57 protein-coding genes (2 of these 57 running past the window's edge) are annotated in these 56,463 nt (G+C 60.4%); 37 read left to right on the plus strand and 20 right to left on the minus strand.

What is annotated here, in order from left to right; all coding sequences use genetic code 11:
- Positions 1–365: the 5' portion of a GFA family protein gene (locus AC13RE_RS18480; RefSeq protein WP_488564008.1), read on the minus strand. It extends 70 nt beyond the left edge of the window; 365 of the gene's 435 nt are visible here — the first part of the coding sequence; the start codon lies at positions 363–365; its stop codon lies beyond the left edge, outside the window.
- Between the two features lie 214 nt (positions 366–579).
- Between AC13RE_RS18480 and grpE the strand changes: the two genes are divergently transcribed.
- The gene (gene grpE / locus AC13RE_RS18485) at positions 580–1,221 is read left to right on the plus strand and encodes a nucleotide exchange factor GrpE (protein ID WP_015338600.1); all 642 of its coding nucleotides are present in this window, start codon (positions 580–582) and stop codon (positions 1,219–1,221) included.
- An 86-nt stretch (positions 1,222–1,307) separates the two neighbouring features.
- On the opposite strand, the gene ptsN is transcribed toward grpE, so the two are convergent.
- From ptsN to lptC, 6 genes are all read right to left on the minus strand, one after another.
- The gene (ptsN, locus tag AC13RE_RS18490) at positions 1,308–1,772 is read right to left on the minus strand and encodes a PTS IIA-like nitrogen regulatory protein PtsN (RefSeq protein WP_015338601.1); all 465 of its coding nucleotides are present in this window, start codon (positions 1,770–1,772) and stop codon (positions 1,308–1,310) included.
- A gap of 88 nt (positions 1,773–1,860) precedes the next feature.
- Positions 1,861–2,436, minus strand: a complete 576-nt coding sequence (gene hpf, locus AC13RE_RS18495) for a ribosome hibernation-promoting factor, HPF/YfiA family (RefSeq protein WP_132715665.1) — start codon at positions 2,434–2,436, stop codon at positions 1,861–1,863.
- A 250-nt stretch (positions 2,437–2,686) separates the two neighbouring features.
- The gene (rpoN, locus tag AC13RE_RS18500; RefSeq protein WP_488564009.1) at positions 2,687–4,246 is read right to left on the minus strand and encodes an RNA polymerase factor sigma-54; all 1,560 of its coding nucleotides are present in this window, start codon (positions 4,244–4,246) and stop codon (positions 2,687–2,689) included.
- Between the two features lie 195 nt (positions 4,247–4,441).
- Positions 4,442–5,230, minus strand: a complete 789-nt coding sequence (gene lptB, locus AC13RE_RS18505; protein WP_041677789.1) for an LPS export ABC transporter ATP-binding protein — start codon at positions 5,228–5,230, stop codon at positions 4,442–4,444.
- A 37-nt stretch (positions 5,231–5,267) separates the two neighbouring features.
- Positions 5,268–5,918, minus strand: a complete 651-nt coding sequence (locus AC13RE_RS18510; RefSeq protein WP_132715667.1) for an LptA/OstA family protein — start codon at positions 5,916–5,918, stop codon at positions 5,268–5,270.
- Entirely contained in the window at positions 5,915–6,601 is a 687-nt protein-coding gene (lptC, locus tag AC13RE_RS18515) for an LPS export ABC transporter periplasmic protein LptC (RefSeq protein ID WP_132715668.1), read from the minus strand. Before lptC ends, AC13RE_RS18510 begins: the two co-directional genes overlap by 4 nt.
- A gap of 324 nt (positions 6,602–6,925) precedes the next feature.
- Between lptC and sppA the strand changes: the two genes are divergently transcribed.
- The 3 genes from sppA to AC13RE_RS18530 all read left to right on the plus strand — a co-directional run bounded on the left by sppA (position 6,926) and on the right by AC13RE_RS18530 (position 8,717).
- Positions 6,926–7,882: a signal peptide peptidase SppA gene (sppA, locus tag AC13RE_RS18520; RefSeq protein ID WP_488564010.1), complete on the plus strand. Its 957-nt coding sequence runs from the start codon at positions 6,926–6,928 to the stop codon at positions 7,880–7,882.
- 26 nt (positions 7,883–7,908) lie between these two features.
- Positions 7,909–8,217 carry an integration host factor subunit beta gene (locus AC13RE_RS18525; protein WP_015338608.1) on the plus strand — a complete coding sequence of 103 codons (309 nt, stop codon included), beginning with the start codon at positions 7,909–7,911 and terminating at the stop codon, positions 8,215–8,217.
- Positions 8,218–8,384: 167 nt separating this feature from the next.
- Positions 8,385–8,717 carry a LapA family protein gene (locus tag AC13RE_RS18530; protein ID WP_112336691.1) on the plus strand — a complete coding sequence of 111 codons (333 nt, stop codon included), beginning with the start codon at positions 8,385–8,387 and terminating at the stop codon, positions 8,715–8,717.
- Here AC13RE_RS18530 and AC13RE_RS18535 read toward each other — a convergent pair.
- Both AC13RE_RS18535 and AC13RE_RS18540 read right to left on the minus strand, forming a co-directional pair.
- Positions 8,709–9,167 (minus strand): GNAT family N-acetyltransferase, encoded by a 459-nt coding sequence (locus AC13RE_RS18535; RefSeq protein ID WP_488564011.1) that lies wholly within the window; start codon positions 9,165–9,167, stop codon positions 8,709–8,711. The two genes, AC13RE_RS18530 and AC13RE_RS18535, sit on opposite strands and share 9 nt — an antisense overlap.
- Before the next feature lie 36 nt (positions 9,168–9,203).
- Positions 9,204–9,656 (minus strand): SRPBCC family protein, encoded by a 453-nt coding sequence (locus AC13RE_RS18540; RefSeq protein ID WP_488484243.1) that lies wholly within the window; start codon positions 9,654–9,656, stop codon positions 9,204–9,206.
- Positions 9,657–9,771: 115 nt separating this feature from the next.
- Here AC13RE_RS18540 and AC13RE_RS18545 point away from each other — a divergent pair, with 115 nt between their 5' ends.
- The 5 genes from AC13RE_RS18545 to olsB all read left to right on the plus strand — a co-directional run bounded on the left by AC13RE_RS18545 (position 9,772) and on the right by olsB (position 15,726).
- On the plus strand, positions 9,772–10,899 hold the full coding sequence (locus AC13RE_RS18545) for a class I SAM-dependent methyltransferase (RefSeq protein ID WP_488564048.1): 1,128 nt from the start codon (positions 9,772–9,774) through the stop codon (positions 10,897–10,899).
- On the plus strand, positions 10,896–11,756 hold the full coding sequence (locus tag AC13RE_RS18550; protein ID WP_488484241.1) for a TrmH family RNA methyltransferase: 861 nt from the start codon (positions 10,896–10,898) through the stop codon (positions 11,754–11,756). The genes AC13RE_RS18545 and AC13RE_RS18550 overlap by 4 nt, the downstream gene beginning before the upstream one ends.
- Positions 11,753–12,271 carry a signal peptidase II gene (gene lspA / locus AC13RE_RS18555; RefSeq protein ID WP_488564012.1) on the plus strand — a complete coding sequence of 173 codons (519 nt, stop codon included), beginning with the start codon at positions 11,753–11,755 and terminating at the stop codon, positions 12,269–12,271. The genes AC13RE_RS18550 and lspA overlap by 4 nt, the downstream gene beginning before the upstream one ends.
- 55 nt (positions 12,272–12,326) lie before the next feature.
- Positions 12,327–14,615, plus strand: coding sequence for a PAS domain-containing hybrid sensor histidine kinase/response regulator (locus AC13RE_RS18560; protein ID WP_488564013.1), 2,289 nt, complete (start codon positions 12,327–12,329; stop codon positions 14,613–14,615).
- A gap of 232 nt (positions 14,616–14,847) precedes the next feature.
- Positions 14,848–15,726, plus strand: a complete 879-nt coding sequence (olsB, locus tag AC13RE_RS18565; RefSeq protein ID WP_132715674.1) for a l-ornithine N(alpha)-acyltransferase — start codon at positions 14,848–14,850, stop codon at positions 15,724–15,726.
- 6 nt (positions 15,727–15,732) lie between these two features.
- On the opposite strand, the gene AC13RE_RS18570 is transcribed toward olsB, so the two are convergent.
- Both AC13RE_RS18570 and AC13RE_RS18575 read right to left on the minus strand, forming a co-directional pair.
- Complete coding sequence (locus tag AC13RE_RS18570) at positions 15,733–17,142, minus strand: DUF5939 domain-containing protein (protein ID WP_488564014.1); 1,410 nt, start codon at positions 17,140–17,142, stop codon at positions 15,733–15,735.
- Positions 17,143–17,219: 77 nt separating this feature from the next.
- The gene (locus tag AC13RE_RS18575) at positions 17,220–19,508 is read right to left on the minus strand and encodes an NADP-dependent malic enzyme (protein ID WP_488564015.1); all 2,289 of its coding nucleotides are present in this window, start codon (positions 19,506–19,508) and stop codon (positions 17,220–17,222) included.
- Between the two features lie 197 nt (positions 19,509–19,705).
- On the opposite strand from AC13RE_RS18575, the gene mutS reads away from it, so the two are divergent.
- The 20 genes from mutS to trmB all read left to right on the plus strand — a co-directional run bounded on the left by mutS (position 19,706) and on the right by trmB (position 41,630).
- Positions 19,706–22,363, plus strand: a complete 2,658-nt coding sequence (mutS, locus tag AC13RE_RS18580; RefSeq protein ID WP_488564049.1) for a DNA mismatch repair protein MutS — start codon at positions 19,706–19,708, stop codon at positions 22,361–22,363.
- A gap of 25 nt (positions 22,364–22,388) precedes the next feature.
- Positions 22,389–22,685: a hypothetical protein gene (locus tag AC13RE_RS18585; protein ID WP_488564016.1), complete on the plus strand. Its 297-nt coding sequence runs from the start codon at positions 22,389–22,391 to the stop codon at positions 22,683–22,685.
- Positions 22,686–22,803: 118 nt separating this feature from the next.
- Positions 22,804–25,719 carry a [protein-PII] uridylyltransferase gene (locus tag AC13RE_RS18590; RefSeq protein WP_488564017.1) on the plus strand — a complete coding sequence of 972 codons (2,916 nt, stop codon included), beginning with the start codon at positions 22,804–22,806 and terminating at the stop codon, positions 25,717–25,719.
- Positions 25,716–27,317, plus strand: coding sequence for a murein biosynthesis integral membrane protein MurJ (gene murJ / locus AC13RE_RS18595; protein ID WP_488564018.1), 1,602 nt, complete (start codon positions 25,716–25,718; stop codon positions 27,315–27,317). The genes AC13RE_RS18590 and murJ overlap by 4 nt, the downstream gene beginning before the upstream one ends.
- A 268-nt stretch (positions 27,318–27,585) precedes the next feature.
- The gene (locus AC13RE_RS18600; RefSeq protein WP_488564019.1) at positions 27,586–27,978 is read left to right on the plus strand and encodes a VOC family protein; all 393 of its coding nucleotides are present in this window, start codon (positions 27,586–27,588) and stop codon (positions 27,976–27,978) included.
- A 111-nt stretch (positions 27,979–28,089) separates the two neighbouring features.
- Complete coding sequence (gene trpS / locus AC13RE_RS18605; protein WP_132715681.1) at positions 28,090–29,154, plus strand: tryptophan--tRNA ligase; 1,065 nt, start codon at positions 28,090–28,092, stop codon at positions 29,152–29,154.
- Between the two features lie 70 nt (positions 29,155–29,224).
- On the plus strand, positions 29,225–29,716 hold the full coding sequence (locus AC13RE_RS18610; RefSeq protein WP_015338625.1) for a universal stress protein: 492 nt from the start codon (positions 29,225–29,227) through the stop codon (positions 29,714–29,716).
- Between the two features lie 117 nt (positions 29,717–29,833).
- Complete coding sequence (locus AC13RE_RS18615) at positions 29,834–30,400, plus strand: NifU family protein (protein WP_132715682.1); 567 nt, start codon at positions 29,834–29,836, stop codon at positions 30,398–30,400.
- 26 nt (positions 30,401–30,426) lie between these two features.
- On the plus strand, positions 30,427–31,083 hold the full coding sequence (gene tsaB, locus AC13RE_RS18620; protein WP_488564020.1) for a tRNA (adenosine(37)-N6)-threonylcarbamoyltransferase complex dimerization subunit type 1 TsaB: 657 nt from the start codon (positions 30,427–30,429) through the stop codon (positions 31,081–31,083).
- A 2-nt stretch (positions 31,084–31,085) separates the two neighbouring features.
- Positions 31,086–31,580 (plus strand): GNAT family N-acetyltransferase, encoded by a 495-nt coding sequence (locus AC13RE_RS18625; protein WP_488484233.1) that lies wholly within the window; start codon positions 31,086–31,088, stop codon positions 31,578–31,580.
- Between the two features lie 121 nt (positions 31,581–31,701).
- On the plus strand, positions 31,702–32,130 hold the full coding sequence (locus AC13RE_RS18630) for a Fur family transcriptional regulator (protein WP_095433808.1): 429 nt from the start codon (positions 31,702–31,704) through the stop codon (positions 32,128–32,130).
- A gap of 30 nt (positions 32,131–32,160) precedes the next feature.
- Positions 32,161–32,958, plus strand: coding sequence for a lyso-ornithine lipid O-acyltransferase (olsA, locus tag AC13RE_RS18635; protein WP_132715685.1), 798 nt, complete (start codon positions 32,161–32,163; stop codon positions 32,956–32,958).
- A gap of 61 nt (positions 32,959–33,019) precedes the next feature.
- Positions 33,020–34,432 (plus strand): tRNA (N6-isopentenyl adenosine(37)-C2)-methylthiotransferase MiaB, encoded by a 1,413-nt coding sequence (miaB, locus tag AC13RE_RS18640; RefSeq protein ID WP_488564021.1) that lies wholly within the window; start codon positions 33,020–33,022, stop codon positions 34,430–34,432.
- 30 nt (positions 34,433–34,462) lie between these two features.
- Entirely contained in the window at positions 34,463–35,515 is a 1,053-nt protein-coding gene (locus AC13RE_RS18645) for a PhoH family protein (RefSeq protein WP_488484229.1), read from the plus strand.
- Between the two features lie 18 nt (positions 35,516–35,533).
- Positions 35,534–36,040, plus strand: coding sequence for an rRNA maturation RNase YbeY (ybeY, locus tag AC13RE_RS18650; protein ID WP_488484228.1), 507 nt, complete (start codon positions 35,534–35,536; stop codon positions 36,038–36,040).
- A gap of 25 nt (positions 36,041–36,065) precedes the next feature.
- Entirely contained in the window at positions 36,066–37,235 is a 1,170-nt protein-coding gene (locus AC13RE_RS18655; protein ID WP_488484227.1) for a hemolysin family protein, read from the plus strand.
- A gap of 78 nt (positions 37,236–37,313) precedes the next feature.
- Positions 37,314–38,915: an apolipoprotein N-acyltransferase gene (lnt, locus tag AC13RE_RS18660; RefSeq protein ID WP_488564022.1), complete on the plus strand. Its 1,602-nt coding sequence runs from the start codon at positions 37,314–37,316 to the stop codon at positions 38,913–38,915.
- A gap of 151 nt (positions 38,916–39,066) precedes the next feature.
- Positions 39,067–39,486, plus strand: a complete 420-nt coding sequence (locus AC13RE_RS18665) for a helix-turn-helix domain-containing protein (protein ID WP_132716659.1) — start codon at positions 39,067–39,069, stop codon at positions 39,484–39,486.
- Positions 39,487–39,678: 192 nt separating this feature from the next.
- Entirely contained in the window at positions 39,679–40,932 is a 1,254-nt protein-coding gene (gene metK / locus AC13RE_RS18670) for a methionine adenosyltransferase (RefSeq protein WP_015338637.1), read from the plus strand.
- Positions 40,929–41,630, plus strand: coding sequence for a tRNA (guanine(46)-N(7))-methyltransferase TrmB (gene trmB, locus AC13RE_RS18675; RefSeq protein WP_488564023.1), 702 nt, complete (start codon positions 40,929–40,931; stop codon positions 41,628–41,630). The genes metK and trmB overlap by 4 nt, the downstream gene beginning before the upstream one ends.
- 159 nt (positions 41,631–41,789) lie before the next feature.
- On the opposite strand, the gene AC13RE_RS18680 is transcribed toward trmB, so the two are convergent.
- Positions 41,790–42,047, minus strand: coding sequence for a BQ00720 family protein (locus AC13RE_RS18680; RefSeq protein WP_015338639.1), 258 nt, complete (start codon positions 42,045–42,047; stop codon positions 41,790–41,792).
- Positions 42,048–42,205: 158 nt separating this feature from the next.
- Entirely contained in the window at positions 42,206–42,637 is a 432-nt protein-coding gene (locus AC13RE_RS18685; protein ID WP_041677190.1) for an Hsp20 family protein, read from the minus strand.
- A 231-nt stretch (positions 42,638–42,868) separates the two neighbouring features.
- On the opposite strand from AC13RE_RS18685, the gene AC13RE_RS18690 reads away from it, so the two are divergent.
- Positions 42,869–43,813 carry a nucleoside hydrolase gene (locus tag AC13RE_RS18690; protein ID WP_488564024.1) on the plus strand — a complete coding sequence of 315 codons (945 nt, stop codon included), beginning with the start codon at positions 42,869–42,871 and terminating at the stop codon, positions 43,811–43,813.
- 69 nt (positions 43,814–43,882) lie between these two features.
- On the opposite strand, the gene AC13RE_RS18695 is transcribed toward AC13RE_RS18690, so the two are convergent.
- The 3 genes from AC13RE_RS18695 to AC13RE_RS18705 form a co-directional block, all read right to left on the minus strand.
- Positions 43,883–46,228: a methyl-accepting chemotaxis protein gene (locus AC13RE_RS18695; protein ID WP_488564050.1), complete on the minus strand. Its 2,346-nt coding sequence runs from the start codon at positions 46,226–46,228 to the stop codon at positions 43,883–43,885.
- Positions 46,229–46,422: 194 nt separating this feature from the next.
- A complete protein-coding gene (locus AC13RE_RS18700; RefSeq protein WP_488564025.1) occupies positions 46,423–47,322 on the minus strand; it encodes a ribokinase in 900 nt (299 codons plus the stop codon).
- 102 nt (positions 47,323–47,424) lie between these two features.
- Positions 47,425–48,603, minus strand: coding sequence for a DNA recombination protein RmuC (locus tag AC13RE_RS18705; RefSeq protein ID WP_488564026.1), 1,179 nt, complete (start codon positions 48,601–48,603; stop codon positions 47,425–47,427).
- Between the two features lie 186 nt (positions 48,604–48,789).
- Between AC13RE_RS18705 and def the strand changes: the two genes are divergently transcribed.
- The 6 genes from def (at position 48,790) to arsC (ending at position 52,268) form a co-directional block, all read left to right on the plus strand.
- The gene (def, locus tag AC13RE_RS18710) at positions 48,790–49,305 is read left to right on the plus strand and encodes a peptide deformylase (protein ID WP_488484221.1); all 516 of its coding nucleotides are present in this window, start codon (positions 48,790–48,792) and stop codon (positions 49,303–49,305) included.
- 63 nt (positions 49,306–49,368) lie between these two features.
- On the plus strand, positions 49,369–49,629 hold the full coding sequence (locus AC13RE_RS18715; RefSeq protein WP_015338646.1) for a FitA-like ribbon-helix-helix domain-containing protein: 261 nt from the start codon (positions 49,369–49,371) through the stop codon (positions 49,627–49,629).
- Between the two features lie 15 nt (positions 49,630–49,644).
- Positions 49,645–50,064: a PIN domain-containing protein gene (locus AC13RE_RS18720; protein ID WP_488564027.1), complete on the plus strand. Its 420-nt coding sequence runs from the start codon at positions 49,645–49,647 to the stop codon at positions 50,062–50,064.
- 71 nt (positions 50,065–50,135) lie between these two features.
- Entirely contained in the window at positions 50,136–51,083 is a 948-nt protein-coding gene (gene fmt, locus AC13RE_RS18725) for a methionyl-tRNA formyltransferase (RefSeq protein ID WP_488564028.1), read from the plus strand.
- A complete protein-coding gene (gene truA, locus AC13RE_RS18730) occupies positions 51,083–51,889 on the plus strand; it encodes a tRNA pseudouridine(38-40) synthase TruA (RefSeq protein WP_488564029.1) in 807 nt (268 codons plus the stop codon). The genes fmt and truA overlap by 1 nt, the downstream gene beginning before the upstream one ends.
- Complete coding sequence (gene arsC, locus AC13RE_RS18735; RefSeq protein ID WP_488564030.1) at positions 51,867–52,268, plus strand: arsenate reductase (glutaredoxin); 402 nt, start codon at positions 51,867–51,869, stop codon at positions 52,266–52,268. Before truA ends, arsC begins: the two co-directional genes overlap by 23 nt.
- Positions 52,269–52,277: 9 nt before the next feature.
- Here the strand turns inward: arsC and AC13RE_RS18740 are convergent, their stop codons facing one another.
- From AC13RE_RS18740 to dapD, 3 genes are all read right to left on the minus strand, one after another.
- Positions 52,278–52,877, minus strand: coding sequence for a hypothetical protein (locus tag AC13RE_RS18740; RefSeq protein ID WP_488564031.1), 600 nt, complete (start codon positions 52,875–52,877; stop codon positions 52,278–52,280).
- The gene (dapE, locus tag AC13RE_RS18745; protein ID WP_132715702.1) at positions 52,864–54,057 is read right to left on the minus strand and encodes a succinyl-diaminopimelate desuccinylase; all 1,194 of its coding nucleotides are present in this window, start codon (positions 54,055–54,057) and stop codon (positions 52,864–52,866) included. The genes AC13RE_RS18740 and dapE overlap by 14 nt, the downstream gene beginning before the upstream one ends.
- Before the next feature lie 158 nt (positions 54,058–54,215).
- Complete coding sequence (gene dapD, locus AC13RE_RS18750; protein ID WP_488564032.1) at positions 54,216–55,073, minus strand: 2,3,4,5-tetrahydropyridine-2,6-dicarboxylate N-succinyltransferase; 858 nt, start codon at positions 55,071–55,073, stop codon at positions 54,216–54,218.
- A gap of 214 nt (positions 55,074–55,287) precedes the next feature.
- On the opposite strand from dapD, the gene AC13RE_RS18755 reads away from it, so the two are divergent.
- Positions 55,288–56,175: an LOG family protein gene (locus tag AC13RE_RS18755; protein WP_488564033.1), complete on the plus strand. Its 888-nt coding sequence runs from the start codon at positions 55,288–55,290 to the stop codon at positions 56,173–56,175.
- A gap of 71 nt (positions 56,176–56,246) precedes the next feature.
- On the opposite strand, the gene AC13RE_RS18760 is transcribed toward AC13RE_RS18755, so the two are convergent.
- Positions 56,247–56,463, minus strand: the final stretch of a protein-coding gene (locus AC13RE_RS18760) for an EF-hand domain-containing protein (protein ID WP_488564034.1). The gene runs 467 nt beyond the window's last position; the window shows 217 of its 684 coding nt (coding positions 468–684); the start codon falls outside the window, past its right edge; the stop codon is at positions 56,247–56,249.

The raw sequence follows: 56,463 nt of genomic DNA on the forward strand, positions 1-56,463 counted from the left end.
TTCAGATGCAGTACCGTCGTCTCGTAGTTGACATGCACGCCAGGCTGAAAATCGAGGTCGGGCAGGACGGCCGCGTAGACATCGGTCACGCCCCACGGCGGATGTTCCGTCAGAAGATGACCGCCGCAGACCGTGCACCACTTGCGCACGCTCTTCTCGGTCTTCTGGTAGCTGCCGATCTTGTCCGCGCCTTTGGTGACGTGCACGGCTTCCGGCGGCCAGAGCGAGAAGGCGTTGACCGGCCCTGCCGACCATTCCCGGCAGGAGTCGCAATGACAGTAGCCCATCGCCATTGGCTCGCCATCGACTGCGATTTCCACCGCGCCACAGAAACACTTGCCTGAAAGGGATTTGCCATTAGACATTGATGTCACCCCACGCTGTGCTGAGATGTATTTCAGAATACCACTGGTAGGGAGGGCTGAACAGCTGATGTCACAAGCGGCAGCAATGAGCAGGCAGAGTATTGCCGTCATCGCAAAGCCGCGAATTGGCTGTTCTTCTCGACAAAGCCTTGATTTTTTCCGAGCAAACCTCGATATCGGGCACATCCAAAGACCAAGCAATTCGGAGACCGTCATGACCGACGAAACAACAAAAACCGGACCTGACGCCACGGCGGCCGACACGTCAGCGGATTTCGCGCAGGATGCAGCGGAAACCGTAGATGCGGCCGAGCCGTCCCAGCCAGATCCGGTTGAGCTGCTGAAGGCCGAAAACGGCGAACTGCGCGATCGCTATCTTCGCCTGGCTGCTGAGATGGACAACCTCCGTCGCCGCACCGAGCGCGATGTGAAGGATGCAAAGTCCTATTCCGTGGCAAGCTTTGCCCGCGACATGCTCTCGGTGGCAGACAATCTGCGCCGCACGCTGGATGCCATTCCGGCTGAAGCACGCGCTGGTGCCGATGCGGGCCTTAAGACGCTGATCGAAGGCGTCGAGATGACCGAGCGTTCGATGTTGTCGGCTCTCGAGCGTCACGGCGTGCGCCAGCTCGAACCGATCGGACAGAAGTTCGATCCCAATTTCCATCAGGCCATGTTCGAAGTGCCCAATCCCGAGGTGCCGAACAACACGGTCGTTCAGGTCGTGCAGGCAGGTTTCGCCATTGGCGATCGCGTTCTGCGCCCGGCCATGGTCGGCGTTGCCAAGGGTGGCCCGAAGATCGTCGAAAATGCCGAGCAGGGCGCCAACAGCCCGCTCGACGAAAAAGATGCCTGATTTTCAAAGTCATCGCTAAAAAATAAGAGCCGGAACGATCTCTGATCGTCCGGCTCTTATTTTTGCCTTGGATGCAATCCAAGCCGTCAGGCAGCGTTGGATGCCTGCTCCTCGTTGAGGAAGGCGTAAATGGCGGAGGCGGAATCGGTGGCGCGGAGCTTGGCGACGAGATCCTGGTCCCGCAGAACGCGGGCGATGCGCGAGAGCGCCTTCAGGTGGTCTGCGCCGGCCCCTTCGGGTGCAAGCAGCAGGAAGACGAGATCGACGGGCTGATCGTCCAGCGCCTCGAAATCGACAGGCGCCTCAAGGCGCGCGAAAATGCCGGCGATGGACTTGATGCTGGCGAGCTTGCCGTGAGGAATGGCTATACCGTTGCCGACGCCGGTGGAGCCGAGGCGCTCGCGCTGCAGCACGACATCGAAGATTTCGCGCTCGGGCAGTCCGGTCAGCTTGGAAGCTTTGGCGGCCAGCTCCTGAAGCAGTTGTTTTTTGGAATTTGCCTTCAAGGCGGGGATGATCGCATCTTGCTGTAGCAAATCTGCCAATGCCATTCTCTTTATCCTTCGTGTCGCCGAGAACCGATGACGGGCAAGCGGCGGCCAGCTGCGATAATGCGCGGCCGCCGCTTATCTTCTATTCTCAGCCTTTGATATTGGCTGCGTCGATCCAGCCAATGTTGCCGTCCTGACGGCGGTAGACGATGTTCAAGTGCTCGTTGCCGGGGCTGCGGAAGAGCAGCAGCGGTTCGTCGGTCATGTCGAGTGCCATCACGGCAGTCGCCACCGACATGGTTTTCAATTGCTTCGTACTTTCTGCGACGATCGCTGGCGCGAAATCGGCAGGAATTTCCTCATCGTCATCCGGAATGCTGTCCATGACCGTATAGGCGACTTCCGCCTGCCCGTTCACATGGCTGCCAGCCTGATGGTCCTTGAGTTTGCGTTTGTAACGGCGCAGGCGCTTTTCGATGCGCTCGGATGCTGCATCGAAAGCAAGCTGCGGGTCCATGGCTTCGCCTGCAGCATGCAATACCACGCCGCTATCGAGATGAAGCTTGCAATCGGCCGCGAAGCGCGAACTGGACTTGTGTACAGTTACCTGACCTGAATACCCCCCGTCGAAGTATTTGGTCACGGCCATACCGATCTGGTCTTCTATCCGCTGCCGGAAGGAGTCACCAATTTCCATATGTTTACCGGAGACACGCACACTCATGGAGTTTCCCTTCTTGTAGTGGTTATTGCGCGTATCAGTTTACGCCAAGCCTCAAGCTCATCCAAGCACTTCACGCAGTCAAAGGCAAATTGCGTATATCGACCGCCTTTTGGATGGTGGGGATAAGTTTCATGGTCGTGCTGTCCTGCAGCGATTGCGGCGGGCTTCTAGCCCTGCCGCATGGGAAAGTCAACTGCGTCTTAACGGACTGTTAGGAGTTCGGCAGCCTGTGGTTGAGGGTTGCCGCCCGTCAGAAACCGGAAACTTTGGCCAAAGCCCGCTTCTCCCGGCGCCGTTGCACGGAGGAGGGGATGTTCATGGCTTCCCGGTACTTTGCAACCGTGCGGCGAGCAAGCTCTATCCCGCCCTTCTTCAGCGTATCGACGATATCGTCGTCGGATAGAACCGCATCCGGGCTCTCGTTCGTGATCAGCAGGCGGATCTTGTGACGTACGGCTTCGGCGGAATGGCTGTCGCCGCCTTCGACGGCGCCGATCGAAACCGTGAAGAAATATTTGAGTTCGAATAGACCGCGCGGCGTCAGCATGTATTTGTTCGAGGTCACGCGGCTGACCGTCGATTCATGCATCTTGATGGCGTCCGCCACGGTTTTCAGGTTGAGCGGCCGCAGATGGTCGACGCCATGCAGCAGGAACGCGTCCTGTTGCCGCACGATCTCGCTAGCCACCTTCATGATCGTCTTGGCGCGCTGGTCCAGGCTGCGGGTCAGCCAATTGGCGTTCTGCAGGCATTCCGATAGGAAGGCGTGGTCCTGGCTGGTCTTGGTGACGGAAGCGAAATAGGACTGGCTCACCAATACCCGCGGCAGCGCATCGGGATTGAGCTCCACCAGCCAGCTATCGTCCGCAGAGGGACGCACGACGATATCGGGCATGATCGCCTCCGATATCTCGGTCTCGAAACCGCTGCCCGGCTTGGGGTTGAGCTGACGGATTTCCGTCATCATGTCGAGCAGATCTTCCTCATCGACACCGCAGACCCGCTTCAACGTAGCAAAATCGCGCCGCGCGAGCAGTTCAAGGTTTTCGATCAGTCGCTCCATGGCGGGATCGAAGCGATCCTTCTGCCGAAGCTGGATCGCCAGGCATTCGCTGAGGCAGCGGGCAAAGACACCGGGAGGATCGAGCTGCTGCAGGGTGTCCAGAACCCGTTCCACATCGGCAAGCGTGGTGCCGAGCCGTTCGGCCGTTTCGTTGAGCTCGGCGCGCAGATAGCCGGTGTCGTCGAGCTGGTCGACAAGATGCTGCGCAATCAGCCGATCGGCCATGGCGGGAAGCGAAAATGGGATCTGTTCGTTCAGATGATCGCGCAGCGACACCTGGCCGGCGACGAAATCGTCAAGATCATAGCTCTCACCGGCTTCCCCCCCTGGCATGGACTTCCATTGGCTGAGCAGCTCCGGCGCATCGGCGCGCTGCGGACTGCCGTCGTCAGGAAAGATATCGCCGAAATTGGTGTCGAGCTCGTCGCTCAGCCGGTTGGCATTGCCGGTATTGTCACTCTCATACCAGTCGCTCGCAAGGTCGCCGGCATTGCGTTCGGAGCCATCCTCGCCATGGGTTTCCTCCATGGCCTCGAACCGTTCGTCCTTCGGCTCACGGTCGCTGGTACTGCCTAGATCCTCGTCATTTGACGCAAATTCCAGCAGCGGATTCTTCTCGACTTCCTGCGCGATGAATTGGGTGAGCTCGAAATGCGTCATCTGCAGCAACTGGATGGATTGCATCAGTTGCGGTGTCATCACCAGGCTCTGGCTTTGGCGCAGGAAAAGATTGGCCGATAGTGCCATGGCGGACGCGGGACTCCCCTTGAACTCCTCGGGAATCCGCGTCTTTTATCACTAAAATTCTCGCGAAATTCCAACTGGCCCAAAAATTGCTTTTTTATTGGATTTGGTCAAGCGGAACTGTGAAACCGAAGTAAATTTCCGGCGCGCGGTAGCATCCGCTAATATTGGCGGATTGGAAGATGGCATTTCAGCCTATCAGAGGCTGAAATTGTCACCCAGATACAGCTTGCGTACTTCCGGGTTGCTGACGATATCGTTCGCCCTGCCATGGGTCAGCACCTCACCCGCATGGATGATATAGGCGCGGTCGATCAGGCCGAGCGTTTCGCGAACATTGTGGTCCGTGATCAGTACGCCGATTCCGCGTGCGGTCAGATGATGCACAAGGTTCTGGATATCCGCGACCGAAATCGGGTCGACGCCGGCGAAAGGCTCGTCGAGCAGCATGAAGGTCGGGTCGGTCGCCAGCGCACGGGCGATTTCGAGGCGGCGCCGTTCGCCACCCGAAAGTGCGATCGCCGGCACGGTGCGCAGATTGCGAATATGGAACTCTTCCAGCAATTCGTCGATCTTGCGCTCCCGCTTCGTCTTGTCCTTTTCATGGACCTCGAGCACGGCGCGGATGTTTTCTTCCACGGTCAGGCCGCGGAAGATCGAGGCTTCCTGCGGCAGATAGCCGACGCCGAGCCGCGCACGGCGGTACATCGGCATCGACGTGACGTTGTTGCCGTCAATTTCGATCGTGCCCTCATCGACCGGCACCAGCCCGGTGATCATGTAAAAACAGGTCGTCTTGCCGGCGCCGTTCGGCCCCAGCAGGCCAACAGCCTCGCCACGCCGTACCACCAGCGAAACGCCATTCACGACGCGACGCCTGCCGTAGGTCTTGGTGAGGCCGCGGGCGATCAGCGTGCCTTTATAGCGTGCCTTGTCGGCGGCCGGTGCGCCGGATGCCGCAGAAGACGGCCCGGGCACGCCGGGCAAGGTGGAGGTTGTCGATGTCGTCACGAGGGGACCGGTATCAGTTTTTCTTTTGTTGTTGCTGCACTTGCTGCGACTTCGGGTCGAGCTGGATCTGGACGCGGCCGCCACAGGAATCCAACTGGGCTTCGCCTGTTGCCATGTGCACGGTAAGCTGGCAGCCGGTGAAAACGTTCGGCCCGTCAGTCAGAACCACTTTCTTGCCCTTGAGGATGGCAAGCTGGTTGGTCATGTCGAAGGAGCCGTCCTCCGCCGTCGCCGTCTGTGTTCCGGAAACGAGGTAGACCTTGTCGTTGACCAGAATGTGGTCGATGTTGGCATCGCCAGACACCAGCGACTGGTTCTGTTCCTTGGCGGCCTTCGCGACCGGATTGTCGGGCTGCTTGGCGTCACCCGCCTGCTTCTTCTTGTAGAAGACCGTCATCTTGCCGGCCTGCATGGTCGTCGTGCCCTGCACGACTTTGACGTTGCCGGTGAAGACGGCCTGGCTTTCCTGGTCGTGAATCTCAAGCTTGTCGCTTTCGATCTGGATCGGCTGATCCTTGGAAAGGGCAAGGCCCGGCATCGAGCTGGTCGTCGACTGTGCGCCGGCCTCGGCAGCGGCGAAGAATGCTACGGCGCCAAAGGCACAGAGAAGGCCTGCCTTGGGCAAGCCGGAATTGAAAATTGAATTAGGCCAATACTTTGTCATGAACCGCCCGGCTTCTGTTGGCTATCTGAATTATGGAGAGTGGCGGGTTGGATGTTCATCCGAACCTGCCCGTCGAATTCGATTACGCTCCCCTTATCCGTCATCTTGAGCGAACGCGCAACAACCGACATACCGCCTCGGCTGATTGCGACCTGATCCTGGCTGGAAAGGTCTCCCTTCTTCACGTCCAGGAAGGCAGTCTTGAATTCCGCGTGCAGGCCGTTGTCCATAATGATGGTGAAGGGTTCGGTCAGCTTCAGCGTATCGGCCTGGCGATCGAAATCCGCGCTTTGGGCCGTGACGTGGGCGATCACATCCGTATTGACCGGCATGGATGCCTTGATGGTCTTGAGCGTGATCATATTCGGGTTCTTGATATCCTGCAGTGCCTTTTCAGCAAGCAGCGAATAGCTGATGCCATCCTTGTTGCGGCCGGATATGGCAGGGCGCTCCATGACCACCTTGCCATCCTCGATCTTGGCACCCTCGATCCGGATGTCGGCAGGCAGATAGGCGCGGATGACCGAGACGACGATAAACAGGAGCGAGACCACGACGGCGGCAAGCGGCAACAACACTCTCAGCCGCTTTACGCGGTTAGAGTGGAAAATCGCGTCTTTATACGCGTTCCGTTCCGGCACCGAGCGCATTGCCTCGCCGGGGGGCTCGATCGTATTGAGCATGCAACTGGTCCGTCTTCTATGATCCGGAAAACCGCATTCACGCTATGCGAGGCTGTGCCAAAAAGCCTATCGGATCGTTTCGCATTATTGCACTGGCTTGCCAATATGGATTTTTTCCTGCCATGGGCGAATTTTAGCAGAAAAATATGCCATCGGCCGGTTTCATCAGGTCGGGCGATGTCCTATCTGATGAACGACAGAGCGACGCCCCGCCGACGACATCGAAAACGGGAAACGCTTTTCTCTGAGGATTGTGCCCGTTTCAAGGTGTCATACATCCGGCTTGTAGCGCTTTCAATTTGTTGCGGGGAGAAATAAGGCGTGATGGACAGTTCTGCAATCGCGGATCGGCGACAATTGCGACGCAAGCTCGGTTTCTGGCGCATTGTTGCCGTTTTGCTCCTGGTGGCATTGGGCTTTGCGTTTTATCGCTTCGTCTCTGCCGATCTGCCCGATGCGCGCGGTCAGCAGATCGCCCGCGTCAAGATTTCCGGGCTCATCCAGGACGATCCGGAGCTTCTGGAGCGGCTGAAGAAGATCCGCGACAATGACCAGGTCAAGGCGCTGATCGTGTCGATCTCCTCGACGGGCGGAACGACCTATGGTGGGGAGCGGATCTTCAAGGCGATCCGCGCGGTCGCCGCCAAGAAGCCGGTCGTGTCGGACATTCGCACCGTTGCGGCCTCGGCTGGCTACATGATCGCGACAGCCGGCGACGATATCGTTGCGGGCGATACCTCCATCACCGGGTCGATCGGCGTCATCTTTCAGTATCCGCAGGTCAAGGATCTGCTCGACAAGGTCGGCGTTTCGCTCGACGAGATCAAATCGGCGCCGCTGAAGGCCGAGCCGTCGCCGTTCCATCCCGCCAGCGAAGACGCCAAGAACATGATCCGCAACATGGTCATGGACAGCTACGCCTGGTTCGTCGATCTGGTCGCCGAGCGTCGCAAGCTGCCGCGTGACGAAGTGCTAAAGCTTGCAGACGGCAGCATCTTCACCGGCCGCCAGGCGCTGCAGAACAAGCTGATCGACACGCTCGGCGGCGAGGACGAAATCCTTGCCTATCTCGAAACGCGCAAGGTCAAGAAGGATCTGCCGATCGTCGATTGGAAGCCGGAAGACAAAACTTCGTCCTTCTTTTGGCCGGGTGCCGCTTCCTGGTTGCTAAATCGCCTCGGTTATGATGATTTTATTAAAGGAGAGAGCCTCCAGAAAATCATGACCGATAAGTTGTTTCTTGACGGCCTGCTTTCTGTTTGGCAGGGTGCAGCCAATTGATAAATCAATGATTTAAGGGGATAGCTGTGATTAAGTCGGAACTGGTGCAGATTGTTGCCGCCCGCAACCCGCATCTCTATCACCGCGACGTCGAAAATATTGTCAATGCTGTCTTGGATGAGATCACCGATGCGCTCGCAGCGGGAAACCGAGTTGAGCTTCGCGGCTTCGGTGCCTTTTCCGTCAAAAACCGGCCTTCACGCTCCGGTCGCAATCCGCGTACCGGCGATACCGTCTTCGTCGAGGAAAAATGGGTTCCCTTCTTCAAGACGGGCAAGGAATTGCGCGAGCGCCTGAATCCGGGCGCCGGCGACGATGAGGAAGACGACAACTGATCGGGCCATTCCGGCCGAGTTTTCCCAAATGCGCCGACGAAAATAGTTGTCGGACATGATTGTGCCGCGACGCGGTGGCACTTGAATTCAGCCGCCTCTTTTCTATTCTGCGGCTGAAGGTGGCTTGGGTGCGTGGCACTCATGGCCGCGGACAAAGGAGCTGCGCAATGGCCAAGAAGATCGTCAATCTGCTGATATTGCTGCCGCTCGGCATCATCCTCATCATATTCTGCGTTGCCAACAGGCAATCCGTCACTTTGGCGCTCAATCCCTTTCGGCCGGAGGATCAGGTGCTGTCGCTGAATGCGCCCTTGTTCGTGCTGTTGTTTGTGGCGCTGATCCTCGGCATGATCGTCGGTGCCGCGGTCACGTGGGTCAATCAGGGAAAGCATCGCAAGCGCGCGCGTAACCAGTCGCGAGAAGCGGTACGCTGGCAGGCTGAAGCCGACAAGCATCGCACGCGCGCCGAAGAGATCGCCGGGCAGCTGCCGTCAAAGTGAAGCGGCATCGCCAAGCCGCATCTCTTTATAATCCCCTTCCGGCGACGCGCCGTCGCCGATGATCTCGAAGCCGAGCATCCTGTAGAACGCCATGGCGCGGATGTTTTTGACCAGGCATTTCAGCCGATAGCGGCGCCCTGGCCAATCCGGCAGTGCGGCCATTAGTGCCTTGCCCGCGCCACGGCCCTGGAAGGCCGGCAGGATATAGAGCATGTGGATGAAGTCGTCCGGCTCCCAAATCGCGGCGAAGCCGGCGATCGTGCCATGCTCATCTTCGCAGACGAACAGACGCTCGCCATTCGTGTGAGTGGCAAAGTCTTCCAGTATAAAGCGATCGGGGTCGACCCAGCGGAATGTCTCGCGGCGGACCTGGAGATAAATCTCCGCGAGCGTCCGCATATCCTGTTCGCGTGCGGGCCGGATGGCCCATGTCTGAGATTTCGATGTCATGATCGACTATATGGGCGCCAAATATGCGCTCGGCAATCAGGCGCCGGACTGGTCGTTGATCGCCGCGGTGAAATCGGAAAAAAACTGCTGTGCCAGCTTCTTGGCGCTCGAATCGACCAGCCGCGAGCCGAGCTGCGCGATCTTGCCGCCGACCTGCGCCTTGGCCTCGTATTGCAGGATGGTCTCGTCGCCGTCTTCCTTGAGCACGACGTCGGCGCCGCCCTTGGCGAAACCGGCAATTCCGCCCTTTCCTTCGCCTGAAATCGTGTAGCTTTCCGGTGCATTGATATTAGAAAGCTTGACCTCGCCATTGAAGGAGGCGGAAACCGGGCCGATCTTCAGCTTTACGGTCGCGGTCAGTTCCGTCGGCGAGATCTTCTCCAGGCTCTGGCATCCCGGGATACATTGCTTGAGGATCTCCGGATCGTTCAGTGCCGCCCATACGGCGTCCCTGGGTGCTGCGATCCGCTCCTCGCCGGTCATGTCCATGCGCAATCCTCCCAATGTGACATTTTGTGCATGGATCATCGCAGATCGGAAAGCGCTTTGCCAAGTGGCGGCCAGATGCTATTTGCACGCACATATCAATTTTGAGACAAGTATGGTGAAACATAGGGAAAGCCGGCCCGGTCAGAAAACTGCGGGCGGTCTCGGGGCAAAACCCCGGCGTGATATGTCCGGCAAGCCGCCGGCAAAGCCCGCGCATGCTTCGAGGCCAGCCAAGCCGACGCGCGATCATGGCGAGCGGGTGACCGAGCCGCGCGATGCGACGACCGCTTCCGCAGCGCCGGAACGTCCGCTGATTGCGCGGACTGGCGAGCGTCCCCCGGAGCGCGTGCCGGTGATTCTCGAGTCACTCGGTGCCGGCGATTTCCACCTGATCGACAGCGGCAATGGCCTTAAGCTCGAACAATACGGTCCCTACCGCATCGTGCGGCCGGAAGCACAGGCGCTATGGCCGCCGTCGCTCGCCGCGCATGTCTGGGACAATGCCGATGCGATCTTCACCGGCGATACCGATGAGGACGGCATGGGCCGCTGGCGCTTTCCGCGCGAAGCGCTCGGCGAGACCTGGCCGCTGCAATTGCTCGGCGTCGATTTCCTCGGCCGCTTCACCGCCTTCCGACATGTCGGGGTCTTTCCGGAGCAGATCGTGCACTGGGCCTGGATGAAGGAACAGGTCGAGGCGGCGAAACGACCGCTGAAGGTCCTGAACCTTTTCGGCTATACCGGCGTGGCGTCGTTGGTGGCAGCCGCTGCCGGCGCGGAAGTGACCCATGTCGATGCCTCCAAGAAAGCGATCGGCTGGGCGCGGGAAAACCAGGCCTTGGGCCGCATGGAGAAACTGCCGATCCGCTGGATCTGCGAGGATGCGATGAAGTTCATCCTCCGCGAGGAACGGCGCGGCAATAAATATGACATCATCCTTACCGACCCGCCGAAATTCGGCCGCGGTCCGAACGGCGAAGTCTGGCACCTGTTCGAACACCTGCCGCTGATGCTCGATATCTGCCGCGAAATCCTGTCGCCGAAAGCGCTCGGCCTCGTGCTGACGGCCTATTCGATCCGCGCCAGCTTCTACTCGATCCATGAGCTGATGCGCGAGACCATGCGCGGCGCCGGCGGCGCGGTCGAATCCGGCGAACTGGTCATCCGTGAGGCCGGCCTTGACGGCCGCACGCCGGGCAGGGCGCTTTCCACCTCTCTCTTCAGCCGCTGGGTGCCGAAATGAACCAGGATTTCCGCAGTGACGGCCCACGCAAGGTCGGACAGGTCAAGGAGGTCACCTCGCTTGCCAATCCGATCGTCAAGGACATCAAGGCGCTGACGGTCAAGAAGTCCCGCGAGGAAAGCGGCGCCTTCCTGGCGGAAGGGCTGAAGCTCGTCATCGACGCGCTCGAACTTGGCTGGACGATCCGCACGCTTGTTTATGCCAAGGCGGCCAAGGGCAAGCCTCTCGTCGAACAGGTGGCCGCCAAGACGGTCGCGGCCGGCGGGCTGGTGCTGGAGGTCAGCGAAAAAGTCATCGGCTCGATCACCCGCCGCGACAATCCGCAGATGGTAGTCGGTGTCTTCGAGCAGCGCTGGCAGCAGCTTCGGGACGTCAAGCCGAAGGCCGGCGAAACCTGGGTAGCGCTCGACCGCGTCCGCGATCCCGGCAATCTCGGCACGATCATCCGCACCGCCGATGCGGCCGGCGCCTCCGGTGTCATCCTCGTCGGCGAGACGACCGATCCGTTTTCGCTGGAAACCGTACGCGCCACCATGGGCTCGGTCTTCGCCGTTCCTGTCGTCAAGGCGACGCCGGAAGAGTTCCTGGCCTGGAAGAAGAAGGCTGAGGTTTCCGTTGTTGCCACCCATCTGGCTGGCGCGGTCGATTACCGCACCATCGATTACAAGAAGAAGCCTGTCGTCATCCTGATGGGCAACGAGCAGTCCGGCCTGCCGGATGCCCTGGCGAAAGAGGCCGATGCGCTCGCCCGCATCCCGCAGGCCGGCCGCGCCGACAGCCTCAATCTGGCGGTCGCGACGGCAGTCATGCTGTTTGAAGCCCGTCGCCATATCCTGACCCTGAGCGAGACCCGATGACCGAAAGCGAGACCCACGAACAGCCGACTGCAAGGCCAGCCCTGTTTTCGCGGCCCCTGCCAATCCTGATTTTCATTGTGGTTGCTGTGGTTCTCGACCAGGCCATCAAGATCATGGTCGACAACTGGCTTCCTCTGCAGGAAATGGTGCCGGTCATTCCGATGCTGGCGCTCTATCGCACCTATAATCTCGGTGTCGCCTTCTCGATGCTGTCGGGCATGGATGGCTGGTTCATCGTCGGGATGCGGCTCGTCATCGTCGCCTTCGTGCTGTGGCTCTGGCGACGCACGCCCGATCACCGCTGGCTGGCGCATACGGGCTTTGCCCTGATCATCGCCGGTGCTCTCGGCAATCTGCTCGACCGTTTTCTCTATGGCCACGTGATCGACTACATCCTCTTTCATACGCAGACGTGGTCTTTCGCCGTCTTCAATCTTGCCGACAGCTTCATCACCGTCGGCGCAGGCTGCGTCATTCTCGACGAGCTTCTCATGCCGAAAAAGGCAAAAGCGTAAAATTCTATCGAATCCCTGAAGGCATCGGGAAGACTGCCCATGATAGCCAGACGGCATGAGCACTCTGGCAGATCTGCAGGAAAAGCTTGCCGCCGCGGCAGTTCACGACCAAACGGGACCGAGCGAAGGGCCGGCCGCCGACGAGTCGTCGCTTGTAAAATCGACAGTACCGCGTGAGGCGGGGCAGCAATCGCTACCGCCCGCGCAGGCCCGGTCGTTGCTGGGCCATTGGCTGAATGGCGGGGGTCTTGTCGCTGGGGCAGCCTTTCTGGTGATTGGCTTTGCCGGAGGGCCGCTGCTGCTCGCGGGTCTGTTTGGTCTTGTGGCCCTTGCGCTTGCCGCTATCGGCATCGTCAAAGCTCGAGGCGCTGCGGACGAGCCCGAGATTGCTGCTGCCAATGCCAGCGAGAGCGAGCATGATCGCCTGTGGGAGTACAGGGAAAGCGCCAATCTCCTTGCCACCATCCATGATGCGCTCGGTGACATCACCGTCACACGCAGCATCGACCGGCGGATTATGCATGCCAATGCCACGTTCAGCCGATTGACCGGCAGGCCGCATCCGGAGGGCCTGACGCTGGAAGAGACCGGCCTCGTATTCCGTACCGTCACCGGCGCGAAGCATCAGGATGCGGAAATCGCAACGCCCGAGGGGCGGCGCATTTTTGCCTGGCACGATGTCATGTTCCGCGACGCGACGACGGGGCAATTATGCATACAGAGCGTCGCGCGCGACGTGACGGAGGAGCGGCAGGCTGCGCGCCTGCGCGAAGACGCCAGATTGAAGGCCGAGTATAACAGCGCCGCCAAATCCCGGCTGCTCGCCACCGTCAGCCATGAGATCCGCACGCCGCTGTCTGGCATTCTCGGCATGAACCATCTGCTCGCCCAGACGCCGTTGACCCTGGAGCAGGCAAATTATCTTACCGGCATTCGCCAATCGGGTCACGCGCTGGTGCAGCTGGTCGAGGATCTCCTTGATTTCTCCACGATCGAAGTCGGTCGCTTCCAGTTGCATCCACGGCAGGAGGCTTTACGGCCGCTGCTGGAAGGCGTCATCGAGATGCTCGCCCATCGCGCCCATGAAAAGGGCATAGAAATCGCTGCAAGCGTTGCGGCCGATGTTCCGGAGAACTTGGAGTTTGATCCAGCCCGGCTGCGCCAGATTCTGTTCAATGTTATCGGCAACGCGGTGAAATTCACCCAGACCGGCGGTGTACTTGTCGGCGTCGATCTCAATGGCCGGGATTTGACGATATCGGTGCGCGATAGCGGTCCCGGCATGACCGAGGAGGAGCAGGCCCGTGTCTTCGGCGAGTTCGAGCAAGCCGGTACCACGGTAGAAAGAAGCGCCGGCACCGGTCTCGGCCTTGCCATCTCCGCCCGCATCCTGCGCGAATTCGGTGGCGGCCTCAGCGTCGCGAGCGAGCGCGGCAAGGGCAGCGAGTTCGTCATCTCCTTCCCGGTCCGCCTGGTTGCCGGAGAGAACGGAAGCGACCGGCGCAATACCATGCTCAGAGGCTCTCGTATCCTGCTGCTTGCCCCCGAAGGCGCGGCAAGTACGGCCATCATGCGGACCATACAGACGCTCGGCGGTCGCTGCCGGCTGATCGGCCCCGGTGACATGGACGATCTTCTGCCTTCCTTCCCCATGGGCGAAGGCGGGGTGTGGACGGATCTCATCGTCGATCATCGCATGGCGCCCTGGTATTTCAGCGAGGGAAATGCGCTTGCGGTGCCTCGGCTGCGCAAGATCTTCCTGGTCAATCCCGAGGAGCGCAACACTCATCCGCTCGATCTTTTCGATGCCTGGCTCATCCGGCCGCTGCGCGAGCAGTCGCTGATCGATGTGCTGAGAGGCCGCATGCGCGGCATGGAGAGACGCGACGCCTTGATCGAGGCCGTTTCCGAGATCGGTATAACGACGCCGGAGGCGGAGGAGGACCGTGCGCTCGATATCCTGCTGGGCGAGGATGACCCGGTCAACGCGATGCTGGTTCGGGCCATGCTCTCCAAGGCCGGCCACAGGGTCCGCCTCGTCGAGGATTTCGATGGCCTTCGAGCCCGCATCGAAAAGCTCGAAACGCGGCCGGAGGTACTGGTCACGGATTTCAACATGCCGGGCGGCACGGGTGCGGCCGTGCTTGCGCAACTGCGGGCCCATGAACGAAGGCATGGCCTTCCTTCGCTGCCGATCGTCGTACTGACCGCAGACAGCCGCGATTCGATCCGTCGCCAGGCGCTGTTGGCCGGTGCCGATGCCGTCATCATAAAGCCGGTCGATCCTGAGAAGCTGAAGACAGTGCTGAACGGCCTATCCAGATCGGTTTTCGAACGCGCCTGAAAATTATTTTCCGATCTTCGAGTGACGAACAAGGAAGCCGGCTCATCAATGTTCGATAGAGGCCGAAAAGAAGGCTCAACCTGCGGCATTTGCGGCCGCTAAGTTGGGGACGGGGCGCCTATTCGAATATTGCAATGGGCACGGTTCTTGCATTTAGCAAGGCTGCGTGTCACTTTCCTGTCGCACGAATTTGGTTTATGGCGCTATATCGGCCCGCAGGGGGAGAATCGCCATGTCCATCGAAATTTTGAATCGCGAAGCTCAGGGCGAAATGGTTCAGTCTTCAAAGGCAACGGTTGAGCCGGTTGCCAGCGATGTGCTCGGACGCATCGGAAATCTCGAAACGCGCCTTGCCCGCACGGCGCGCGAAATCGATGCCGCTCAGGCCGTACGCTACCGCGTTTTCGTCGAGGAGATGAACGCGCAATTGCCGGCTGACGCCATGCGTCGCCAGCGTGACGTCGATAGCTGGGACGCCATTTGCGACCATCTTCTGGTGCTGGATCGATCGATCGAAGGCGATTCGGAAGACCAGATCGTCGGCACCTACCGCCTGCTGCGCCAGGAAGTGGCCATGGCAAATGGTGGCTTCTATTCGTCATCGGAATTCGACATCGACGCACTGCTTGCCCGTCATCCCGACAAGCGTTTCATGGAACTCGGCCGTTCCTGCGTGCTGCCGGATTACCGCAACAAGCGCACGGTCGAGCTGCTCTGGCAGGGCAATTGGGCCTATGCGCTGAAGCATGGCATGGGCGCGATGATCGGTTGCGCCTCCTTCCCCGGTGTCCTGCCGGAACAGCACGCGCTCGCCTTGTCCTTTCTCTATCACAATGTTGTCGCCAAGGATGACTGGGCCGTCGGTGCACTGCCGTCGCTCGCCCGGACCATGGACCTGATGCCGGTCGAGGCCATCAATCCGAAGAAAGCGCTGATGGCGATGCCGCCCTTGATCAAGGGCTATCTGCGCCTTGGCGCCATGGTCGGCTCGACCGCCGTCGTCGATCAGGCCTTCAACACCACGGATGTCCTGATCGTCCTGCCGATCGCCAGCATCTCCAACCGCTACGTGAACTACTACGGAGCGGATGCCGGTCGCTTTGCCAGCTGAGGACTATCAAGGGATCGCGAAAATATCGATCGCGTCGGTGATGCCGCGCAGCGCGACATGATGCGATTGCGGCGTGAGACCGCGTCTTGTCATCAGTTCGGCAGCGCGAGGATGATCGAGCACCGAACTGGTGGCGAAGATTTCGCGTGATGTGGCGAGATGCTGGACGCGGGATGCGATATTGACCGTCTGCCCGAAATAATCCTGTCGTTCGTTCAGGCTCACGGCGATGCACGGCCCCTCGTGGATGCCGATTTTCAGGAGAAGGTCGTCGTTGCCGCGCTCATTGTTGAGGCTGAGCATGGCCTCGCGCATCCGCATCGCCGCGGTGAGCGCCCGATCCGGCGTCGGGAAGGTCGCCATGACCGCATCGCCGATCGTCTTGACGACGGCACCCGCCTCCGCTGCCACGATCTCGTGCAGGATGCCGAAATGCGTCTTGACCAGATCGAAGGCAGCGAGATCGCCGACCCTTTCGTATAATTCCGTGGAACCGCGCAGGTCGGTGAACAGAAAGGTGAGGCTGGTGATCTTCAGCCGCTGATCGATGTCGATCGTATCCGTGCGGTAGATGTCGCGGAAGGTCTGGTTGGAAAGCAGGTGCTTGGCGGTCAGAAATGGCCGGCGCTGTCCAAGCAGCGTATGAAGAGCCTCGTTTGCCACGCAGATCGACGGCAGCACGCGAAGGTCCGTGTGGTTCTCCATCTGGATGCGCAAGGGGCCGGGCCGCAACTCGATAGCTTCGCTGTGCCGGTGCATGCGATCGAAAACGATTGAAAGAGCCTGCCTTTCCCTAGACGGCTCGCCCTTCACATCGAGGAATTGCGCCGCATGCGTGACAGGCTCGAAGATAATGGTGAATTCCGCCGGCAATTGAAGCGATATCACTGCTTTCTCGCCGGGCGGCAGCTCGAGCGATTCCAGAACGAATTGATCGACTTTTTCTTCATATCCCTCGTCGGGAAGGTCGATACCCGAGCCCCAATAGATCTGACGGAAATATTCGAGCGGCGGCAGGTCGTGCGGATTGTGCGCTTCTATGTGGCGCACACGCGGACTGACGGTGAAGGTGACTTCCACCATCTCATCGAGCGTCGGCTCGTAGCCGGCTGCGCAAAGTGTACAGTTATAGGTGTCGCTTTGCACGGTTTTCAGCGAGGTATTGGCATCCAATACCCCGCCGCAGCCGGGGCAAAGAACATTCCACGACATCTCGAACAGGCCAAGGCGCGACGCGTGCAGGAAGGCATTGATAGTCTGTTCTTCATCGAAGCTATGGTCGGCGGCGAAGGCGAGTGCATTCACACGGTTGAGCTTGCGGTCGGGTGCCTCAAGGACGAGCCGCTCGATAGCATCGACAATGTCAGGCTGCGCTGAATGGCGCAGCACTCCGAACAAGACCTGAGCTTCACTCATCCCTCTATTTTACACCGAATTGACACGGGAGCCCATCACCTTTGTTGGGTCGCCGGCTCAATTTCATAAGGTAGCGTCTACGACCCCGCACCATAGGCCGCGATGGCGGCCATATTGACGATATCGGAATCCTTGGCCCCCATCGATGTGATCTGCACCGGCTTGTCGAGGCCGACGAGCAGCGGCCCAATGACCGTCGAGCCGCCGAGCTCCTGCAGCATCTTGGTGGAGATCGCCGCGGAATGGAAAGCGGGCATGACAAGCACGTTTGCCGGTCCGGATAGCCGCGAGAAGGGATAGAGGCTTTCCATGAGCTTGCGGTCCAGCGCCACATCGGCGGCCATTTCGCCATCGAATTCAAAATTGACGTAGCGCTTGTCAAGAATGTTCACCGCTTCACGGACCCGCTCGGAACGTTCGCCCGGGGGATGGCCGAAGGTGGAATAGGCGAGCATGGCAACGCGTGGCTCATAGCCCATGCGCCGCGCGAAACCGGCAGCCTCTTCCGCGATATCGGCCAGTTCTTCGGAGGTCGGCATATCATGCACGGCGGTATCGGCGACGAAGACGGTGCGGCCGCGGGCAAGCACGATCGAGATGCCGATGACCCGGTGGCCCGGCTTGGCGTCGATGCAGCGGCGCACGTCGCCGAGCGCGGTCGAATAGTTGCGGGTGACGCCCGTCACCATGCCGTCGGCATCGCCCAGCGCGACCATGCAGGCGGCAAAGTGATTGCGGTCGTTATGGATCAGGCGGGTCACGTCACGATGCAGGTAGCCCTGGCGCTGCAGCCGGGCATAGAGATAATCGATATAGGCATCGCCCCGCTTCGAGATACGGGCATTGACGATCTCGAGGCCGGGGCGGTTGAGATCGATGCCGGCGCGTTCGGCCGTCGCCTGGATCAGATCTTCGCGGCCGAGCAGGATCGCCGTGCCGAGCCCCTGATTGGCGTAGGAGAGGGCGGCGCGCATGACCTGCTCCTCTTCCGCTTCGGCAAAGACGATGCGCTTCTGGTGCCGGCGGACGCGCTCGTAAAGCTGCGCCAGCGTCGAGGCGATCGGATCGCGCCGAGCCGAGAGTTCGCGTGCATAGGCTTCCATGTCTGCTATTTCGCGGCGCGCGACGCCGCTCTCGATCGCGGCTTTTGCGACAGCTACGGGAATTGCCGAGATGAGCCGCGGGTCGAAGGGCACGGGGATGATGTATTGCGCACCGAAGCGCGGCCTTGCACCTTGATAGGCCGCAACGACATCGTCGGGCACGTCTTCGCGCGCAAGGCTCGCCAGCGCGTTGACGGCGGCGATCTTCATCTCGTCATTGATGGTCGTGGCGCGCACGTCGAGCGCGCCACGGAAGATATAGGGAAAACCGAGGACGTTGTTGACCTGGTTCGGATAGTCCGAGCGCCCCGTCGCCATGATGGCGTCGTCGCGGATGCGGGCGACTTCCTCCGGCGTGATTTCCGGATCGGGATTGGCCATGGCGAAGATGATCGGCCGGTCGGCCAGCGAGCGGATCATCTCTTCGGAGAAGGCATCCTTCTGCGACAGGCCGAAGACGACGTCGGCACCCTTCATCGCTTCCGCCAGCGTGCGCTTGTCGGTCTTGACCGCGTGAGCCGACTTCCACTGGTTCATGCCCTCGCTGCGGCCCTGATAGATCACGCCCTTCGTGTCGCAAAGGGTGACGTTCTCCGGATTGAAGCCCATCGACTTGATCAGCTCGATGCAGGCGATGGCTGCAGCACCCGCGCCGTTGCAGACGAGCTTGGTGGTCTTGAGATCGCGGCCGGTCAGTTCGAGCGCGTTGATGAGGCCGGCAGCGGCGATGATGGCGGTGCCGTGCTGGTCGTCATGGAATACGGGAATGTCCATCAGCTCGCGCAGGCGCTGCTCGATGATGAAGCAGTCGGGTGCCTTGATATCTTCCAGATTGATGCCGCCGAAGGAGGGGCCGAGATAGCGCACGCAATTGATGAATTCGTCGACATTCTCGGTGTCGATCTCGAGATCGATCGAATCGACGTCGGCAAAGCGCTTGAAGAGGACCGATTTGCCTTCCATCACCGGCTTGGAGGCGAGTGCGCCGAGATTGCCGAGGCCTAGGATGGCCGTGCCGTTGGAGATGACGGCAACCATGTTGCCGCGCGAGGTATAGTCGTAGGCGGTGGCCGGATCGGCAGCGATCGCCTTTACGGGAACGGCGACGCCGGGGGAATAGGCAAGGGAAAGATCGCGTTGTGTCGCCATAGGCTTGGTCGGGTTGATCTCAAGCTTGCCGGGGCGGCCGTTCTTGTGGAAGTCCAGTGCTTCCTGATCGGTAATTCCCGTTCCCGGACGTGACTTGCTCTTGCTGTCAGCCATAGTTCCTCCAAACCTCCTGTGGGCGACCGGTCCCTCTTGCCCGATAGCTGTTGTCTTCTATAGCGGCGCGCGGATAGGGTGGCACCTCATTTTTTTGGAAAAACTGCACCTCCGTGAACGAACGTATTAACGCCAGCATCGATGCTTTCTCGGCCGCCGAGCTTGCCTCGGAGGAAAGCCGCGCCTCGGCTACTCCGATGATGGAGCAATATATCGAGATCAAGGCGAGCAATCCCGGTTCGCTGCTGTTCTACCGCATGGGCGACTTCTACGAATTGTTCTTCGAAGACGCCGTCGATGCCTCGCGTGCGCTCGGCATCACGCTGACGAAGCGCGGCCAGCACATGGGGCAGGATATCCCGATGTGCGGCGTACCGGTTCATGCCGCCGACGATTATCTGCAAAAGCTGATCGCCCTCGGTTTCCGCGTCGCCGTCTGCGAGCAGGTGGAAGACCCGGCGGAAGCCAAGAAGCGTGGTGGCAAGTCGGTGGTGCGGCGCGATGTCGTGCGCCTGGTGACGCCGGGCACGATCACCGAAGAAAAGCTGCTTTCGCCTTCGGAATCCAATTATCTGATGGCGCTGACACGCATTCGCGGTGGCGCCGAGCCGCAGCTGGCGCTCGCCTGGATCGATATTTCCACAGGCGTTTTCCGCCTCGCCGAGACGGAGGCGTCAAGGCTGCTCGCCGATATCCTGCGCATCGATCCGAGAGAGCTGATCCTGCCGGATACGATGTTCCACGATCCGGAATTGAAGCCGGTTTTCGACATTCTCGGCCGGACTGCCGTTCCGCAGCCGGCCGTGCTGTTCGACAGCGCCAGCGCCGAAGGGCGAATCACCCGTTACTTCGGCGTGTCGACGCTCGATGGTTTCGGCACGTTCACCCGCGCCGAACTGGCCGCCGCCGCCGCCGCCATCGCCTATGTCGAAAAGACCCAGCTCGCCGAGCGGCCGCCGCTAGGGTTGCCGGAGCGTGAAAGCGGCGCCTCGACGCTTTTCATCGATCCCGCCACCCGCGCCAATCTGGAACTGGTGCGCACGCTCTCCGGCGACCGCAATGGCTCGCTGCTGAAAGCGATCGATCGCACAGTGACCGGCGGCGGTGCTCGCCTCCTCGCCGAGCGGCTGATGTCGCCGCTGACCGACCCCGCCCGTATCAATGAGCGTCTGGATTCGATCGGTTTTCTGACCGAGGAGCCGTCGCTCTGCAGCGATCTGCGTTCGGCATTGAAGCATGTGCCTGACATGCCGCGCGCCCTGTCGCGCCTCGCACTCGATCGTGGCGGCCCCCGCGATCTCTGGGCGATCCGCCAGGGCTTGGCAGCCGCAACCGACGTTGCCCGCATGCTCGGAACTGCACTTCTGCCGGAAGAGCTGAAGGCTGCATTGACCGGGCTCGTTGCCTTGCCCGCCGATCTTGAAGCGATGCTCGCCGCGACACTTGCCGACGAGCTGCCCCTGCTGAAGCGTGATGGCGGTTTCCTGCGTGAAGGGGCGAATGCCGAGCTCGACGAAGTGCGGGCATTGCGCGATCAGTCCCGCCGCGTCATCGCCGGCCTGCAGCTGCAATATGCCGAGGAAACCGGCATCAAGTCGCTAAAGATCAAGCACAATAATGTGCTCGGCTACTTCATCGAGGTCACCGCCGGCAATGCTGGTCCGATGACGGATACGAGCGAAGCCAAGGCGCGCTTCATCCATCGCCAGACCATGGCGAATGCCATGCGGTTCACCACGACCGAACTTGCCGATCTCGAAAGCCGCATCGCCAACGCTGCCGACAAGGCGCTGGCAATCGAGCTCGAGGCCTTCGACCGCATGGTCGCAGCCGTGGTGGCTGCTGCCGAGGCGATCAAGGCGGGCGCCCGCGCGCTCTCGGTGATCGATGTCGCAGCCGGCCTTGCGCTCCTTGCCGAGGAGCAGGCCTATTGCCGACCCATCGTCGATGGCAGCCGCATGTTCGCCATCGAGGGCGGCCGCCATCCGGTGGTGGAGCAGGCACTCCGCCGTCAGGCCGGCGGTCCGTTCGTCGCCAACAATTGCGATCTCTCGCCGAAGGCCGATGGCAAGGATGGCGCCATCTGGCTCCTGACCGGCCCGAACATGGGCGGTAAGTCGACCTTCCTGCGCCAGAATGCTTTGATCGCCATTCTCGCGCAGATGGGTTCCTTCGTGCCGGCCGCTTCCGCTCACATCGGCATCGTCGACCGGCTGTTCTCGCGCGTCGGCGCTTCCGACGATCTGGCCCGCGGCCGTTCGACCTTCATGGTCGAGATGGTCGAGACGGCGGCGATCCTCAATCAGGCGACGGAACGCTCTCTCGTCATCCTTGATGAGATCGGGCGTGGCACCGCAACCTTCGATGGCCTTTCCATCGCCTGGGCCGCCGTCGAACATCTGCACGAGGCCAATCGATGCCGCGGCCTCTTCGCCACGCATTTCCATGAACTGACAGTGCTATCGGAGAAGCTCGGCCGACTTTCCAATGCCACCATGCGCGTCAAGGAATGGGATGGCGATGTCATCTTCCTGCACGAGGTCGGGCCGGGTGCTGCCGATCGCTCCTACGGCATTCAGGTCGCGCGTCTTGCCGGCCTTCCGGCGTCCGTGGTGGCGCGAGCCCGCGATGTCCTGACGCGGCTTGAAGATGCCGACCGCAAGAATCCGGCAAGCCAGCTCATCGACGATCTGCCTCTCTTCCAGGTGGCAGTCCGCCGGGAGGAGGCCGTTGGCCGGCGCGAGCCGTCCAAGGTCGAGGAACGGCTGAAAACGCTGGATCTGGACGATCTGACGCCGCGCGCCGCTCTGGATGTGCTTTATGAACTGAAGAAAACGCTTACCAAAAGCAGCTGACCACAGGCGATATTCCAAGGGCAATATGATGTATCTCGAAGTTCTTCTCGCCGAAGTCCGCACTCTGGGTGAGCGCTTCTCTCCGATCGCCGCGCGCGGCAAGATCTGTGGCGAGGGGGAGCCTCCGGATTGTGACTCCGATCGTGGCCTGCTCGATATTACGCTGTCCTGCAGCCGCATTTCCGATATTTGCTCAAAGATCGCCAAGGCCGGTTATTGGGAATGCGAGCGCGAAATGGTGACGCAGATCGGCGCCCAGTCGCGAAACATATTATATAGCTTGAACGAGCTCAGACGGGCGATCGAGCCGGCAAGGCCCTAAAACCGCCGGCTTCTGCGTCGATTGCCGTCACGCTTCGTCAACTTTGGCCCGGTAGAAATCATGGAAAGACCAGGCCCAGAATACCTGTGTTAATCGCGGGTCAAAGAGGCTATAGCGCATGCAGACGAAAAGACAGGCGCGCCGGCAACGGGCCGCGGTCAGCGAAGAGAAAGCCGATCGGCAGAGCATGGAAACGCATCATATCGATTTTACGACCATTCTCGATGTATCCGCGCTGAAGGCGGAGTGCGAGGCTCTCGCCAAACGCGGTCTGGAGAAGAATGAAGAGCGCTCCGTGCTGCTGGCGCTGTTGAAAAAGGCAAGCCAGGATGGACGGGAAGAAGCACGGCAATTGCTGATGGCCGACGGCAGCGGGCTCAATTGCGCGCACCGGATTTCCTGGCTGCAGGACCAGATCATCACCGTCCTCTACGATTTCACCGTCCGTCACGTCTATCCGAAACAGGCAGGCGCCTTCTCCGTCACCGCCGTCGGCGGTTATGGCCGCGATACGCTGGCGCCGGGCTCCGATATCGACCTTCTCTTCCTCTTCCAGCCGAAGCCGGCGAGCGAGACGCACAAGGCGGTCGAATTCATTCTCTATATGCTTTGGGACATGGGCTTCAAAGTCGGCCACGCCACGCGCACGGTCGAGGAATGCATCCGCGAGGCCAAGTCCGATATGACGGTGCGCACCGCCATCCTCGAAACCCGCTATATCTGCGGCAACATCGCACTGGAGCGCGAGCTGCAGGCGCGCTTCGACAAGGAAATCGTCACCAATACCGGCCCGGAATTCATCGCCGCCAAGCTCGCCGAACGTGACGAGCGCCATCGCAAGGCCGGCGATACCCGCTATCTGGTCGAGCCGAACGTCAAGGAAGGCAAGGGTGGCCTGCGCGATCTGCACACGCTGTTCTGGATCTCGAAATATTACTACCACGTCCGTGATCCCGCCGAGCTGGTAAAGCTCGGCGTGCTCTCGAAGCAGGAATATCGTCTCTTCGAAAAGGCCGAGGATTTCCTCTGGGCCGTGCGCTGCCACATGCATTTCCTGACCGGCAAGGCGGAAGAGCGGCTTTCCTTCGATATCCAGCGCGATATCGCTGCAGCCCTCGACTATAACGCCCGCCCGGGCCTTTCCGCCGTCGAGCGGTTCATGAAGCACTATTTCCTCGTCGCCAAGGATGTCGGCGATCTCACCCGCATCCTCTGCGCTGCATTGGAGGACCAGCAGGCGAAGGCCACTCCGGGCCTCACCGGCGTCATCAGCCGTTTTGCCAACCGTTCGCGCAAGATCCCCGGCACCGTCGAATTCGTCGAGGATCGCGGCCGCATCGCGCTTGCCAATCCCGATGTCTTCAAGCGCGATCCGGTCAGTCTCATCCGGCTGTTCTTCGTCGCCGACATCAACGGCCTCGAATTCCATCCGGATGCATTGAAGCGCGTCACCCGCTCGCTGAGCCTGATCGACAACGATCTGCGCGAGAACGAGGAGGCGAACCGCCTCTTCCTCTCCATCCTTACCTCGAAACGCGATCCAGCGCTGATCCTGCGCCGCATGAACGAGGCCGGTGTGCTCGGCCGCTTCATTCCGGAATTCGGCAAGATCGTCTCGATGATGCAGTTCAACATGTATCATCACTATACGGTGGACGAGCATCTGATCCGTGCCGTCGAGGTGCTGTCGGAGATAGACAAGGGCAAAGCGGAGGATATTCATCCGCTCACCAACAAGCTGATGCCCAATATTGAGGATCGCGATGCGCTCTATGTCGCCGTCCTGTTGCACGATATCGCCAAGGGCCGCGAGGAGGATCATTCGGAAGCCGGTGCCGCAGTTGCACGCAAGCTCTGCCCGCGCTTCGGCCTTTCACCGAAGCAGACGGAGCTGGTGGTCTGGCTGATCGCGGAACATCTGACCATGTCGATGGTCGCCCAGACGCGCGACTTGACCGACCGCAAGACGATCATCGATTTTGCCGACCGCGTGCAGTCGCTCGACCGGCTGAAGATGCTGCTGATCCTGACTGTCTGCGACATCCGCGCCGTCGGCCCTGGGGTCTGGAACGGCTGGAAGGGTCAGCTGCTGCGCACGCTCTATTATGAAACCGAGCTGCTGCTGTCAGGCGGGTTCTCCGAGGTGTCGCGCAAGGAACGGGCGGAGGCTGCCGCCGAAGCGCTGGAACACGCACTTGCCGATTGGAGCCAGAAGGAGCGCAAGGCCTACGTCAAGCTGCACTATCAGCCCTATCTGCTGTCCGTGCCGCTGGAAGATCAGATCCGCCATACGCAGTTCATGCGTGAATCCGACAAGGCGGGCAAGGTCCTCGCCACGATGGTGCGCACCGATAGCTTCCACGCCATTACCGAAATCACCGTGCTCTCGCCCGACCATCCGCGTCTTTTGACTGTGATCGCCGGCGCCTGCGCCGCTGCCGGGGCCAATATTGCCGATGCGCAGATCTTCACGACATCGGACGGCCGCGCGCTCGACACCATCCATGTCAGCCGCGAATTCCCCGACGATGCCGACGAGCTGCGCCGCGCCGCCACCATCGGCAAGATGATCGAGGATGTGCTGGCCGGCCGCAAACGGCTGCCGGAGGTCATCGCGACGCGGACGAAGAACCGCCGCAAGAACAAGGCTTTCGTCATCCCACCGTCGGTGATCATCACCAACAGCCTCTCCAACAAGTTCACGGTCATCGAGGTCGAATGCCTCGACCGCCCGGGCCTGCTGTCGGAAATCACCGCCGTTCTTTCGGACCTGTCGCTCGATATCCAGTCTGCCCGCATCACCACCTTCGGCGAAAAGGTCATCGACACCTTCTATGTCGCCGACCTGGTGGGCCAGAAGATTTCCAACGAGAACAGGCGAGCCTATATCACCGCCCGCCTGAAAGCCGTCATGGCGGGCGAGGAGGATGAAATGCGCGAGCGCATGCCCTCCGGCATCATCGCGCCCGCCGCCACGCGTGGCGTCGCCGTCGAAAAGTCAGACACCGAGAAGAAAGCCGGTTCAGCCGCATGAGCCTAGTCAAGAAATTCATCACCGTCGGTGGCGCGACGCTCGGCAGCCGCATCTTCGGCTTCGCCCGCGAAACGCTGATGGCCGCCGCCCTCGGCACGGGGCCGATGGCTGACGTCTTCTACGCTGCCTTCCGCTTTCCGAACCTCTTCCGCCGGCTGTTTGCCGAAGGTGCCTTCAACGCCGCCTTCGTGCCGCTCTTTGCCAAGGAAATCGAGGCGAACGGCATTGATGGCGCCAAGCGCTTCTCGGAAGAGGTGTTCGGCGTTCTCTTCTCGGTCCTGCTGCTGATCACCATCGTCATGGAACTGGCCATGCCGCTCCTGGTGCGTTGGGTCATCGCGCCTGGTTTTGCCGACGATACCGAGAAATTCGACCTGACGGTCCGGTTGGCGGCCGTGATGTTCCCCTATCTCATGTCGATGTCGCTGACGGCGATGATGAGCGGCATGCTGAATTCGCTGCATCATTTCTTCGCCGCGGCCGTGGCTCCGATCTTCCTCAACCTGGTGATGATCAGCGCGCTGTTCTACGCGATCTATTTCGGCGCCGATCCGCTGACCACCGCCTGGTATCTGTCCTGGTCGGTACTGGTGGCAGGCGTGCTGCAGCTGGCCGTCGTCTATATCGGCGTGCGCCATGCCGGCATCAATATCGGTCTGCGCTTTCCGCGCTTCACGCCCAATGTCAAGCGGCTCTTGCTTCTTGCGATCCCAGCGGCCATCACCGGCGGCGTCACTCAGATCAATCTGGTCATCGGCCAGGCGATTGCCTCGGGCAAGGAAGGCGCAATCGCCGCCCTGCAATATGCAGACCGCATCTACCAGCTGCCGCTCGGTGTCGTCGGCGTCGCAGTCGGAATCGTGCTTCTGCCGGAATTGGCGCGTTCGCTGAAGTCGGGCCATATCAAGGAAGCCGCCAATATCCAGAACCGCTCGATCGAATTCGTGCTGTTCCTGACGTTGCCGGCCGCAGTCGCCCTGTGGCTGCTCTCCGACGATATCATCCGCGTGCTTTACGAGCGCGGCGCCTTTAACGCGAACAATACAACGCTGGTCGGCTCCATCCTCGCCATCTTCGGCCTGGGTCTACCGGCTTTCGTGCTGATCAAGGCCTTGCAGCCCGGCTTTTATGCCCGCGAAGATACGAAATCGCCGATGCGCTACACGGCGGTCGCCGTCGCCGTCAATTCGGCGCTGTCCATCCTGCTTTTCCCGGTGCTGGCCGAGCGTGGCATTGCGCTTGCCGAGGCGGTTGCCGGATGGCTGAACGCTGTACAGCTCTTCGTGACCCTCTATCGCCGCGGGCATCTCGTCTGGGAATGGTCGCTGGTGCGGCGCACCGCCATGTTGCTCGTCTCCTCCGCCGTCATGGGTGGCGTCATCGTATATTTGTCTCATCGGTGGGAGCCGCTTCTGGGTTCCGGCTCGACGCTGCTCACCAAGACCGGCGTCCTGGGCTTGCTCATATTGATTGCGATGGCAGTATACTTCATTGCCGCCTTCCTGATCGGCGGTGTGGATGTGGGCATGATACGCCGCAATTTGAAGCGCAAGCGCCCGGCGCCAGCGTCGGATGCGAAGGCGGTGAATGGGGAGTAGACAGCGACGCCGGCTGTCGCGCGAGCTGAGATCGCGTAACCCCCCTCTGTCGCTGCCGCGACATCTCCCCCACAAGGGGGGAGATTGTTGGGAGTTTGCCGCGCCCTTCGTAAACAGTAGGCCCACCCTTATGAGCACGTTAATGATTAGATATGAGTAGGTGCCACGCGCTACCGATCTCCCCCTTGTGGGGGAGATGTCCCGATAGGGACAGAGGGGGATACGCACCCTCCACATATGCGCAGTTTATTTTGTTCGCGGAGCCCCAATGCCCCAATCCCTCTTCCTCGTCGCCCTCGTCATCGATGATTACGACCGCGCCAAAGCCTTCTATTGCGATGCCCTTGGCTTCGAGTGCTTGGCTGACGAGGTGCAGCCGGAGGGCAAGCGCTGGGTTGTCGTCAGGCCGAAAGGCACGGAGGGCGCCGCGCTATTGCTCGCTCAAGCCGCCAGCGACAGCCAGCGCGCGGCGATCGGCAACCAGACCGGCGGCCGCGTCGGCTTCTTCCTCAAGACCGATGATTTCACCCGCGATCATGCCACGATGAAGGCAAAGGGCGTGCGTTTTCTGGAGGAACCGCGCCATGAGGTCTATGGCACGGTGGCGGTCTTTGCCGATCCCTATGGCAACACTTGGGATCTGATCCAGCATTCTTCCTGAGACTCTGTCACATAGCCACTTGATCCCCATCGATCCCACGTGCATAAGCCGCTCGAAACCAAGGGTCGAGCATTGCTCACCCGGGCCCTCCACAAGCCTTTTGAGGACGACATGACCGAATTCAAGCCGCTCGTATTCTCCGGCGTTCAGCCTACCGGCAATCTCCACCTCGGTAACTATCTTGGCGCGATCCGCAAGTTCGTGGCCCTGCAGGCCAACAACGACTGCATCTATTGCGTCGTCGACATGCATGCGCTGACGGCGCAGCTCGTCCATGAGGACATGCCGAACCAGACGCGCTCGATCACCGCGGCCTTCCTTGCCGCCGGCATCGACCCGGAAAAGCATATCGTCTTCAACCAGTCGGCCGTGCCCGGCCATGCCGAGCTTGCCTGGATCTTCAACTGCGTCGCCCGTATCGGCTGGATGAACCGCATGACGCAGTTCAAGGACAAGGCCGGCAAGGACCGCGAGCAGGCCTCGCTCGGTCTTTATGCCTATCCGAGCCTGATGGCTGCCGACATTCTGCTCTATCGCGCCACCCATGTTCCAGTCGGTGACGACCAGAAGCAGCATCTGGAGCTGACCCGCGACATCGCTATGAAGTTCAATCTGGACTACATGGAGCATATCCGCCGCACGGGTTATGGCATCGATATCACCGTCGGCGACGAGCCGGTGCACGCCTATTTCCCGATGGTCGAGCCGCTGATCGATGGCCCGGCGCCGCGCGTCATGTCGCTGCGCGACGGCACGAAGAAGATGTCGAAATCCGACGCATCGGACCTCTCGCGCATCAATCTGCTCGATGATGAGGAAAACATCTCCAAGAAAATCCGCAAGGCGAAGACAGATCCCGATGGCTTGCCGAGCGAAATCGCCGGTCTCGCCGGCCGTGCGGAAGCCGACAATCTGGTGGGCATCTACGCGGCCCTCGCCGACAAGTCGAAGGCGGAGGTCCTCTCCGAATTCGGCGGCCAGCAGTTCTCCGTCTTCAAGCCGGCGCTGGTCGATCTCGCCGTACATGTGCTCTCGCCAATCACGACGGAAATGCGCCGCCTGATGGCCGATCCCGGCCATATCGACGCCGTTCTGCGCGATGGCGGCGCCCGCGCCCGCGCTCGTGCCGATGTGACCATGAAGCAGGTTCGCGATATTATCGGCTTTCTATATTGATATCGGCATGCAGGCCGCCGCCTGAATCGGGGGCTTGCAAAACGTCGTCTTCGGGTGTCAGAATCGCCGCATGGTTTCAAAACGTCTCTCACGGCTCGAAGGTCATCGCCGCAAGTTCATGGCGGTCATCGACGGCACCCCAGAATGCCAGCGCGCCGTCCATTATGCCGGCCGGCGCGCCAAGAACTCCAATGGCGGCCTCGTTCTGCTCTATGTGATTCCCGAGGGTGACTTCCAGCAATGGCTTGGCGTCGAGGAGATCATGCGGGCGGAAGCGCGCGAGGAAGCGGAGGCAGCAACGGCAAAGGCGGCGCAGGCCGTGCGCGAGAATGTCGGGATTGACGCCGAAATTGTCATTCGTGAGGGATCGGCCGCCGAGCAGATCAATGCCTTGATTGAAGAGGATCGGGACATCGCGCTCCTCGTTCTTGCGGCAGGGTCTGCCAAGGAGGGTCCCGGTCCACTGGTTTCGTCGATCGCCGGTCGCGCAACCGCTTTTCCGATCCCGGTGACGGTGCTTCCGGACACGCTGAGCAACGAGGAAATCGACGCTCTGAGTTGATGGGCAGACGCCATTTCTTGAGAAACATTCTCTTGAATAGAATGGCCAAAAGGCCTATCTTCTTTTGAAATATTCTAAAGTCGGGACAGGGTTTCCGCCCGCCGCATGGAGATCAAGATGTTCATTCAGACCGAAGCGACGCCGAACCCCGCGACCCTCAAGTTCCTGCCGGGCAAAGTGGTGATGGAAAATGGCACGGCCGAGTTCCGCAGCGCCGAGGAAGCCGAAGCTTCGCCGCTGGCTGCCCGACTCTTCGAAATCCCGGGCGTCATCGGCGTTTACTTCGGCTACGACTTCATTTCCGTCTCCAAGGAAAATCAGGAGTGGCAGCATCTTAAGCCCGCTATCCTCGGTTCGATCATGGAGCATTTCATGTCCGGCAAGCCGGTCATGGGCTCGGCGTCGGTTCTCTCCGAAGTGCAGGATGCCGGTGGCGAATTCTTCGATGAAGGCGATGAATCGATCGTGCTGACTATCAAGGAGCTGCTGGATACCCGCGTTCGCCCGGCCGTTGCCCAGGATGGCGGCGACATCACCTTCCGCGGCTTCCGTGACGGCAAGGTCTATCTCAACATGAAGGGTTCCTGCGCCGGTTGCCCGTCCTCGACGGCGACGCTAAAGCATGGCGTGCAGAACCTGCTGCGCCATTTCGTGCCCGAAGTTCAGGAAGTCGAAGCCGTTTAATATTCAGGCTTTTCGGAAAATTTGACATGATCGTACTGGCGCTCGACACGGCAGGTGTGGATTGCGCTGCCGCTGTGTATGATAGCGGCAGTGATTCTGTGATGGGGGAGGTCACGGAAACGATCGGACGGGGGCATGCCGAGCATCTGATGCACGTTGTCGACGGAGCGTTGGCGAAAGCCGGCATAACGCTTTCGGCGGTCGAGCGTGTCGTCGTGACCGTCGGCCCCGGTTCCTTCACCGGTATCCGCATCGGCGTTGCAGCCGCACGCGGATTTGCACTTTCCCTCAATGTTCCAGCAGTTGGCGTCACGACCCTCGAGGTCATGGCAGCGACCGCGCGAGCACAGAATCCGGGCAAGTCGGTTCTGGCTGCCATCGATGCCAAGCGCGAGGAGATCTATCTCCAGAGCTTCGGTGCGGATGGCAACCCGCTGGACGAGGCTCGGGCCGTGACGATCGACGAAGCGCGGGCGATTGCCAGCGCCTTTGACGGCATCGTTACCGGCACGGCCGTCGCCCGGTTGAGCGACGCGCCGCCGGCAGAGCGGCCAGACGCATTTCCGATTGCCATCGTCGCCCGGCTGGGCGCCGGCAAGCCTGCCGGCGAAAAGCCGAAGCCGCTTTATCTTCGCGGACCCGATGCCAGACCGCAGGCCGGATACGCAGTTGCCAGGCAATAGACATGCTCGAATCCTATCTTACCTTGAAAGCCGAATACGAAATCGTTCCGATGGAACTGAAGGATTGCGCCGAAGTGGCGCTCCTGCATGGCGAACGGTTCCCGCGGGTTTGGGACGAGACTGAATTTCAGGGTCTCCTTTCGCAGGAGACCACCTTCGGCTTCGTCGCCCGTCAGACCAACGCCATCCTGAAAAAGGCGCTTCCCGGCTTCGTGCTGGCGCGGCATGTGGCGGGCGAGGGCGAAATCCTGACGATTGCCGTCAATGCCAAGCTCGGACGCTCCGGTCTCGGCTGGCGCCTCATGCAGGCGGCGCTGCGGGAAGCCCGCAATCGCGGCGGCGAAACCATGTTCCTGGAGGTCGATGGCGGCAATCAGCCGGCGCTAGGCCTCTACCGCAAGCTCGGTTTCGAAACCGTCGCTGAGCGCAAGGCCTATTATGTCGGCGAAAACGGCCAGAAGTCGACGGCGCTTGTCATGCGCCGCGTTCTTCGCTAGAGCATTTTGCAGCCAAGTGGCATCACCTGGCGTCGCACAAATGCGGCAAAACAAATAGTTAGAGCAGCAATTTGACGCTCTAACTGTTGCCACAGTCCACACAGACCGAAGACAGCGATTGATGGAAGACGCCGTAAAATCCCTGGAGGAGCTTTGCGCCGAGCGCGGAATGCGCATGACGGAGCAGCGCCGGGTCATTGCGCGCATCATTGAGAGCTCCGGCGATCACCCGGATGTCGAGGAACTTTATCGCCGCTCGGTGGAGGTGGATGCCAAGATCTCGATTTCCACGGTCTATCGCACGGTAAAGCTTTTCGAGGATGCCGGCCTTCTTGCCCGCCACGATTTCCGCGATGGTCGCTCCCGCTACGAAACCGTGCCGGAAGAACATCATGATCACCTGATTGATCTGAAGAGCGGCCAGGTGATCGAATTCCACTCGCCGGAGATCGAGGCGCTGCAGGAACGTATAGCCCGCGAACACGGCTTCAAACTCGTCGACCACCGGCTGGAGCTTTATGGCATCCCGCTGAAGAAGGACGAAGGTTGACGTGAAGGCTTTCAAGCAGGAGCGAATGATTTGATGACCTGGCTGCGCATCGGCTGTGCCGCCGTGGTCATTGGCGTTGTCAGCGCGGTGATGCTGCCGCTGCAGATCCTCTGCCTGCGCTTTGACTGGAAGCTCCGGCGCTATCTGCCGCGCTACTGGCATCGCATCGTCTGCTATTGGCTTGGCGTGCGCATCCACGTGGTCGGCAAGATGGAGACGAGCCGGCCTCTCATGCTGGCGTCCAACCATTCGTCCTGGCTCGATATTCTCGTATTGTCGGCAGTTGCTGACGTCTCCTTCATCGCCAAGTCGGAAGTGCGGGACTGGCCGATCTTCGGGCTTTTCGCGCAGTGGCAGAAAAGCGTGTTCGTCGAGCGGGAGCAAAAGCGCAAGACCGGCGAGCAGGTGAATGAGATCGCCGACCGCATGGCGGACGGCGAAATCATGGTGCTGTTTCCCGAGGGGACGACCTCGGACGGCAATCGGCTGCTCGAAGTCAAATCCTCGCTGTTCGGTGCTGCCGCTGCCGCCCTGCCGAAGGCGCCGGATGCCGTCGTGCATGTTCAGCCGGTCGCGGTCGCCTATACCCGCGTCCATGGAACACCGATGGGCCGCTATTATCGCCCGCTGACGGCATGGCCTGGCGATATCGAGCTTGTGCCGCATCTGAAGGGCATCATCCAGTGCGGCGCCATCGATGTCGACGTCTGTTTCGGCGAGGCGGTGGATTATCGCGCCGGCACCAATCGCAAGGAAGTCAGTGCCACCATCGCCAAGCGGATCCGTAAGATGCTTGCCAGCCGCCTGCTCGGGCGCGAGATCGCCTGATTTCCAGGTGATTCCAACTTTTTCATTTTCTCCGAAAGCAAAAGCCACTACATAGCGGCGTATGACCAAGGATAGCCTGACCCTCGACGCCCCGGCGACCGACGCTTTGCAGCTCGGTTCCCGCGACGGCTCCAACAGCCGCAAGGTCTTCATCAAGACCTATGGCTGCCAGATGAACGTCTATGATTCCACGCGGATGAGCGATGCGCTCGCGCGCGACGGCTATGAGTCGACCGAGGACATGGAAGAGGCCGATCTCGTCCTTTTGAACACCTGCCATATCCGCGAGAAGGCCGCCGAAAAGGTCTATTCCGCGCTTGGTCGCCTGCGTGAGATGAAGAAGCGCAAGGCCGCCGACGGCCGCGAAATGATGATCGGCGTCACCGGCTGCGTCGCGCAAGCTGAGGGCGAAGAGATCCTGCGCCGCGCGCCTGCCGTCGATGTGGTCATCGGCCCGCAGACCTATCATCGCCTGCCGGACGCGCTTCGCCGCGCCAAGGAAGGCCAGCGCGTCGTCGATACGGAATATGCGATCGAGGACAAGTTCGAACATCTGCCGATCGCCGAAAAGACCAAGATCCGTGCTCGCGGCGTCACTGCCTTCCTGACGGTGCAGGAAGGCTGCGACAAGTTCTGCACCTTCTGTGTCGTGCCCTATACGCGCGGCTCCGAAGTCTCCCGTCCGGTCTCACAGATCGTCGAGGAGGCCGAGAAGCTGGTGGATGGCGGCGTTCGCGAGATCACGCTGCTCGGCCAGAACGTCAATGCATGGCACGGCATCGGCCCGAAAGGCGAAGCCTGGAGCCTCGGCGATCTCCTCTATCGCCTGGCGGAAATCCCCGGTCTCGCGCGCCTGCGCTACACGACCAGCCATCCGCGCGACATGGACGACCGCCTCATCGGTGCCCATCGCGACCTGCGAACGCTGATGCCCTATCTGCATCTTCCGGTGCAGGCCGGCTCGGATCGCATCCTGAAGGCAATGAACCGACGGCATACGGCGGCCGAATATCTGACGCTCATCGAGAAGATCCGTCTTGCGCGCCCCGATATCGCTCTCTCCGGCGATTTCATCGTCGGCTTCCCGGGGGAGACAGACCAGGATTTTGAGGATACACTGAAGCTCATCGAGGAGGTGAATTATGCACAGGCCTTCTCGTTCAAATATTCGACGCGGCCGGGCACACCCGGTGCGGAGCTGAAGGATCAGGTGCCCGAAGAGGTCAAGACCGAGCGGCTGGAGCGATTGCAGGCATTGCTGCTGCGGCAGCAACATGCGTTTGCGGAGGCTTGCGTCGGCAAAACAGTGGATATCCTTCTGGAAAAGCCGGGCCGGATGCCTGGCCAGTTGATTGGACGCTCCCCTTGGCTGCAATCTGTGAATGTTGATGCAAAAGCATCGCAAATCGGTGACATTATTAACGTACGAATCACCGGAACCAGCACCAACAGCCTTTTCGCTGAATTGCTCTAGGTTCCGGACGGACCAAAGGAGCCGCACCGCTTGAACGGACAGGAATTGGTTTCTTCTTCATCGCGCCAGCCCCGCACCGCGAGCGACGCCAATCACTTCACCCTGACGTTCGAAAACAATCGGTTCGCCAGTGAACTCTTCGGGCAGTTCGACCAGAATTTGAAGCTGCTTGAGGAACGTCTCGGCATCGATGCCCGCGCCCGTGGCAATTCAGTCGTCATCACGGGCGACGTGCTGGCCACCAATCAGGCGCGCCGCACGCTCGATTACCTCTATGACAAGCTGCAAAAAGGCGGCAATGTAGAGCGTTCCGATGTGGAAGGGGCAATCCGCATGGCGGTTGCCGCCGACGATCAATTGACGCTGCCGACCATGGAGAGAAAAGCAAAGTTGACAATGGCGCAGATTTCGACGCGCAAGAAGACGATCATTGCGCGGACGCCGACTCAGGATGCCTATATGCGGGCCCTGGAGCGCTCCGAGCTCGTCCTCGGTGTCGGTCCGGCCGGTACGGGTAAAACCTATCTCGCCGTCGCGCATGCTGCCCAGCTCCTGGAGCGCGGTGCGGTCGAAAAGATCATCCTGTCGCGCCCGGCCGTCGAAGCCGGCGAGCGTCTGGGCTTCCTGCCCGGCGACATGAAGGAAAAGGTCGATCCCTATCTGCGCCCGCTCTATGACGCGCTTTACGACATGATGCCCGGCGACAAGGTCGAACGTGCCATCACGGCAGGCGTCATCGAGATCGCGCCGCTCGCCTTCATGCGCGGCCGCACGCTTGCCAATGCCGCCGTCATCCTCGACGAGGCGCAGAACACGACATCCATGCAGATGAAAATGTTCCTGACGCGTCTCGGCGAAAATTCGCGGATGATCGTGACGGGCGACCCAAGCCAGATCGACTTGCCGCGCGGCGTCAAGTCCGGCCTGGTGGAGGCGCTCGAGCTGCTGAACGGCGTCGAGGGCATCACCATCGTCCGCTTCAAGGATACGGACGTCGTCCGTCATCCGTTGGTGGCGCGCATCGTCCGGGCCTATGATTCCACCTATGCCGTAAAGGCAGAGGAAAGCGATCCGCAGATTTGATCTGCGGCACGAAAGCTCATGGCCGAACTCGATATACAGATCAGCGTGGAGGAGGGCGATTGGCCCTCCGAAGAAATATTGCAGTCGCTTGCCGAGCGCGTGCTGGGCGAAGCTGCAAATTATCTTAGGAAACACGAGAAGCAGCCATTTCCAAAAATGGCTCCCGAATTGTCGCTGGTTTTCACCGACGATGCCTCGATCCGCGAGATCAATGCGGAATGGCGCTCTCAGGACAAGGCGACGAACGTTCTTTCCTTTCCAGCTTTTCCGCTTGAACCCGGCGGCAAGCCCGGCCCGATGCTGGGCGATATCATCATCGCCAGGGAGACGGTGGAGCGTGAGGCGGTAGAACTCGAAAAGAGTTTTGACGACCATCTCACGCATTTGATGGTGCATGGTTTCTTGCATCTCTTCGGCTACGACCATATGAATAATAGCGAAGCCGAAAGAATGGAGGGGCTGGAGACTCGTATTTTGGCTAGTCTTGGCCTATCTGATCCCTATGCGGGACAAGACCCCATTTGATCTGAACCCTGTCTGACCAGGAACAATGAGCGACTTTACGACAAGATCGGCCCCCGAGGCCAAAGACGGAGCCGATGCAGCCTCCTCCGACGAGGTAGGCAGTAGTAGCAACGGCAAGCGATCCCACTCTTCCTTCTGGGCACGCGCCGCGCGCATTCTGCGCCCGGCACAGGATTCCGCCCGGTTGCGCGAGGACCTTGCCGACGCGCTGATGACCAATGCGGCCGGCGACGACGCCTTCTCCGCGGACGAGCGGGCGATGTTGCACAATATCCTGCGCTTCCGCGAGGTGCGCGTCGAGGATGTCATGGTGCCGCGCGCTGACATCGAGGCCGTGGATCAGAACATCACCATCGGCGAGCTGATGATCCTCTTCGAGGAAAGCGGCCGCTCACGCATGCCCGTCTATGCCGATACGCTGGATGATCCGCGTGGCATGGTGCATATCCGCGACCTGCTGTCCTATGTCGCTAAGCAGGCTCGCAACAAGCGCCGCAGCGGCAGCGCTAAGACAGCGGCCGCTGCAACGGCAGCACCTGCGGCCGAAAAGCCGGTGCGGTCCGCCAAGCCAAATTTCGATCTTTCGCGCGTCGATCTGCAGAAGACGCTGGCTGAGGCCGGCATCATCCGCAAGATCCTCTTCGTGCCGCCCTCGATGCTCGCCTCCGACCTGCTGCGCCGCATGCAGGTCAACCGTACGCAGATGGCCCTCGTCATCGACGAATATGGCGGCACGGATGGTCTGGCCTCGCATGAGGACATCGTCGAAATGGTCGTTGGCGATATCGACGACGAGCATGATGATGAAGAAGTCATGTTCAAGCGCGTCTCCGAGGACGTCTTCGTTGCCGACGCCCGTGTCGAGCTCGAGGAGATCGCCGCCGCGATCGGTCCGGATTTCGATATCGCCGAGCAGGTGGACGAGGTGGATACGCTTGGTGGCCTGATCTTCTCCGCGCTCGGACGCATTCCCGTGCGCGGTGAGGTGGTGCAGGCGCTTCCAGGCTTCGAGTTTCATATTCTCGATGCCGATCCGCGCCGCATCAAGCGGGTGCGCATCACACGCAAGCGTCATGCTGTCCGGCGTCGTCCAGCAAAGCTCGAGGGCGAAGCGGGAACGTCTGAACGCGGCTTGCTGGCACACGACGCGATCGCCGAGGAAATGCCAACCGAACGCAATGCCGCCAGCCAATAAATGGCGCTTCAGCGGGACAAAACGCTGCTTTTTTGAAAGACTGCCGCCAGTTGATTCGCGATTGGACGGAGCTGGCGCATGGAATGGCTTTCGGGCAAGGTGATCCTCGTCTGGGGTTTCAAACGTGCGTTGCTTGCAATCCTTGCTGGAGCCATCGGGGTGCTGGCACTGCCGCCCTTCGGCTTCTTCGCGGCGATGTTCATTTCTTTCACGCTGCTGGTCTGGCTGCTGGATGGCGTTGCCGCTGGGCCGGATAGTGGCCTGTTCGGGCGTCTGTGGCCGGCTTTCTTCACCGGTTGGCTGTTCGGCTTCGGTTATTTTGTCGCCGGCCTCTGGTGGCTCGGCCACGCGCTGCTGATCGATGCCGACGAGTTCGCCTGGGCCTTGCCGCTCGCGATCCTTGGTCTTCCCGCCTTCCTGGCGGTCTTCTACGGTGTCGCGACCATGCTTGCCCGTGTCCTGTGGTCCGATGGCATGGGACGCATCGCCGCGCTTGCGTTCAGCTTCGGCATTCTCGAATGGCTGCGCAGCTTCCTTTTCAGCGGCTTTCCCTGGAATGCCATCGGCTATGGCGCCATGCCCATTCCGCTGATGATGCAGTCGGCGCATGTGATCGGGGTGCTCGGGGTCACCGTGCTTGCTGTCTTCGTCTTCGCGGCACCGGCATTGCTTGGTACGCGCCAGGGCCGGGTGCCGGGGCTCGGGCTTGCCGTTCTCATCGTTTCAGCCCATTTCGGCTATGGCTATTATGCACTGAGCCAGCCGGAGGCGCCGTTGGCAGATGTGAAGACGGCGCCTGTCGTGCGCATCGTCCAGCCTTCCATCGACCAGGAAGCCAAGATGGACACCGCCGGCGATCGCGCCGCCATCTTCGACAGGCACCTGGCGCTTTCCGTGCAGCCGCCTGCCAATGGCGGCAAGCGGCCTGACATCATCGTCTGGCCAGAAACGGCCGTGCCCTTCATCCTCACCGACAATCGCGATGCGCTCGCCCGCATCGCCGATCAGCTCGACGACGACCAGATCCTGATTACCGGTGCCGTCCGCATCGAAGATATGGGACCCGGCGTCGATCCGCGTTATTACAACTCCATTTACGTCATCGATGGGCGAGGTCAGATCATCGGGGCCTCCGACAAGACCCATCTGGTTCCTTTCGGAGAATACGTCCCCTTCGAACATATCCTCGGCTATCTCGGCATCGAAAATGTCATCGAACTGCCGGGAGGGTTTTCAGCGGCCGCCAAACGGGAATTGCTGAGCATGCCGGATGGCCTGAAATTCTATCCGCTGATCTGTTACGAGATCATTTTTCCGAACGAGATGACCCCGGAAATCAGGCAGGCCAACGCCATCCTCAACGTTACGAACGACGGCTGGTTTGGCGATACGCCAGGGCCATACCAGCATTTCCTGCAGGCAAGAGTGAGAGCGGTGGAGCAGGGATTACCGCTGATTCGGAGCGCCAATACTGGTATTTCAGCATTTGTCGATGCACACGGACGTCTGCTTTCTGGTATCGATTATAACCAGCAAGGCTTTATTGATGCTACTCTGGGTGGCGCAACCGTTTCGCGCATCGACGATAAGGCCAGAAAAACATACTTTTGGTTGATCATCGCCGTGGCCGGTATGGTCGCTACGATTTCGCGCATGGGTTTTATTTTTAGGGTGAATTGACCAAAAAACCCTAAAATTGCATAGTGCTAGACATCCGCCTTTTGAACGTAGACTGGAGGCCTTGGGGGCATCGGCTGCAACGTAGCGTTATAGGGGTGGAGAAGGGTACCGGGTGGCAGGTCCTGAATTCAACCTATGTTAGGGTAAAATGATGATAGAGAATAAAAAGAAGCCGAACCCCATCGACATTCATGTCGGTAGCCGCATACGCCTCCGCCGCACGATGCTTGGCATGAGCCAGGAGAAGCTCGGCGAAAGCCTCGGAATTACGTTTCAGCAGATTCAGAAATACGAAAAAGGCACCAATCGCGTCGGCGCCAGCCGCCTCCAGAACATCTCCAGCATCCTCAATGTCCCGGTCTCCTTCTTTTTCGAGGATGCGCCGGGTGACCACGCAGCCGGTGCCGGCGGCATGGCCGAAGCATCCAGCTCCAACTACGTCGTCGACTTTCTGTCCTCTTCCGAAGGATTGCAGCTTAACCGCGCCTTCGTGAAGATTTCCGATGGCAAGGTCCGACGCAAGGTTGTCGAGTTGGTCAAGGCACTCGCGGCCGAGGCCGACGCTGAGTAAGCAGTACTTCGAAAGCAAGAGAAGATCGAGAAAGTCGGGAGGCGGCCGTTTTGGCCGCCTTTTCCCTATTTAAGGCAAAATTTTATCACTTTGGCGGGGATATAAAGATATATTTATGTCCTTGTGCGACTTGTTTTTCGCGCCGGAGACGAATATCAAAAGCAGAGATTTGTTCTTTGAGGGGAATCCCGTATGCGCGCGAATTATCTGTTTACGAGTGAGTCTGTTGCCGAAGGTCACCCGGATAAAGTTTGTGACCGCATTTCCGATGAAATCGTTGATCTGGTTTACCGCGAGGCCACAAAGACCGGCGTGAACCCTTGGAGCGTGCGCATTGCGTGTGAGACCCTTGCCACCACCAACCGCGTCGTCATCGCCGGTGAGGTTCGTCTCCCGCCGAGCCTGATGAAGAAGGACAAGGACGGCAACGACGTCATCAATCCTTCGAAGTTCAAGGCCGCCGCCCGCCGCGCCATCAAGGATATCGGCTACGAGCAGGACGGCTTCCACTGGAAGAAGGCCCGCATCGATGTGCTTCTGCACTCGCAGTCCGCCGATATCGCCCAGGGCGTCGACAATGCCGCCGACCAGCAGGGTGACGAAGGTGCCGGCGACCAGGGCATCATGTTCGGCTACGCCTGCAAGGAAACGCCTGACCTCATGCCGGCGCCGATCTACTATTCCCACAAGATCCTGCAGCTGCTCGCAACCGCCCGCAAGAAGGGCGATGGCGAAGTCGCCAAGCTCGGGCCTGACGCCAAGAGCCAGGTGACGGTTCGCTATGTCGACGGCAAGCCCTCCGAAGTGGCCTCGATCGTGCTGTCGACCCAGCATCTCGACGACAGCTGGGATTCGAAGAAGGTACGCGCCGTCGTCGAGCCCTATATCCGCGAAGCGCTCGGCGACCTGAAGATTGCCTCCGACTGCAAGTGGTACATCAACCCTACCGGCAAGTTCGTCATCGGCGGTCCGGACGGCGATGCCGGCCTCACCGGCCGCAAGATCATCGTCGATACCTACGGCGGCGCAGCCCCGCATGGCGGCGGTGCCTTCTCGGGCAAGGACACGACCAAGGTCGACCGTTCCGCTGCCTATGCTGCGCGCTACCTTGCAAAGAACGTCGTTGCCGCCGGTCTTTCCGATCGCTGCACGATCCAGCTCTCCTACGCGATCGGCGTTGCCCAGCCGCTGTCGATCTATGTCGACCTGCACGGCACGGGCAAGGACGTCACCGAGGATCAGGTCGAAGCGGCCATCCGCAAGAACATGGACCTTTCGCCCACCGGCATTCGCCGTCACCTCGACCTCAACAAGCCGATCTACGCCAAGACCTCGGCTTACGGTCACTTCGGCCGCAAGGCCGGTCGCGACGGCTCCTTCTCCTGGGAGCGTACGGACCTGGTGAAGGCTCTCAAGGAAGCCGTAAAGCTCCGGGAAGCCGCATGATCGATACCGAGCGCCGGTCGCGGGCGACGGAAGCATTCTTCGGCCGCCGCAAGGGTAAAGCCTTGCGCGGCCAGCAGGCCGAAAAGCTGGAAGCATTGCTGCCGCAGTTCATCCTCGATCTTTCCGCCCCGGCGCCGCAGCCGCTGAACGATCTCTTCCCGGTGCCGACCGAGCGTCTGCGCCTTGAGATCGGTTTCGGCGGTGGGGAGCATCTGATCCACCGGGCGCTGGAGCAGCCGAAGATCGGCTTTATCGGCGTAGAACCTTTCGTCAATTCGATGCAGAAGCTGCTTGCGAGCGTCGACGACGCCGGCGCGCGCAACATCCGTGTCTATAATGACGATGCGACGCAGGTGCTGGATTGGCTGCCTGACGCCTGCCTGGACCAGATCGACCTGCTCTATCCCGATCCCTGGCCGAAGAAGAAGCATTGGAAACGCCGCTTCGTTTCGCAGGTGAATCTTGCCCGCTTCCATCGTGTCCTGAAGCCCGGGGCGCTCTTCTGCTTCGCATCCGACATCGACACCTATGTCAATTGGACGCTGCAGCATTGCCAGGCGCATGGTGGCTTCGAATGGACTGCGCAGAATGCCGCCGACTGGCTGACGCCCTATGAGGGGTGGCCAAGCACGCGTTACGAGGCTAAGGCCAGGCGCGAAGGGCGCTCATCGGCCTATCTGACCTTCAAGAGGGTCTGATCGCTCCAATTACGGGCGAGAATCTCAAATTGAAATATTCGCATCATCCCGTGAGGACCGCCGCTCGAGGCGGTCTGGATCATGCGCATGCGCGGCTATGCGCCGCCGCCTCGATAAGGTCCTTGCGGACGGTGTTTCACCGCCGGACGAGGCTCATGGTCAGTGCAGGCTGACCGTCTTCAATTCGTCTTCTGCAGCACGATAGAAGGTGCTGGATCGATTATCGGTCAGCAGAATAGGGGTGCCGTCAGCGCCGAAAAGCGCCCAGAGATCGACATCCGGATCGATATCCGGCGCTTCCGGGAAGCAGCGGGATACTTCGGACCAATCCATTTTTCTGATATAGGCGACCTCGCCGGTGCCGATATTGGCAAGTTCGGATGGGGTCAGGCGGGCGGTGGCTTCTTTCAACAACATGCTCGTACCTCCAGTATGAGGGACCAACGGCTCCAGAGCATGATGACCAAAAGTGTGAGCGGCTTTCGGGCGACGTCGTGCTCTAGTTCTTTGATTCTAGAGCCGATTCGGACTTCAGGTTGATTCGGCCTGAAATCATCCGGCTCTAGGCCGTTGTCCTACTGTGAGACCGAAATGTTAATTTTCTTTACCACGCGGTCCGGTTCCGGCCGAATGAGATCGACGGAGAGCAGACCGTTCTTCAACGTGGCGCCGAGCACCTGCATGCCGTCGGCAAGGACAAAAACACGCTGGAACTGCCGGGCCGCGATGCCCCGGTAGAGATAGTCTCGCTCGCCCTGTTCCGTCTGGCGTCCGCGGATCAGCAGCTGGTTCTCTTCCGTGGTGACGTCAAGCTCGTCTTCGGAAAAGCCGGCGACCGCCAGCGTGATGCGCAGACGTTCCGGCTCGCCCGACAGGCGATCCGCACGCATCCGCTCGATATTGTAGGGAGGGTAACCGTCGCTGACCTTGGAAATTCGCTCAAGCGTCTTTTCCATAGTGTCGAAGCCCAGAAGCAGCGGGCTGGCAAAGGGAGTCGTCCGGCTCATCGTCTCAAAGTCCTTGGGTGTCAAGCGACCGTTCCGGACCTGATCTTCAGCACCCGGTTGTCCCTAATATGGGAGTACGCGCCTGCGAGTGCAAGCCATGAGGTCTTCGCATTTGCGAGATCGAAATCCGTGGTGAAAAATGGTTTTGTCACATGGCGAGCGAGCGCTTGACAAAGCCGGACCGGACCCGCGACAAAGCCTGTCGATCTGTACCGGAGGAAAGTTGAAGACATGACCGAACCTAGAAAAATCATCATCGATACCGACCCCGGTCAGGATGACGCCGCGGCGATCTTTCTTGCCTTCGGCAGCCGTCAGGAGATCGATGTGCTTGGCATCACGACCGTCGCCGGCAACGTGCCGCTGCGGTTGACGAGCCGGAATGCCCGCATCGTCTGCGAGCTCTGCGATCGTCGCGACGTCAAGGTGTTTGCCGGCGCTGATGCGCCGCTCAAGCGCAAGCTGGTCACGGCCGAACATGTACACGGAAAGACCGGCCTTGACGGTCCGGAACTCTCCGAGCCGACGATGGAACTGCAGCCAGGCCACGCCATCGATTTCATCATTGATACGCTGCGTAAGGAGCCGGAAGGCGCCGTGACCCTCTGCACGCTCGGCCCGCTGACCAATATCGCAATGGCGTTCCAGAAGGCGCCTGACATCGTTGGCCGCGTGCGCGAACTCGTGATGATGGGCGGCGGCTTTTTCGAGGGCGGCAACATCACGCCGGCCGCCGAGTTCAACATCTATGTCGATCCGGAGGCGGCAGACGTGGTGTTCCGTTCGGGCGTTCCCATCGTCATGATGCCGCTCGACGTTACCCATAAGCTGCTGACGCGCAAGGATCGCGTCGAACGCATTGCTGCCGTCGGCACGCCGCCAGCCAAGGCCATGGTCGAAATGCTGCAGTTCTTCGAGCGTTTTGATATCGAGAAATACGGTTCGGACGGCGGTCCGCTGCACGATCCCACAGTCATCGCCTACCTTCTGAAGCCCGAGCTCTTCAAGGGCCGAGAATGCAACGTGGAAATCGAAGTGACGTCGGAACTGACCGTCGGCATGACCGTCGTCGACTGGTGGCACGTCACCGACCGCAAGCGCAACGCCAAGGTCATGCGCGATGTCGATGCCGACGGCTTCTTCGCGCTGTTGACGGAGCGCTTCGCCCGCATCTGATTAACTTATAAAAAAGGCCGCCGGAGCGATCCGGCGGCCTTTTGTACCTTTTACCTGTCCAGGGTCGGCTCAGAACTCTTCCCAGTCGTCCTGGGCGAGTGCGTTGGCGCCCTGCGTCTGTGGAATTGCCTTGCGTGCCGGTGATGCAGCGGTAGGAGCTGCCCGCCGCGGCGCGGCCGGAGCCCGCATCTGTTGAGCGGTCGCCCGCAACGCGCTGGCATTCTCCTGGATGGCACGTGCAGTGCGGAAGCGCGCAACGAGTGTCCGAAGTGACTGGGCTTCTTCGGCAAGGGCAACGCTCGAGGCTGTGGTTTCCTCGACCATCGCGGCATTCTGCTGGGTTACCTGATCCATCTGGTTCATGGCAGAATTGATTTCCTTCAGGCCGATAGCCTGCTCGCTCGCGGAAGCGGAGATCTGACGGATCAAGCCGTTGATCTCCATGACCTGCTGGGCGATCTTGTGCAGGGCATCGCCCGTGCGGCCGACCAGATCGACGCCTTCCTTGACCTGTCCGGCCGAGGCGTTGATCAAAGTCTTGATCTCCTTTGCGGCATTGGCCGAGCGCTGTGCCAGCTCTCGCACTTCCTGCGCGACAACGGCGAAGCCCTTGCCGGCTTCACCCGCGCGGGCTGCTTCGACGCCGGCGTTGAGCGCCAGGAGATTGGTCTGGAAAGCAATCTCGTCGATAACGCCGATGATGCGCGACACTTCCTGCGACGATTGCTCGATGCCGTGCATGGAGGAAATGGCCTTCTGCACGATCTCGCCGGAATGCTCGGCATCCTGAGACGCCGCGTTTACGCTGCTTGCCGCCGTGCGTGCGTTTTCGGCGCTGGAATTGACCTGCGCGGTCAGCTCGTTGAGGGCTGCCGCCGTCTCTTCGAGGCTGGCCGCCTGCTGTTCGGTGCGGCGGGCGAGATCCGAGGCACTGTTGCTGATTTCGCCGGTGCCGCTGCCGATATTGCCTACGCTGACATTGACGGTATGAACCGTCTCCTCAAGGCTCGCCAGCGCAGCATTGAAGTCCTGCTTGAGCTGGGCATATTCGCCGGGGAAATCGTCCGTGATCCGCTGTGTGAGGTTGCCCTTGGAGAGCTCGGCGAGGCTATTGCCGAGAATGCTGACGATGTGGCGCTGGAGGGTGACGCTCTCGTTGCGTTCGCTCTCCGAGCGGCGGCGTTCGCCCTCGGCAGCCAGACGCTGGTCGTTGGCTTCGCCTTCGAGGCGCTTAGTGTCGGCAAGCGCAAAACGGAAGCCTTCCAGTGCCTTGGCGACCGAGCCAACTTCGTCTGCACCTGCCTGACCGGCGACCGGTTCGGCATAATTGCCGGTGCTGAGGCGATTGACGCTTGCGACGAGGCCGGCGAGCGGCTTCTGCACGAAACCGCGCACAGCGACGTAGAGGGCGAGCATGACGGCGGCAAGCACGAGAATGCCGGCAACGATCATCATATAGGTCTGATCGCGTACCGGCGCCGCAATGGCGCTATGCGGCACGTCGATGAGAACGACCCAGGTGGCATTGAGGCCGGGAACGGCGAAAGGGTAGACGACGCGGTCGAATGCTTCGCCGCCATTTTCAGAAAGGTTCTTGAGGACGCTTGAAGAAGAGGTGGTCAGTGCCGCCTTGATGACGTCAGCGCCAGAACCGTTATAGTCCTTCATCAGCAGGTCGACGCTCGGTGCCACCAGCCACTTGTTGTCCTGGGAAACCAGCAGCACGCGGCCGGTGCCGAAAGGCTGCATCTTCTGCAGCTTCGTCGAAAGCGAGCCGAGAGAAATGTCGACCCCTGCGACACCGATCAGCTTGCCGCCCGACATGACGGGATAGGCGATCGAGCTCATGGTCGTCGGAACGTCGGTGCCCTGAGCGAGATAGGGCGGCGTGATCGCGCCCTTTCCGCTGTCGGCGGCAAGCTTCCACCAGGCGGCGCTGTAATCATTGTCGAAAGTCGAGAACTGGATGCCGCCATCCTTAGTCTTCGACCAATAGGGCGTGAAGGCGCCCTTGTCGTTGACGGCCTGATCCTTGTTGTTGGCAAGTTCGGTCGTCTTGCCATCCAGCGCGCCGAGCTGCTCACAGAACCAGCTGCCGAAGGCAAAGGCATTCTGCTCGACATTGGCCTTGAGGATATTGATCATGCCCTTGCGGTCGAAGGTATGACCCTCGTGGCCGCGGCCGATGATGGCGGCCATGGAGCGGGCGGCGCTCGCCAGTTCGCCGACATTTGCGGCGATCTCGTTGGAAATGGACTTGGCCTCGGTATTCGCCTGATCCATTGTCAGCGTCTCGACGCGATCGCGGGTCTGGGAAATCAGCAGAAAATTGGAAACCAGCAGAACGAGTGCGATCGCCAGCCCGGTGACCAAGATGAGCTTGGCCGCAAGCGACTTCATGCGAAAGATGAACATCATTTCCTCGAAAAAGCGATGCGTCGGATACACATTATCCGAATGCAAGGTCGGCGCAGGATGGCCCTGTCATGGAGCCGCCGTTAAGATTCCTGCCGCAACCGGAAGGCTATACGCGCCAGGCCAGAGGAGAATGATATGGAAGCGCAAAAATTTAATTAATTGCGCTTCCCGATGCGTGGGGAATTTTAGCTTTAAAGCTTTTCGGCGACTTCGCTGGCAACCGGAATGGACGGCTGTGCGCCAGGCTTCAAGCAGGCGAGCGAACCGGCGACGGCAGCCCGACGCAGGCTGGCATGGAAATCCAGGCTTTGATCGAGGCTGGCTGCAAAATAACCGCAGAAGGTATCGCCGGCGCCGACGGTGTCGACCGGCTCGATCACGAGACCCTTGGCGCGCGCGAGCTCGCCGTCGCGAATGGCGATGACACCATCGCCGCCAAGCGTGACGATCAGCGTCTGGCCGGTTTCACCATGTAGGCGAACCAGGGCTGCCTCGCGCTCGGAAGCCGACATGTTGTCCTGGCCGGCCAGTCTTTCGAATTCGGTTTCGTTTGCGATGACGATATCGGCAAGGCGGCCGAGGCGGGCAGCTTCCGGGATCAGCGGCGCCAGATTGAGCACGGTGCGCACACTCTTTGCTTTCGCGGCGTTCAGCGCCATCTCGACGGCCGCGACCGGAATTTCGAGCTGAAGCATCAGCGTATCGCCGGCATTCAGAGCAGCAACGGCGGCCTCTGCGTGTTCGGCGGTGTTCGTACCATTGGCGCCCGGCACAACGGCGATCATGTTCTCGCCGTCACCCCCCACAAGGATGAGAGCCGTGCCCGTCGCTTCGGATACACGCCGGACGGTGGAAAGATCGGTCCCTGCCGTATCGAGCAAGGCAAGAGCGGGCTCCGCGAAGGCATCATTGCCGACCGCCCCGCTGAGGCGGACCGTTGCGCCGGCGCGGCGCGCGGCCAGCGCCTGGTTGGCGCCCTTGCCGCCGGCGGCCGTGGAAAAGCCGTTGCCGGCAACCGTTTCGCCCGGCTTCGGCAAACGATCCGTGGTGGCGATGAGGTCCATATTGATGGAGCCGAAAATAGTGATCATGCAATGTCCTGCCCTGGGTGTTGCGCCTGCATGATCCTGCCCAGAAGGCTGCCTTTGTCTTTTCGGATCATGCATCGAGTGGGCGCGACACTGCCGAAGCGATCAGTCTTCGTCAACTACCCTGAGCTTGAGTTGGCTTGTGCGGTTGTCGACAGGCTTGGGCCGTTCTTCCGCGCGCGCCTTGGCAGGCTCTTTCGCTGCCTCGAATTCCAGCGCCTCTATCCGCTCGCCGCGCCTCGCCAGCTTGTCGGCAGAGGTGACGATCATGTCGACATCCTTCTGCGCCATGGCGAAATGCCCCTGCAGCTTGCGCACGCGTTCATCGAGGCGCGAGAGGTCATCCATCAGATGCGCCACTTCGCTCTGGATCACATGGGCCTGCTCGCGCATGCGTTGATCCTTCAGGACAGCTTGGATGACCTGGATCGACAACATCAGCAGCGAGGGTGAGACGATGACGATGCGCGTGCGCTGGGCCTTCTGCACGATCGTCTCGAAATTCTCGTGGATCTCTGCAAAGATCGACTCGGACGGCACGAAGAGAAAGGCCGTATCCTGCGTCTCGCCGGGGATCAGATATTTTTCCGAGATATCGCGGATATGCAGTTCCAGATCCCGGCGGAACTGCTGTGCGGCGACCTTTCCGTGTTCGGGGTTGGCAGCAGCGCGAATGGCATTCCAGGCTTCCAGCGGAAATTTCGCGTCGATCACAAGCGGTGGCGAACCGTTCGGCATGCGAACGGTACAGTCAGGCCGTGAGCCGTTCGATAGCGTCGCCTGGAATGCATAGGCGCCCATCGGCAGCCCATCGGCGATGATGGTTTCCATGCGTGCCTGGCCGAAGGCGCCACGCGTCTGCTTGTTGGAAAGGATGGCCTGCAAGCCGACCACATCCTTCGCCAGCGTCTGGATATTGGTCTGGGCGGCATCGATGACGGCGAGCCGTTCCTGCAGGCGGCGCAGGTTTTCATGGGTCGAGCGCGTCTGCTCGCCGATCGTCGCCGTCACCCGCTGCGACATGCCGTCGAGGCGCTGGCCGATGGCTTGATTGAGCTCGGCCTGTCTGGAGCCGAAGACTTCGGCCATGGTGGCGAGCCGTCCCTGCATCTCCGCCTGCGACCGTAGCAGCGCCGCCATCGTATGCTCGGCGTCGAGCGCGTCGTCTTCCGCGCGTGCCTTGCCGCGGACGAAAAGGACGATCACTGCGATCGCAAGCAGGATGACGAGGCCGGTCAGAACTTGGACGGTGGAAATGGCTTGGCCGAAGATGATGAAAGACATGAAACCTGGCGCGCTGATGAAGTTCTTATGGGCACCATAACAAAACCATCGCGAATATCCAGATCAAAACGTGAACATAATTTCTGGATCATTTGCGCTGATCCAGATGGCCCTCGTTGAAAAAACACTGTCTCACCGCCATCTTGGCGATTCCATCGCACAACAAGATGCGTTATGGGAAACGTCATGACGATCAAGCCACTCATCATTTTGCCCGATCCGCTGCTCCGCCAGGCTTCCAAGCCCATCGAGCAGATCGATACCGAAATTCAGCGCCTCGCCGACGACATGCTGGAAACCATGTATGACGCGCCGGGCATTGGCCTTGCTGCGATCCAGATCGGCGTTCCCCGCCGCATGCTCGTCATCGACGTCGCGCGCGAGGGCGAAGAGAAAACGCCACTCGTCTTCATCAATCCGGAGATCGTCGCGTCTTCGGATGAACGTTCGGTCTATGAGGAAGGCTGCCTCTCCATTCCGGATTATTATGCAGAGGTGGAGCGCCCGGCGCGCGTCACCGTCAAGCATCTGGACCGCAACGGCAAGGAGCAGCTCACCGAGGCCGACGGCCTGCTTGCGACCTGCGTGCAGCACGAGATCGACCATCTGAACGGCGTGCTCTTCATCGACTATATCTCGCGCTTGAAGCGGGAGATGGTGATCAAGAAATTTACCAAAGCCGCGAAGTCCAAGGCTCTCTGATCCCAGACATTGAAAGATCGGCTTCAAGCTCCTATGATATCATTGATATCATAGGAGGCGCGAATGAGTGATCTGTTGCTGCGCGGCATCGACGACAGCTTGAAGAAGCAGTTGCAGGCCAATGCCAGCAGGCATGGCCGCAGCCTCTCGGATGAGGCGATCGAACTACTGCGTCAATCGCTTGGACGCCAGCAGGGTGGGAGCAACTCGGCGGGGGAGGGGTTGAGAGCAATTCTTGGCGCAGAAAAGCTCAGCGAAGAGGAAATCGAGGCAATCAATGCTTTTCGGAATGCGCCGGATCGCGATCCGCCCCATTTCGAATAGTGCTCTGGCCTGCGCATGATCGTTCTGGACACAAATGTCGTATCGGAGTTGCAAGGGCGGCTGCATAGCGAGCGCATATTATCCTGGCTGGATAGCTTCGCCGTCGAGGCCGTTTTTCTGACCACCATCACCATCGGCGAGATTAGGTTTGGACTGGAACTCCTGGCTGACGGGAAGCGCAAGGCGGCACTGGTCGCGGAACTGGATGCGATAGAGGCAGAGTTTTCGGGCCGCGTTCTGGGATTTTCGAGCAACGCAGCCCATCAATACGGATTAATCTCCGCTCAGCGCCACAAGATTGGGCGAAGGATGGAAACGAAGGATGCCATGATCGCCGCCATCTGCCTTGCGAGCGATGCGACATTGGCGACGCGCAATACAAAAGACTTCGAGGGGCTTGATCTCAAGCTCGTAAACCCGTTTGAAGGCGGCTAGCATTGGACTCGATGGCATGTACCGCGGCCGCTGGGTCATTCTAAATCTGATATCTTAGCCGGATGGATCGCATGTCGCTTAACATCATCTTTATGGGAACGCCCGAATTCTCCGTGCCGACATTGCGGTCCCTAATCGATGCCGGCCACAAGATTCGTGCCGTTTATACGCAGCCACCGCGTCCCGGCGGGCGGCGAGGGCTCGACCTGCAGAAATCGCCGGTGCATCAGGCGGCCGAATTGCTGGGCCTGCCGGTTTTCACGCCCGTCAATTTCAAGGATCCCGATGAACGCCAGCGTTTTCGCGATCTGGATGCCGACGTCGCTGTCGTCGTAGCTTACGGCCTCTTATTGCCGGAAGCGATTCTGTCAGGCACGCGTCTCGGCTGCTACAACGGTCATGCTTCGCTGCTGCCGCGCTGGCGCGGCGCCGCTCCCATCCAGCGAGCGATCATGGCCGGCGACAAAAAAACCGGCATGATGGTGATGAAGATGGACAAGGGGCTGGATACCGGTCCGGTCGCGCTGACACGCGAAGTCGAGATCGGCGACACCATGACTGCGGGCGAACTGCATGACAGGCTTATGCTCGTCGGCGCAAAGGCCATGGCCGAAGCGATGAACAAGCTGGAGCATGATGAACTATCGCTGACCGCTCAGCCGCCCGAAGGCGTTCTTTATGCCGCAAAGATCGACAAGGGTGAAACCCGTATCGATTTCGGCAGGCCGGCAGCCGATGTCCATAATCATATCCGTGGCCTGTCGCCCTTTCCCGGCGCCTGGTTCGAGGCCGAAATCGCCGGCAGGCCAGAGCGTATCAAGGTGTTAGGCTCTGAATTGGCCGAGGGCAACGGAGCCTCGGGTCACGTTCTGACGGATGATCTTGTCATTGCCTGCGCTTCCGGCGCGGTCAGACTGACCAAACTGCAAAAGGCCGGTGGCAAACCGCTGGCGGCCGCCGATTTCCTGCGCGGCACGCCGATCGCGCCGGGCACCGTGCTCGCCTCGGAGCAAGCCTGATGCCGCGTTACAAGATGACCGTCGAATATGACGGCATTCCCTATGTCGGCTGGCAGCGTCAGGAAAACGGCCCCTCCGTGCAGGGCGCAATCGAAGGCGCCATCCTGTCCTTGACCGGCGAGACCGTTTCGATCCGCGGCGCGGGACGCACCGATTCCGGCGTGCATGCCATGGGGCAGGTCATGCATGCCGATCTCTCGAAGGAATGGAAGGTCTATACGCTGCGCAATGCGCTCAATGCCCATCTGAGGCTTGCCGGGAACCGTATTGCTATTCTCGATATCGTCGAGGTCGACCAAAGCTTCGATGCGCGCTTTTCAGCCATCCGTCGCCACTATCTCTATCGCATTATCGCCCGTCGTGCGCCGCTTGCATTGGAAGCCGGACGTGCCTGGTGGGTGCCGAAGGATATAGATCACGAGGTCATGCATGCCGCGGCCCAGACCCTTGTGGGGCGGCATGATTTCACCACCTTTCGCTCGGCGCATTGCCAGGCAAACAGCCCGGTGCGCACGCTCGACCGGCTGGATGTGACCCGCAGCGGCGAGCTCATCGAGATCCGCGCCACGGCGCAAAGCTTCTTGCACAATCAGATCCGTTCCTTTGCCGGTACGCTGAAGCTCGCGGGCGAGGGCAAGTGGACGCCCGACGATGTGCGCGCGGCGCTCGAGGCAAAGGATCGCAAGGCCTGCGGTCCTGTCGCCCCGCCGGATGGGCTCTATTTCATGCAGGTGGATTATCGTGACGGCGCCGGTTTGGCCGGCGGCGAAGGGGAGGATATCGATGTCGGTGACGATCTATCATAACCCAGCCTGCGGCACGTCGCGCAATACGCTGGCGATGATCCGCCAATCTGGCGAGGAACCCGTTGTCATCGAGTACCTGAAGAACCCGCCCAGCCGGGAACAGCTGGCGGGACTCATATCCGCCATGGGCCTGAGGGCTCGCGATATTATCAGGCAGAAGGGAACGCCCTATGACGAACTCGGCCTTGGCAATCCCGATCTTACCGAGGATCAACTGCTTGACCGGATGATTGAGCACCCGATCCTGATCAACCGCCCGATCGTCGTGACAGACAAAGGTGCACGCCTCTGCCGTCCGTCGGAACTCGTGCTCGATATTCTGCCGAACCCGGACGTTGGCCCGTTCACCAAGGAGGACGGTGAAGTCGTCGTTCGTTAGACGCTGGCGTCAGACCGGAGGATAGACGCCGAGGAAGCGTTGCAGGAAATCCGTCAGCAGCATGGTCGGGATCAGCAGCACCAGCGTCAGCGTGCCGATGAAGAGCGGATGCGTGCCGCAGATCATCCTCAGAATGCGCGCCAGCGCAAAGATGGTCGCCATGGTGAGAACCAACGATAGAAGCGCTGCCAACCCTTTTGAGGCCGGGACAAAGACAATCATCGCAACGAGAAGTGCGTTCAAATAATTTGCCGGCACGAACAGCCAATTTACGGTAACGACGATCGGCGTAAACTTATCGTCGAAGCGGAAGACCAGAAGCAGCACGCCTGCGAGAATGGGCGGGATCAGCCAATTCGCCGCCTCGACCAGCGCCAGCCTCAGAAAAAAGGCGAGGCCGGTCGCTGTTTCCGGCGGCATGGCACGCAGATAGGCCTGCTGCCACCACAGCCAGGAAATGCCGATCGAGGGAAGGCTCCAGAAAATCGCCCAGAAGGAGCGCAGCATGCCGCGGTCTGAAATATCCAGATACTGGAATCCGCGCGCATCCATCCGGATCAGCAGCCACAGGCCGGACAGGTAATACTGGACTTCTTTAAAGCTCGGCATTCTCGAACCAGCGCTGGATGAAGGTCTGGTAGATCTCGGTCAGCGTTTCGAGATCCGAGAGCGCCACGCGCTCGTCGACCATATGCATGGTCTGGCCGACAAGCCCGAATTCCACGACAGGGCAATAGTCCTTGATGAAGCGCGCATCCGACGTGCCGCCGGTGGTCGACAGCGCCGGCCTTTGACCGGTGATGTTTTCGATGGCGGAGGAGAGCGAAGCGATCAGCGCATTGTTGCGCGTCAGGAAGACCTGGCTCGGACGCTCCGACCAGACAATGTCGTATTTCGTCGGCGGACGTCCGGGCCGCAGCGTCTGGTCGGCAGCTGCCGCATCCAGGCGCGCCAGGATTTCGGCCTTCAGCGTATCGGCCGTCCAGGTGTCGTTGAAGCGGATGTTGAAGGCAGCGGTCGCCTTGGCGGGTATGACGTTGGTGGCGGTATTGCCGACGTCGATCGTCGTCACTTCGAGGTTCGACGGCTGGAAATTGTCCGTGCCGGCGTCAAAGGGCGGGTCGAGCAGCGCTTCCGTCAGCTTGATGATACTGCGCACCGGATTGTCGGCGAGATGCGGATAGGCGGCATGGCCCTGAACGCCGTGGACGGTGATGAAGCCGGAGATCGAACCGCGGCGGCCGATCTTGATCATGTCGCCGAGCCGCTCGGGGTTGGTCGGTTCGCCAACGAGCGACGCATCCCATGTCTCGCCGCGCTCGGCCGCCCATTGCAGCAGCTTGACCGTGCCGTTGATCGCCGGCCCCTCTTCGTCGCCGGTAATCAGGAAGGAGATCGAGCCGGCGGGCTTGCCATGCTTCTCGATATGACGCGCAACCGCTGCCACGAAGCAGGCAATACCGCCCTTCATGTCGACCGCGCCACGGCCAAAGAGTTCGCCATCGGCGATCTCGGCGGCAAAGGGGAGATGGCTCCAGGAAGCGGCATCGCCGACCGGCACGACATCCGTATGGCCGGCAAACATCAGATGCGGTCCGTCCGTCCCGAGCCGCGCATAGAGGTTTTCGATATCGGGCGTTCCCGGCTCGCTCGCCGTCATGCGCTCGACCTTGAAGCCGAGCGGTGCCAGCATATCGGCAAGCGCGGTCAGCGCACCGCCCTCGGCAGGCGTGACAGAAGCGCAGCGGATCAGGGTCTGCAGGTTCGTGATTGGATTCGTAACGGTCATCGGAGGCAACTTATCCGGCGGGAAATGGCAAAGCGATGGCAAAGGATCGGTGACGACTCGAAAATCTTTGTCGCGATTCCAGCAATCGCACAGGCATGCTCACCCGGCAAGCATGAGGGAAGCGCGATATGGCAACCGCGCTTCCGAAATTTGCGAAATCAGTCGCGCAGCAGTTCGTTGATGCCGGTCTTCGAGCGGGTCTTTTCGTCGACGCGCTTGACGATGACGGCGCAATAAAGGCTCGGGGCTGGCTGGCCGTTCGCCATGCTGTTGCCGCTCGGCAGCGCGCCGGCGACGACGACCGAGTAGGGCGGAACTTCACCATAGGTGATCTCGCCGGTGGCGCGATCGACGATCTTGGTGGACTTGCCGATGAACACGCCCATGCCGAGCACGGAACCTTCGCGAATGATGCAGCCTTCGACGACTTCGGAGCGGGCGCCGATGAAGCAATTGTCTTCGATGATCGTCGGGCCGGCCTGCATCGGTTCCAGCACGCCGCCGATGCCGACGCCGCCGGAAAGATGTACATGCTTGCCGATCTGGGCGCAGGAGCCGACGGTCGCCCAGGTGTCGACCATGGTACCTTCGCCGACATAGGCGCCGAGATTGACGAAGGACGGCATCAGGATGGCGTTGGGGGCGATATAGGCGGAATGACGCACGACGGCGTTCGGCACGGCACGGAAGCCGGCTTCGCGGAAGCGGTTCTCACCCCACCCTTCGAACTTCGAGGGAACCTTGTCCCACCAGGTGGCGCCGCCGGAGCCGCCTTCGACGATCTTCATATCGTTCAGGCGGAAGGAGAGCAGAACCGCTTTCTTGAGCCACTGGTTGACGGTCCAATTGCCATCAGCACCACGTTCGGCCACGCGAACCTTGCCGCTGTCAAGGAGATTGAGCGCCGTTTCGACGGCATCGCGGACTTCGCCGCGCGTCGACGTGTTCACATTGTCGCGATTGTCGAAGGCAGCCTCGATGGACTTTTCGAGGGAGGCGAGGTCGGTAGCGCTCATGGGAATTCCTTACAACGTCGGGGCCTATCGTGATTTCCGGATAAAGGTCCGGAAGCGGTCGATTGGTCCTATAGCATGGATGCCGAAAATGGAATGTCTTTTCCGCGCCGATTGAGCTTGGATTCAAGGCGTTGTAGGGGCATATGCAAGAGCTTGGCTATTTCCGTTCGCGGACGGAAACGGCGGTCATGATCGATTTGAAAGGCATGAATAGATGAGCAAGGGGAAGAACGGCAGGCTGAGGCGCAAGGATGGGGTTTGGGACCCGTTGAAGACGAGCTCGGCGGACAAGCAACGAGCCGAATCCGTGCCGCGCACGCCGCAGTCGATGTCGCCGTCCTACCGGCTTGCCTATGCGGACGAAGATTTCCTGTGCCGTGAGGAGTTACGCCCCATCCGCCTGCAGCTGGAACTGCTGAAGACCGAAATGTCGCTCACCGAGCGCGGCATCAAATCGACCGTCGTTATGTTCGGTGGCGCGCGCATTCCTGCCCCCGGCACCAATGCCTGGGCCGCCCGCAACGAGGTGCAGCGCGCCAATCTCGAAGCGGCATCGGTCTATTACGAGGAGGCGCGCAAGTTCGCCCGGCTTTGCTCGCGGTATTCCGCCGGTTTTGACTTCCATGAATATGTCGTTGTCACCGGCGGCGGTCCCGGCGTGATGGAAGCGGGCAATCGCGGCGCGGCGGAAGAAGGGGCTCCCTCGATCGGCCTCAATATCGTCCTGCCGCATGAGCAGGCGCCGAATGCCTATGTGACACCGGAGCTCAGCTTCAATTTTCATTATTTCGCGATCCGCAAGATGCACTTCATGGTGCGCGCCAAGGCGATCGCGGTGTTCCCCGGCGGCTTCGGCACGCTCGACGAGCTGTTCGAATGCCTGACGCTCATTCAGACCGGCCGCATGGAGCGCCTGCCGCTTGTTCTCTTCGGCGAAAAATTCTGGCGCAACATCATCAATTTCGAGGCGCTGGCCGAGTTCGGCACCATTGCGCCCGACGATGTGAACCTCATCAACTTTGTCGATACCGCCGACGAAGCCTGGAAGATCGTTGCCGATTTCTACGAGCACGATAACGGCAACCACGATAACGGTCACTGAATACCGAAAGCCCGCCATCGCTTGGGCGAGGGCGGGCTTTTGTTCATGGGTTTGTTGCCGGAGCGATCAGCTTAGAGCAGCGGGCGGCCCGGCATGTCGTCAAGGTTGACAACGCCATCGTGGTTGCGGTCCAGCCGGTCGAAGAGCTTGTTCATGGCGTCTTCGGCCTCCTTCTTGCTGATCTGTCCGCTTTGATCGGTATCGGCAAAGCGGAAGATCATCGCTTCATGCATGAAGCGGCCATGTGGTCCGTGATGGCGAGGGCCTTCGCCGCCCTTGTCGTTGTCA

Source organism: Martinezella sp. CNPSo 3959 (genome assembly GCF_057784355.1).

Bases quoted from the DNA above. Each gene is read 5' to 3' on its own strand.
- grpE (WP_015338600.1), top strand. From the start codon at position 580: ATGACCGACGAAACAACAAAAACCGGACCTGACGCCACGGCGGCCGAC.
- ptsN (WP_015338601.1), bottom strand. From the start codon at position 1,772: ATGGCATTGGCAGATTTGCTACAGCAAGATGCGATCATCCCCGCCTTG.
- hpf (WP_132715665.1), bottom strand. From the start codon at position 2,436: ATGAGTGTGCGTGTCTCCGGTAAACATATGGAAATTGGTGACTCCTTC.
- rpoN (WP_488564009.1), bottom strand. From the start codon at position 4,246: ATGGCACTATCGGCCAATCTTTTCCTGCGCCAAAGCCAGAGCCTGGTG.
- AC13RE_RS18510 (WP_132715667.1), bottom strand. From the start codon at position 5,918: ATGACAAAGTATTGGCCTAATTCAATTTTCAATTCCGGCTTGCCCAAG.
- lptC (WP_132715668.1), bottom strand. From the start codon at position 6,601: ATGCTCAATACGATCGAGCCCCCCGGCGAGGCAATGCGCTCGGTGCCG.
- sppA (WP_488564010.1), top strand. From the start codon at position 6,926: ATGGACAGTTCTGCAATCGCGGATCGGCGACAATTGCGACGCAAGCTC.
- AC13RE_RS18530 (WP_112336691.1), top strand. From the start codon at position 8,385: ATGGCCAAGAAGATCGTCAATCTGCTGATATTGCTGCCGCTCGGCATC.
- AC13RE_RS18535 (WP_488564011.1), bottom strand. From the start codon at position 9,167: ATGACATCGAAATCTCAGACATGGGCCATCCGGCCCGCACGCGAACAG.
- AC13RE_RS18540 (WP_488484243.1), bottom strand. From the start codon at position 9,656: ATGGACATGACCGGCGAGGAGCGGATCGCAGCACCCAGGGACGCCGTA.
- AC13RE_RS18550 (WP_488484241.1), top strand. From the start codon at position 10,896: ATGAACCAGGATTTCCGCAGTGACGGCCCACGCAAGGTCGGACAGGTC.
- lspA (WP_488564012.1), top strand. From the start codon at position 11,753: ATGACCGAAAGCGAGACCCACGAACAGCCGACTGCAAGGCCAGCCCTG.
- AC13RE_RS18560 (WP_488564013.1), top strand. From the start codon at position 12,327: ATGAGCACTCTGGCAGATCTGCAGGAAAAGCTTGCCGCCGCGGCAGTT.
- olsB (WP_132715674.1), top strand. From the start codon at position 14,848: ATGTCCATCGAAATTTTGAATCGCGAAGCTCAGGGCGAAATGGTTCAG.
- AC13RE_RS18570 (WP_488564014.1), bottom strand. From the start codon at position 17,142: ATGAGTGAAGCTCAGGTCTTGTTCGGAGTGCTGCGCCATTCAGCGCAG.
- AC13RE_RS18575 (WP_488564015.1), bottom strand. From the start codon at position 19,508: ATGGCTGACAGCAAGAGCAAGTCACGTCCGGGAACGGGAATTACCGAT.
- mutS (WP_488564049.1), top strand. From the start codon at position 19,706: ATGATGGAGCAATATATCGAGATCAAGGCGAGCAATCCCGGTTCGCTG.
- AC13RE_RS18585 (WP_488564016.1), top strand. From the start codon at position 22,389: ATGATGTATCTCGAAGTTCTTCTCGCCGAAGTCCGCACTCTGGGTGAG.
- AC13RE_RS18590 (WP_488564017.1), top strand. From the start codon at position 22,804: ATGCAGACGAAAAGACAGGCGCGCCGGCAACGGGCCGCGGTCAGCGAA.
- murJ (WP_488564018.1), top strand. From the start codon at position 25,716: ATGAGCCTAGTCAAGAAATTCATCACCGTCGGTGGCGCGACGCTCGGC.
- AC13RE_RS18600 (WP_488564019.1), top strand. From the start codon at position 27,586: ATGCCCCAATCCCTCTTCCTCGTCGCCCTCGTCATCGATGATTACGAC.
- trpS (WP_132715681.1), top strand. From the start codon at position 28,090: ATGACCGAATTCAAGCCGCTCGTATTCTCCGGCGTTCAGCCTACCGGC.
- AC13RE_RS18610 (WP_015338625.1), top strand. From the start codon at position 29,225: ATGGTTTCAAAACGTCTCTCACGGCTCGAAGGTCATCGCCGCAAGTTC.
- AC13RE_RS18615 (WP_132715682.1), top strand. From the start codon at position 29,834: ATGTTCATTCAGACCGAAGCGACGCCGAACCCCGCGACCCTCAAGTTC.
- tsaB (WP_488564020.1), top strand. From the start codon at position 30,427: ATGATCGTACTGGCGCTCGACACGGCAGGTGTGGATTGCGCTGCCGCT.
- AC13RE_RS18625 (WP_488484233.1), top strand. From the start codon at position 31,086: ATGCTCGAATCCTATCTTACCTTGAAAGCCGAATACGAAATCGTTCCG.
- AC13RE_RS18630 (WP_095433808.1), top strand. From the start codon at position 31,702: ATGGAAGACGCCGTAAAATCCCTGGAGGAGCTTTGCGCCGAGCGCGGA.
- miaB (WP_488564021.1), top strand. From the start codon at position 33,020: ATGACCAAGGATAGCCTGACCCTCGACGCCCCGGCGACCGACGCTTTG.
- ybeY (WP_488484228.1), top strand. From the start codon at position 35,534: ATGGCCGAACTCGATATACAGATCAGCGTGGAGGAGGGCGATTGGCCC.
- AC13RE_RS18655 (WP_488484227.1), top strand. From the start codon at position 36,066: ATGAGCGACTTTACGACAAGATCGGCCCCCGAGGCCAAAGACGGAGCC.
- lnt (WP_488564022.1), top strand. From the start codon at position 37,314: ATGGAATGGCTTTCGGGCAAGGTGATCCTCGTCTGGGGTTTCAAACGT.
- AC13RE_RS18665 (WP_132716659.1), top strand. From the start codon at position 39,067: ATGATAGAGAATAAAAAGAAGCCGAACCCCATCGACATTCATGTCGGT.
- metK (WP_015338637.1), top strand. From the start codon at position 39,679: ATGCGCGCGAATTATCTGTTTACGAGTGAGTCTGTTGCCGAAGGTCAC.
- trmB (WP_488564023.1), top strand. From the start codon at position 40,929: ATGATCGATACCGAGCGCCGGTCGCGGGCGACGGAAGCATTCTTCGGC.
- AC13RE_RS18680 (WP_015338639.1), bottom strand. From the start codon at position 42,047: ATGTTGTTGAAAGAAGCCACCGCCCGCCTGACCCCATCCGAACTTGCC.
- AC13RE_RS18685 (WP_041677190.1), bottom strand. From the start codon at position 42,637: ATGAGCCGGACGACTCCCTTTGCCAGCCCGCTGCTTCTGGGCTTCGAC.
- AC13RE_RS18690 (WP_488564024.1), top strand. From the start codon at position 42,869: ATGACCGAACCTAGAAAAATCATCATCGATACCGACCCCGGTCAGGAT.
- AC13RE_RS18695 (WP_488564050.1), bottom strand. From the start codon at position 46,228: ATGTTCATCTTTCGCATGAAGTCGCTTGCGGCCAAGCTCATCTTGGTC.
- AC13RE_RS18700 (WP_488564025.1), bottom strand. From the start codon at position 47,322: ATGATCACTATTTTCGGCTCCATCAATATGGACCTCATCGCCACCACG.
- AC13RE_RS18705 (WP_488564026.1), bottom strand. From the start codon at position 48,603: ATGTCTTTCATCATCTTCGGCCAAGCCATTTCCACCGTCCAAGTTCTG.
- def (WP_488484221.1), top strand. From the start codon at position 48,790: ATGACGATCAAGCCACTCATCATTTTGCCCGATCCGCTGCTCCGCCAG.
- AC13RE_RS18715 (WP_015338646.1), top strand. From the start codon at position 49,369: ATGAGTGATCTGTTGCTGCGCGGCATCGACGACAGCTTGAAGAAGCAG.
- AC13RE_RS18720 (WP_488564027.1), top strand. From the start codon at position 49,645: ATGATCGTTCTGGACACAAATGTCGTATCGGAGTTGCAAGGGCGGCTG.
- fmt (WP_488564028.1), top strand. From the start codon at position 50,136: ATGTCGCTTAACATCATCTTTATGGGAACGCCCGAATTCTCCGTGCCG.
- truA (WP_488564029.1), top strand. From the start codon at position 51,083: ATGCCGCGTTACAAGATGACCGTCGAATATGACGGCATTCCCTATGTC.
- arsC (WP_488564030.1), top strand. From the start codon at position 51,867: ATGTCGGTGACGATCTATCATAACCCAGCCTGCGGCACGTCGCGCAAT.
- AC13RE_RS18740 (WP_488564031.1), bottom strand. From the start codon at position 52,877: ATGCCGAGCTTTAAAGAAGTCCAGTATTACCTGTCCGGCCTGTGGCTG.
- dapE (WP_132715702.1), bottom strand. From the start codon at position 54,057: ATGACCGTTACGAATCCAATCACGAACCTGCAGACCCTGATCCGCTGC.
- dapD (WP_488564032.1), bottom strand. From the start codon at position 55,073: ATGAGCGCTACCGACCTCGCCTCCCTCGAAAAGTCCATCGAGGCTGCC.
- AC13RE_RS18755 (WP_488564033.1), top strand. From the start codon at position 55,288: ATGAGCAAGGGGAAGAACGGCAGGCTGAGGCGCAAGGATGGGGTTTGG.